Source organism: Mycobacterium colombiense (assembly GCF_001953985.1).
Taxonomy (GTDB): domain Bacteria; phylum Actinomycetota; class Actinomycetes; order Mycobacteriales; family Mycobacteriaceae; genus Mycobacterium; species Mycobacterium colombiense_B.
This window is the reverse complement of sequence record NZ_MBEI01000081.1, coordinates 1-56,382: the sequence shown is the minus strand read 5'-3', so window position 1 is coordinate 56,382 and position 56,382 is coordinate 1. Positions and strand designations below refer to the sequence as shown.

55 protein-coding genes (1 of these 55 only partly in view) are annotated in these 56,382 nt (G+C 68.4%); 23 read left to right on the top strand and 32 right to left on the bottom strand.

What is annotated here, in order from left to right; genetic code table 11:
• The 10 genes from A5732_RS25845 to A5732_RS25795 all read right to left on the bottom strand — a co-directional run.
• On the bottom strand, positions 1-920 hold the 5' portion of the coding sequence (locus A5732_RS25845; protein WP_253189118.1) for an acetylserotonin O-methyltransferase. The gene continues 121 nt to the left of window position 1, outside the view; only the first 920 of its 1,041 coding nucleotides appear in the window; its start codon is at positions 918-920; its stop codon lies off the left edge, out of view.
• Positions 921-1,529: 609 nt separating this feature from the next.
• Complete coding sequence (locus A5732_RS25835) at positions 1,530-2,780, bottom strand: cytochrome P450 (protein ID WP_076103724.1); 1,251 nt, start codon at positions 2,778-2,780, stop codon at positions 1,530-1,532.
• Between the two features lie 93 nt (positions 2,781-2,873).
• Positions 2,874-3,824, bottom strand: a complete 951-nt coding sequence (locus tag A5732_RS25830; RefSeq protein ID WP_065055226.1) for a VOC family protein — start codon at positions 3,822-3,824, stop codon at positions 2,874-2,876.
• Between the two features lie 10 nt (positions 3,825-3,834).
• Entirely contained in the window at positions 3,835-5,181 is a 1,347-nt protein-coding gene (locus A5732_RS25825) for an FAD-dependent oxidoreductase (protein WP_076103722.1), read from the bottom strand.
• A gap of 7 nt (positions 5,182-5,188) precedes the next feature.
• On the bottom strand, positions 5,189-6,937 hold the full coding sequence (locus A5732_RS25820; RefSeq protein ID WP_081389456.1) for a thiamine pyrophosphate-dependent enzyme: 1,749 nt from the start codon (positions 6,935-6,937) through the stop codon (positions 5,189-5,191).
• 177 nt (positions 6,938-7,114) lie between these two features.
• Entirely contained in the window at positions 7,115-7,564 is a 450-nt protein-coding gene (locus A5732_RS25815) for a nitroreductase family deazaflavin-dependent oxidoreductase (protein ID WP_076103719.1), read from the bottom strand.
• A 97-nt stretch (positions 7,565-7,661) separates the two neighbouring features.
• The gene (locus A5732_RS25810; RefSeq protein WP_171975107.1) at positions 7,662-8,315 is read right to left on the bottom strand and encodes a helix-turn-helix domain-containing protein; all 654 of its coding nucleotides are present in this window, start codon (positions 8,313-8,315) and stop codon (positions 7,662-7,664) included.
• Between the two features lie 456 nt (positions 8,316-8,771).
• Positions 8,772-9,440: a helix-turn-helix domain-containing protein gene (locus A5732_RS25805; RefSeq protein ID WP_076103715.1), complete on the bottom strand. Its 669-nt coding sequence runs from the start codon at positions 9,438-9,440 to the stop codon at positions 8,772-8,774.
• Positions 9,441-9,601: 161 nt separating this feature from the next.
• On the bottom strand, positions 9,602-12,583 hold the full coding sequence (locus A5732_RS25800; protein ID WP_076103713.1) for a UPF0182 family protein: 2,982 nt from the start codon (positions 12,581-12,583) through the stop codon (positions 9,602-9,604).
• Positions 12,584-12,657: 74 nt separating this feature from the next.
• Positions 12,658-13,680, bottom strand: a complete 1,023-nt coding sequence (locus A5732_RS25795; RefSeq protein WP_065125961.1) for a YlbL family protein — start codon at positions 13,678-13,680, stop codon at positions 12,658-12,660.
• 104 nt (positions 13,681-13,784) lie between these two features.
• On the opposite strand from A5732_RS25795, the gene A5732_RS25790 reads away from it, so the two are divergent.
• The 3 genes from A5732_RS25790 (at position 13,785) to A5732_RS25780 (ending at position 17,549) form a co-directional block, all read left to right on the top strand.
• Entirely contained in the window at positions 13,785-15,173 is a 1,389-nt protein-coding gene (locus A5732_RS25790) for a zinc-dependent metalloprotease (protein ID WP_170879922.1), read from the top strand.
• A gap of 36 nt (positions 15,174-15,209) precedes the next feature.
• On the top strand, positions 15,210-16,076 hold the full coding sequence (locus tag A5732_RS25785; protein ID WP_076103711.1) for a cyclodehydratase: 867 nt from the start codon (positions 15,210-15,212) through the stop codon (positions 16,074-16,076).
• Between the two features lie 123 nt (positions 16,077-16,199).
• Positions 16,200-17,549 (top strand): macrolide-binding ATPase MABP-1, encoded by a 1,350-nt coding sequence (locus A5732_RS25780; protein WP_076103737.1) that lies wholly within the window; start codon positions 16,200-16,202, stop codon positions 17,547-17,549.
• On the opposite strand, the gene A5732_RS25775 is transcribed toward A5732_RS25780, so the two are convergent.
• The 3 genes from A5732_RS25775 to A5732_RS25770 form a co-directional block, all read right to left on the bottom strand.
• Complete coding sequence (locus A5732_RS25775; RefSeq protein ID WP_076051103.1) at positions 17,546-17,818, bottom strand: WhiB family transcriptional regulator; 273 nt, start codon at positions 17,816-17,818, stop codon at positions 17,546-17,548. The two genes, A5732_RS25780 and A5732_RS25775, sit on opposite strands and share 4 nt — an antisense overlap.
• A gap of 142 nt (positions 17,819-17,960) precedes the next feature.
• Positions 17,961-18,128, bottom strand: a complete 168-nt coding sequence (locus tag A5732_RS27435; RefSeq protein ID WP_171975106.1) for a hypothetical protein — start codon at positions 18,126-18,128, stop codon at positions 17,961-17,963.
• Positions 18,129-18,219: 91 nt separating this feature from the next.
• Positions 18,220-20,319 carry an ATP-dependent DNA helicase UvrD2 gene (locus A5732_RS25770; protein ID WP_171975105.1) on the bottom strand — a complete coding sequence of 700 codons (2,100 nt, stop codon included), beginning with the start codon at positions 20,317-20,319 and terminating at the stop codon, positions 18,220-18,222.
• 209 nt (positions 20,320-20,528) lie between these two features.
• Here A5732_RS25770 and mrx1 point away from each other — a divergent pair, with 209 nt between their 5' ends.
• The gene (gene mrx1 / locus A5732_RS25765) at positions 20,529-20,783 is read left to right on the top strand and encodes a mycoredoxin Mrx1 (RefSeq protein WP_076051102.1); all 255 of its coding nucleotides are present in this window, start codon (positions 20,529-20,531) and stop codon (positions 20,781-20,783) included.
• A gap of 7 nt (positions 20,784-20,790) precedes the next feature.
• On the opposite strand, the gene nudC is transcribed toward mrx1, so the two are convergent.
• From nudC to A5732_RS25745, 4 genes are all read right to left on the bottom strand, one after another.
• Positions 20,791-21,723 (bottom strand): NAD(+) diphosphatase, encoded by a 933-nt coding sequence (gene nudC / locus A5732_RS25760; RefSeq protein ID WP_076051101.1) that lies wholly within the window; start codon positions 21,721-21,723, stop codon positions 20,791-20,793.
• Positions 21,723-22,793: a potassium channel family protein gene (locus A5732_RS25755; RefSeq protein ID WP_065056567.1), complete on the bottom strand. Its 1,071-nt coding sequence runs from the start codon at positions 22,791-22,793 to the stop codon at positions 21,723-21,725. The genes nudC and A5732_RS25755 overlap by 1 nt, the downstream gene beginning before the upstream one ends.
• A gap of 93 nt (positions 22,794-22,886) precedes the next feature.
• Entirely contained in the window at positions 22,887-26,189 is a 3,303-nt protein-coding gene (locus A5732_RS25750; RefSeq protein ID WP_076103732.1) for an ATP-dependent helicase, read from the bottom strand.
• A complete protein-coding gene (locus tag A5732_RS25745; protein WP_076103708.1) occupies positions 26,186-29,323 on the bottom strand; it encodes an ATP-dependent helicase in 3,138 nt (1,045 codons plus the stop codon). The genes A5732_RS25750 and A5732_RS25745 overlap by 4 nt, the downstream gene beginning before the upstream one ends.
• 109 nt (positions 29,324-29,432) lie before the next feature.
• On the opposite strand from A5732_RS25745, the gene A5732_RS25740 reads away from it, so the two are divergent.
• Genes A5732_RS25740 through A5732_RS25730 form a run of 3 tightly spaced genes read left to right on the top strand, consistent with a single transcriptional unit; the run spans position 29,433 to position 30,778 of the window.
• Complete coding sequence (locus A5732_RS25740; RefSeq protein ID WP_076051099.1) at positions 29,433-29,636, top strand: hypothetical protein; 204 nt, start codon at positions 29,433-29,435, stop codon at positions 29,634-29,636.
• A gap of 45 nt (positions 29,637-29,681) precedes the next feature.
• Positions 29,682-30,467, top strand: coding sequence for an alpha/beta fold hydrolase (locus tag A5732_RS25735; RefSeq protein WP_076103705.1), 786 nt, complete (start codon positions 29,682-29,684; stop codon positions 30,465-30,467).
• 2 nt (positions 30,468-30,469) lie between these two features.
• Positions 30,470-30,778, top strand: a complete 309-nt coding sequence (locus A5732_RS25730) for an MGMT family protein (RefSeq protein WP_076103702.1) — start codon at positions 30,470-30,472, stop codon at positions 30,776-30,778.
• Here the strand turns inward: A5732_RS25730 and A5732_RS25725 are convergent.
• From A5732_RS25725 to A5732_RS25715, 3 genes are all read right to left on the bottom strand, one after another.
• Positions 30,775-31,629, bottom strand: a complete 855-nt coding sequence (locus A5732_RS25725; protein ID WP_064877094.1) for a TIGR02569 family protein — start codon at positions 31,627-31,629, stop codon at positions 30,775-30,777. The genes A5732_RS25730 and A5732_RS25725 overlap by 4 nt on opposite strands.
• A gap of 36 nt (positions 31,630-31,665) precedes the next feature.
• Complete coding sequence (moeZ, locus tag A5732_RS25720; protein WP_076103700.1) at positions 31,666-32,850, bottom strand: adenylyltransferase/sulfurtransferase MoeZ; 1,185 nt, start codon at positions 32,848-32,850, stop codon at positions 31,666-31,668.
• Between the two features lie 109 nt (positions 32,851-32,959).
• A complete protein-coding gene (locus A5732_RS25715; RefSeq protein WP_249266672.1) occupies positions 32,960-33,985 on the bottom strand; it encodes a DUF3152 domain-containing protein in 1,026 nt (341 codons plus the stop codon).
• Between the two features lie 198 nt (positions 33,986-34,183).
• Between A5732_RS25715 and A5732_RS25710 the strand changes: the two genes are divergently transcribed.
• Entirely contained in the window at positions 34,184-34,870 is a 687-nt protein-coding gene (locus tag A5732_RS25710; RefSeq protein WP_076103697.1) for a TetR/AcrR family transcriptional regulator, read from the top strand.
• On the opposite strand, the gene A5732_RS25705 is transcribed toward A5732_RS25710, so the two are convergent.
• Positions 34,867-35,127, bottom strand: coding sequence for a DUF3107 domain-containing protein (locus tag A5732_RS25705; RefSeq protein ID WP_076103730.1), 261 nt, complete (start codon positions 35,125-35,127; stop codon positions 34,867-34,869). The two genes, A5732_RS25710 and A5732_RS25705, sit on opposite strands and share 4 nt — an antisense overlap.
• Positions 35,128-35,347: 220 nt before the next feature.
• On the opposite strand from A5732_RS25705, the gene A5732_RS25700 reads away from it, so the two are divergent.
• Complete coding sequence (locus A5732_RS25700) at positions 35,348-36,067, top strand: MmpS family transport accessory protein (protein ID WP_076056650.1); 720 nt, start codon at positions 35,348-35,350, stop codon at positions 36,065-36,067.
• Between the two features lie 49 nt (positions 36,068-36,116).
• Here A5732_RS25700 and A5732_RS25695 read toward each other — a convergent pair whose 3' ends face one another.
• Entirely contained in the window at positions 36,117-36,824 is a 708-nt protein-coding gene (locus tag A5732_RS25695; protein WP_076056652.1) for a ferritin-like fold-containing protein, read from the bottom strand.
• 281 nt (positions 36,825-37,105) lie between these two features.
• Between A5732_RS25695 and A5732_RS25690 the strand changes: the two genes are divergently transcribed.
• A complete protein-coding gene (locus tag A5732_RS25690; RefSeq protein WP_076103695.1) occupies positions 37,106-38,647 on the top strand; it encodes a DEAD/DEAH box helicase in 1,542 nt (513 codons plus the stop codon).
• A gap of 16 nt (positions 38,648-38,663) precedes the next feature.
• Positions 38,664-39,890 carry an Rv3212 family protein gene (locus tag A5732_RS25685; RefSeq protein WP_076103693.1) on the top strand — a complete coding sequence of 409 codons (1,227 nt, stop codon included), beginning with the start codon at positions 38,664-38,666 and terminating at the stop codon, positions 39,888-39,890.
• A gap of 112 nt (positions 39,891-40,002) precedes the next feature.
• Here the strand turns inward: A5732_RS25685 and A5732_RS25680 are convergent, their stop codons facing one another.
• Positions 40,003-40,803 carry a ParA family protein gene (locus tag A5732_RS25680; RefSeq protein WP_076056658.1) on the bottom strand — a complete coding sequence of 267 codons (801 nt, stop codon included), beginning with the start codon at positions 40,801-40,803 and terminating at the stop codon, positions 40,003-40,005.
• A 132-nt stretch (positions 40,804-40,935) separates the two neighbouring features.
• Here A5732_RS25680 and A5732_RS25675 point away from each other — a divergent pair, with 132 nt between their 5' ends.
• From A5732_RS25675 to A5732_RS25665, 3 genes are read left to right on the top strand one after another with little or no spacing between them, the layout of a single operon-like run.
• Positions 40,936-41,526 (top strand): acid phosphatase, encoded by a 591-nt coding sequence (locus A5732_RS25675; protein WP_076056660.1) that lies wholly within the window; start codon positions 40,936-40,938, stop codon positions 41,524-41,526.
• Positions 41,523-42,677, top strand: a complete 1,155-nt coding sequence (locus A5732_RS25670) for an isochorismate synthase (RefSeq protein ID WP_076103690.1) — start codon at positions 41,523-41,525, stop codon at positions 42,675-42,677. Before A5732_RS25675 ends, A5732_RS25670 begins: the two co-directional genes overlap by 4 nt.
• Positions 42,674-43,156 (top strand): GNAT family N-acetyltransferase, encoded by a 483-nt coding sequence (locus A5732_RS25665; RefSeq protein WP_076103688.1) that lies wholly within the window; start codon positions 42,674-42,676, stop codon positions 43,154-43,156. The genes A5732_RS25670 and A5732_RS25665 overlap by 4 nt, the downstream gene beginning before the upstream one ends.
• On the opposite strand, the gene A5732_RS25660 is transcribed toward A5732_RS25665, so the two are convergent.
• Positions 43,108-43,539 carry a hypothetical protein gene (locus A5732_RS25660; RefSeq protein WP_076103685.1) on the bottom strand — a complete coding sequence of 144 codons (432 nt, stop codon included), beginning with the start codon at positions 43,537-43,539 and terminating at the stop codon, positions 43,108-43,110. The genes A5732_RS25665 and A5732_RS25660 overlap by 49 nt on opposite strands.
• A gap of 86 nt (positions 43,540-43,625) precedes the next feature.
• Here A5732_RS25660 and A5732_RS25655 point away from each other — a divergent pair, with 86 nt between their 5' ends.
• Both A5732_RS25655 and whiB1 read left to right on the top strand, forming a co-directional pair.
• On the top strand, positions 43,626-44,591 hold the full coding sequence (locus tag A5732_RS25655; protein WP_076103683.1) for a diacylglycerol/lipid kinase family protein: 966 nt from the start codon (positions 43,626-43,628) through the stop codon (positions 44,589-44,591).
• 281 nt (positions 44,592-44,872) lie between these two features.
• Positions 44,873-45,127, top strand: coding sequence for a transcriptional regulator WhiB1 (whiB1, locus tag A5732_RS25650; RefSeq protein ID WP_003874607.1), 255 nt, complete (start codon positions 44,873-44,875; stop codon positions 45,125-45,127).
• Positions 45,128-45,204: 77 nt separating this feature from the next.
• Here whiB1 and A5732_RS25645 read toward each other — a convergent pair whose 3' ends face one another.
• Together A5732_RS25645 and A5732_RS25640 are read right to left on the bottom strand one after the other, a co-directional pair.
• Positions 45,205-46,704, bottom strand: coding sequence for a sensor histidine kinase (locus tag A5732_RS25645; protein WP_076053356.1), 1,500 nt, complete (start codon positions 46,702-46,704; stop codon positions 45,205-45,207).
• Between the two features lie 50 nt (positions 46,705-46,754).
• Positions 46,755-46,970: a biotin/lipoyl-binding carrier protein gene (locus tag A5732_RS25640; protein ID WP_064877108.1), complete on the bottom strand. Its 216-nt coding sequence runs from the start codon at positions 46,968-46,970 to the stop codon at positions 46,755-46,757.
• A gap of 236 nt (positions 46,971-47,206) precedes the next feature.
• On the opposite strand from A5732_RS25640, the gene A5732_RS27865 reads away from it, so the two are divergent.
• On the top strand, positions 47,207-47,281 hold the full coding sequence (locus A5732_RS27865; protein WP_011728008.1) for a 50S ribosomal protein bL37: 75 nt from the start codon (positions 47,207-47,209) through the stop codon (positions 47,279-47,281).
• A 6-nt stretch (positions 47,282-47,287) separates the two neighbouring features.
• Here A5732_RS27865 and rsrA read toward each other — a convergent pair whose 3' ends face one another.
• Positions 47,288-47,602, bottom strand: a complete 315-nt coding sequence (gene rsrA, locus A5732_RS25635) for a mycothiol system anti-sigma-R factor (protein WP_076053358.1) — start codon at positions 47,600-47,602, stop codon at positions 47,288-47,290.
• Entirely contained in the window at positions 47,599-48,261 is a 663-nt protein-coding gene (locus A5732_RS25630; protein ID WP_076053374.1) for a sigma-70 family RNA polymerase sigma factor, read from the bottom strand. The genes rsrA and A5732_RS25630 overlap by 4 nt, the downstream gene beginning before the upstream one ends.
• A 310-nt stretch (positions 48,262-48,571) precedes the next feature.
• Here A5732_RS25630 and A5732_RS25625 point away from each other — a divergent pair, with 310 nt between their 5' ends.
• Positions 48,572-49,420, top strand: coding sequence for an SDR family oxidoreductase (locus A5732_RS25625; RefSeq protein WP_076053360.1), 849 nt, complete (start codon positions 48,572-48,574; stop codon positions 49,418-49,420).
• Positions 49,421-49,422: 2 nt separating this feature from the next.
• A complete protein-coding gene (locus A5732_RS25620) occupies positions 49,423-49,914 on the top strand; it encodes an aminoacyl-tRNA deacylase (protein WP_076103680.1) in 492 nt (163 codons plus the stop codon).
• On the opposite strand, the gene A5732_RS25615 is transcribed toward A5732_RS25620, so the two are convergent.
• The 4 genes from A5732_RS25615 to A5732_RS25600 are packed head-to-tail and all read right to left on the bottom strand — an operon-like array spanning position 49,901 to position 54,087.
• The gene (locus tag A5732_RS25615; RefSeq protein ID WP_076103678.1) at positions 49,901-50,911 is read right to left on the bottom strand and encodes a zinc-dependent alcohol dehydrogenase; all 1,011 of its coding nucleotides are present in this window, start codon (positions 50,909-50,911) and stop codon (positions 49,901-49,903) included. The two genes, A5732_RS25620 and A5732_RS25615, sit on opposite strands and share 14 nt — an antisense overlap.
• Positions 50,908-52,092 carry a sulfotransferase family protein gene (locus A5732_RS25610; protein WP_076103675.1) on the bottom strand — a complete coding sequence of 395 codons (1,185 nt, stop codon included), beginning with the start codon at positions 52,090-52,092 and terminating at the stop codon, positions 50,908-50,910. Before A5732_RS25610 ends, A5732_RS25615 begins: the two co-directional genes overlap by 4 nt.
• 4 nt (positions 52,093-52,096) lie before the next feature.
• Complete coding sequence (locus A5732_RS25605) at positions 52,097-52,846, bottom strand: SDR family NAD(P)-dependent oxidoreductase (RefSeq protein WP_076103672.1); 750 nt, start codon at positions 52,844-52,846, stop codon at positions 52,097-52,099.
• Entirely contained in the window at positions 52,843-54,087 is a 1,245-nt protein-coding gene (locus A5732_RS25600) for an alkyl sulfatase dimerization domain-containing protein (RefSeq protein WP_076103669.1), read from the bottom strand. The genes A5732_RS25605 and A5732_RS25600 overlap by 4 nt, the downstream gene beginning before the upstream one ends.
• A 63-nt stretch (positions 54,088-54,150) precedes the next feature.
• Between A5732_RS25600 and A5732_RS25595 the strand changes: the two genes are divergently transcribed.
• The 4 genes from A5732_RS25595 to A5732_RS25580 form a co-directional block, all read left to right on the top strand.
• The gene (locus A5732_RS25595) at positions 54,151-54,921 is read left to right on the top strand and encodes an SDR family NAD(P)-dependent oxidoreductase (protein WP_076103666.1); all 771 of its coding nucleotides are present in this window, start codon (positions 54,151-54,153) and stop codon (positions 54,919-54,921) included.
• A gap of 8 nt (positions 54,922-54,929) precedes the next feature.
• Positions 54,930-55,550, top strand: coding sequence for a TetR/AcrR family transcriptional regulator (locus A5732_RS25590; RefSeq protein WP_076103664.1), 621 nt, complete (start codon positions 54,930-54,932; stop codon positions 55,548-55,550).
• A 53-nt stretch (positions 55,551-55,603) separates the two neighbouring features.
• On the top strand, positions 55,604-55,840 hold the full coding sequence (locus A5732_RS25585; RefSeq protein ID WP_076103661.1) for a hypothetical protein: 237 nt from the start codon (positions 55,604-55,606) through the stop codon (positions 55,838-55,840).
• 116 nt (positions 55,841-55,956) lie between these two features.
• Positions 55,957-56,382: DUF222 domain-containing protein (locus A5732_RS25580; RefSeq protein WP_142256678.1), on the top strand; the 426-nt coding region annotated here is incomplete at its 3' end.

The window sequence follows — 56,382 nt, the reverse complement described above, 5'->3', positions numbered from 1 at the left end:
TTGAATAGCAGCATCTCGATGTCAGCGATCTTGGCGATGGATTCACCACTGTCTGCGGGGATTACCGTCTCGACGAGCAGTAGGGCCGCGCCAGTGGGTGCAGCCCGTCTCACATTCCGCAGGATTTGCAGTGCCGCGTCATCGGACCAGTCATGCACAATGTGCTTGAGCACATAGGCATCGGCTCCCGGGGGAACATCGCTGAAGAAGGAGCCGGCAACCACGCGAACTCGTTGCGCCACATCCAACTTCTGTAGCAGCGGCGCCGCTTCGGCTACCACATCGGGAAGGTCGAACAGCACGCCCTGTGTGTTCGGTGCGGCGGCCAGGATGGCCGCGAGTAGACGGCCATGACCGCCCGCGACGTCGACGATGGTAGAGAATGGCGTGAAGTCGTATGCCGCGACGAGCGGTCCATCTACGTACGCCGACAAGCCCGTCATCGCGTCATTGAAAATCGCACTGTATTCGGGTTCGTCGCGCAGGTAGTCGAAGAAGCGCTTACCGCGCAACGCCTGGACTGGCGAAGTGCCCGTTCTCATAGCCTGGGTGAGCAGGCTCCAATGTTCGCGCTCTTGCGGTGCGCCCACCAGCCGCGCCAGGGCCGCCATCGATATCGGGGCGTCCGAGCGCAGCACGTCTGCTCGCGGAGTCAGCTCATAGCGACCATCGTCGCCTTGAGCGAAAATGCCCTTGCAGATCAGTGCTCGCAAAGCCCTGCGCAACGCGTCGGAATCGGCACCGACTTTGCTGGCGAGTTCATCGAGTTGCAACGGCCTATCGGCGAGCGCATCGGCCACTCCCAAGTCGGCCACCGCAGTAATGGTCTGCGCTACCCACGCGCCGAGTATGAGCCCCTGCATCACTTTCGCCGGGGAAGACGCCTGTTGGTCCAACGGCGCTGTCTCCGAGTTGCTCATCTAACCTCCTCATTCTGGTTGATAAAAGCTGGACGGGCCCGCCGTCAGGACGCGGGCAGTCATTCAGCCACGCTTCCCGCCAAAATGACTGCGGTTTCGTCGAATTCAGGCACGGCAAGTTCTCTCTAGGTTTGATTTCGTCGGCTAACGCCGGGTGAGGCTTAACAGATCACCGCGATGACAGCTGCCACCAGCAAGACAGTGAGGAGGCCGTGGAGGACAAGTTGTCGCAGTAAGGTGTCCTGAACAACGGGGCCCAATTGGGTCGACTGCGAATAGTCCGGCACCACATAGTGATTGCGCGTTGAGCCGAATCCCATTCTCGCACTTCGCTCTGCGGTCATGCCTTTGTTCACCGATCGAGCCGGTCGGCCGAAGCCGGTGGCTCGAAGTCGTATTGCACGCAATGTTGGGGAGTCTTGGCGGACGTCGGAAGTTCGCCGAAAGTAGCCGCCCACAGCATGGTGCCCATAAAGACCAGCACTATCGCGATAAAGCTGTGAACGCATGCTTGCCGTACTGTCGTCGCCAGGGACGGCTGCAGTGGGTGCTGCTCCGAAAATCGCGTCACGGTATGCCTTTCGTTGTCAAGAATCGGAAGAGCCGAAATCACTTCAGTGAGTAGCGGATCGGCAGGTGCTTGAGACCACCAACGAGTGTCGTCGCGGCCAATTCGGGCTTGCCGGCGAGCTCGATCGATTCCAGCCTGGGGAGCAGTTCGCGGTAGAGACTGCTGATCTCCATCCGCGCCAATGCGGCGCCGAGGCAGAAGTGCACGCCGTACCCGAAGGCCAGATGCTTGTTGGGATCGCGGCCGATGTCGAAGCGAAACGGATCGTCGAAGACCTCCTCGTCGCGGTTTCCGGACACGTAGGCCAGGTACACCGCCTCTCCTTCGGCGATGTCGACGCCTCGAACCGTGGTGTCGGCGGTTGCGGTGCGCATGAATTCCTTGACCGGCGTGGTCCACCGGATCATCTCCTCGACCGCCGTCGGCATCAGCGTGAGGTCTTGTTTCAATCGCCGTAGCTCACTGGGGTTTTGGATGAGCGCGTGCAAACCACCGGAGATGGCGTCCTTAGTGGTGTCATGGCCGGCGCTGGCGATGATCACGTAGTAGGACGCGGTGTCCACGTCGGAGAGCGGCTCGCCGTCGATGCGCCCGTTCGCGATGGCTGAGGCGAGGTCACCGGCGGGATTTTGGCGGCGCGACGCGGTCAACGTGGCGAAGTAGCCGAGGAAGTCCTGCATCACCGCGAGCACGGCCTGGGGTTCATGGCCCCGCTGGTATTCGGCGTCATCGCGGCCGAACAACTCCTGGGTCAGTGTCTGCATCCGAGGAAAGTCCGATTCGGGAAGTCCTAGCAAGGACAAGATGACGTAGAGGGGAAAGTCGGCTGCGATGTCGGTGACGAAGTCGCACGCAGGTCCAATCTCGCGCATCTTGTCGACATAGCACTTGGCCAGCTGGTCCACCTGCGCCTTCAGGTTGCGCATTGCTGTGGGGCGGAACCAGTTTGCGCCGATCGCGCGCACCTTGCGGTGGTATGGGCCATCCATCTGGACCAGAGTGCGCATGCCGGTCCCGGCGTCTTGCTGTGCCTTGCGCAGATCGTCGGCGTCGGCGGGTGTGAGTAGTGGGCGGGGCGCGCTGATGAACAGGTCGTTGTCACGCTCGATTGCCATGATGTCCGCGTGCTTGGTGATCGCCCAAAACGGCCGATATGGCGGATGGTCCACCCACGCAACCGGATTGGTTGCCCGCAGCTGCCCTAGCGCCGTGTGCAGCCGCTCGTCGTCGGTGTACGCCGACGGGTCAGCCAGAACTTTGGTGACGTCATGCATTGTGGGTGCGTTCATTTGAATTCCTCACTCTGGGTTGTCAGAACTCGATAGATGAAGGCCGAATGGGCCGCCGGCGACGCGCGGCCTTCCTCTCTCCTACGCCGAATCTCAGAGCCCGATCGGCTCGAGGCGGCCGAGGATCTCCTCGCGCCGTGCCTCGAACTGCTCCGGTAGCTGGAATCGCTTGCCCAGCTCCCGCGGTGACTCGTCGCAGTCCCAGCCGCCCTCGTTGTGTGTCACGGCCAATTCGAAGAGGGCACCGCCCGGCGACCTGACGTAGACCGACTTGAAGTACTTGCGGTCTCGGAGTTCGGACATATCGGTGTAACCCGCACCCTCGATCTCGAGTTTCAGGTCGTTCTGATTCTCGAGAGTGTCCGCGTTCCAGGCGAAGTGGTGAATGGTTCCGGCGCCGTAGGTCCATGTGCCCGGCTCATCTGTGCGATTGACAACAAGCTCGACTGCGCCGCCGAGGCCCGACTTGCCGGCATCCAACCCAAACCGGTCACCTTCGGTCACACCCTCGCGAGCACCGAGGTGATTCGCGGCGAACTCGACGGCGGTGTCCGGCCCCGTCACATGTACACCAACACCGTAAATGCCGTGGATGGCGTACTCCTCGGGCACACCGTTGCCGCCGTAGCCCCGACGCGGGTCGTTGTCCACCTCCACCAACTGGTACTCGATGCCGCACGGATGCCGGAACAGCACGCGGCGTCGATGAAACACGGTCGCGTCCTGGACATCCGCCGCGCGCTCGTGCAACCGGGAGGACCAGTAGTTCAGTGAACCCGCAGGAACGGCGAGTAATACCTCACGGGCCTGGTTGGTGCCACGTCGGCCGTAGATCCCGGCCTGGCCAAAGGGGAAGGTGGTGAGCACTGCGCTCGGGTCGCCGTCAGCGTTGCTGTAGTACAGGTGATAGATCGGGATCGTCCCGTCGAACAACACCGTCCGTTTGATCAGCCGCAGTCCGAGCACCTTGACGTGGAAGTCAACGTCCTCCTGGGCCCCATTCACCGACATGGTGATGTGGTGACTATCGATGATGTACGACATTCGATCGCTCCTAAGTGTCGCTGGGAAGGGGGATGGCGGTGAATACCGCCTCGGGGTCATAGTGTTTTTTGGCGGCGATGAGTCGTGTGCCGTTGTTGCCGTACGCGTTTGCGATCTGATCGTGGTCGTCGGGACCGAGCAGATTGGCGTATCCGCCGGGAAGCGCGTGCGGCGCAAGGGCTTCCGACAACGCATCTGCCCAGGCGCGGTGGATGGCGCCGTCCCCGTCCTCCCAGCAGGCGACGATCTCGACGACGAAATGTGCGCGGCGGTTCGCGAACGCGGTCTCGTCCGGCGCGACGCGAGTCGATGCGCCATGGCAGTGGTGGATGGAGATGAGGCTGCGCGGCGAGGTCAGTGTCCGCCCGGCCTCGACCAGGGCGTCGATGACGGCGGGCGTGTACCCCGCGACCGTACGGGTGCGAACCGCCCAGCACAGCCCACGGACACACCCCGCGTCGAACAGACTCAGCACTTCACCGTAGGCCACGGGGGCGACTTGCGTGGTCAGCGGAGTTCCGAGCGTTGTGAGCAGATCTGCGGCCGCCAGGCCGCAATATAGATCGCCGCTCCAGGCCGGCTGAAGATAAACCGCCGGATTGCCGTCCGGGCCCGACATCAGTCCGCTTTGCACGGTCACCTCGTCAGGCGCTGTCGACAACAGCTCACCTAGCCCACGCCATACCGTCGCCGCCTGTGACAACGGAAACATGATCATTCCGCCGATCAACCGGTCCAGCGGATGTAACCGCACCCGCATCGAGGTGACAACCCCGAAGTTGCCGCCACCACCACGCAGTGCCCAGAACAGCTCCGGCTCGTGAGTCGCGTCGGCTGCGACGGTTCGACCGTCCGCCAGGACAACCTCTGCACCGACCAGGTTGTCCGATGCAAGGCCGAACCGGCCGTTGAGCGGTCCGTAACCTCCGCCGAGTGTCAGGCCGGTCATACCGACGCCACCGCAGTTGCCGGTGGCCGCAACCAGACCGTACGGCGTGACCGCGTCGGTCAAGTCAGTCGCTGTGACACCCGCGCCCACCGTTGCGACCGGTACCGTGGTATCGACTGTGACACTTCGCATCCCGGACATGTCGATCACCAGACCGCCGTCGCACACAGCGCGACCAAGCCAGTCGTGGCCACCCCCGAGCACCGAGAGCCGAATCCCGCGGTCACGCGCCACCCGGATGGCTACCTGCACGTCGAGCGATGACTCGGGTCGCACGATCAATGCCGGACGATGTTGCGCCGCCGCATTCCAGATCAACGGCGCATCACCGGGGACCCGCACTTGCGTGGCATTGATCGCTCTCGCCAGGTCGGCGGCGGCCGCGGATATCAAAGCGGGGGTACTCATTTGTCTCCTACGGGTTGACGACGACGTCCAGCAAGAACGTCCGCCCTGATGCGACGGCTTCGAGCGCCCGCTGCACGGCCACGGCCAGCTCATCGAATTTCTGAACGCGTTCGCCCATGCCGCCATACGCTTCGGCCTGCTTCACGTAGTCGGGCATTGGTTCAATGGTGTTGCCGACGAAGTTCTGTTCGCGGACGGCCGCGCTATCCGGGTAATACTTAACGAGATTCCTGTTCTGGGATGCGTACTGCCGGTTATTGCACAGCACGATGAGCAGCGAGACTCCGTATTCCTGTGCGAATCCCAGGGCGGCCGACACGGGATTGTAGTGCCACGCTCCGTCACCGAGGATGCAGACGACCAGTTGTTGCGGGCACGCGAGTTTGACGCCGAGTGCAGTGCCCAGGCCGGTGCCCAGCGCTCCTGCCCACCCGCGATACTGCTCGAAAGTTTTGCGCGCGTAGAGGAATTGAATCATTTGCGGCACTTGGGACGTGATCTCATCGACACAGATCGCGTCCTCGGGAAGTGCGTCGTGCAAGGCGCCGAACAAGTCGGCGGCACACACGAAATCGGTTGCCTGCGACGCTAGTTGGCGGGCTTCTTCGATTCCCTTGGCGCGCACGCCGTCCGTATAGCGAGTCCACCGCTCGTTGGCGTCGTGCCGAACAGCCGATCGCGTTTGTAGATTGGCAGCGAGCGCAACCAGATTGATCGACACATTCCCCGGGATCGTGTGGGTGATGGGGTAGCCCCAATAGGCGCCGCGCGGGCGCAGCGGGTCTTGCTCGAGGTGAATGACTGCGCATCCTGGCCGTAACACCGCCTGCGGCGGATGCCACGGCCCATTGCAGCCGGCCAACAGAACGGCGTCGGCTTCACCCAGCACCGCTTCCACCGGCCCCGCCCCGTACAGCGGGTGCGACCGGGGAAAGTTGTGATAGGCGGGATTCCAGAATTCGAAGACCGGCGCCGACAGCGTCTCGGCGATGCCTATCAGGGCATTGCGGTCAGCGTCGGTGCGCCCGCCGTGTTCGGTGATGATGATCGGGTTTGTGGCGCGCGCGAGAATTCCGGCCACCCGGTCGATATGTTCTGGTGTCGCGACAATCGGTGCGGGGGGAACCCACGTCGGGACCTCAGAGTGACCCTCGCCCATCAACAGCTGAAAGGGTATCTCCAACAGCGCGGGGCCGAGCGGGACGGACTCGGCGATGAAGCGGGCGCGCCGGAGCTCGTGAACGAGATCGGATGGCGTGCGCGCTCGCTTCGCCCACTTGACGACGACCTCGCCGTTGCGCGCCGGGCCGGCATGGTCGGTCAGCAGTGAGGGCCATTCGGCACCAGGATCGCCGTCGGGGTCATCACCGTAGCTGAGCGTGTCGGGCGACAGTGCCGTGATCGGTGTGCGCTCCTGCAGCGCCGTGCTCAGCGCCATCGATGCGTTTTGAACTCCCAGCGATGTCGGCAAGAAGACGATCTGGCTTCGGCCGGTCGCCTTGTAGTAACCCGATGCCAGGCTCACCGCCAACAGCTCGTGGCGACAACGGAAGTACCGCACCCTCATCTCCTTGCCGCGCCGGGCAAGCGCTTCCCAGATCGGCGCCATCACCGCGATGGGAGAGGCGAAAATGCAGTCCACGCCCTGGGATTCGAACTGCTCCAGCAGTACTTCTGCGCCATTCTTGGCTGGATGAGCGCGCGTCACACTTGTGACGCTAAGAAGCGACGGGGTTAACGGCGAGCCCGCGCCCACTGAGTGAGCTTTTCGAGCTGATCAGCGACTCACGGTTAGGCGCTTCTGGTTTGAGGCTAGTGTGCTGTGCGAGGAGCGCGCCGAACATCCACACACCGAAGGCGGTGCCGGGTCATCGCCGCAGCTACCTGTCACCATCGGATGGGAGCCGATGACCAAGGAACTGTGCTAAGCCCTTCAGGCGGGGGTCAACGCGATGACCGGGATGGGCCGCGACGTTCGGCTCTGGTAGCCGGTGTATCGGTTCGCGTTGTTTTTGTTGACGATCTCCCAAAGCCGAACGTAGTCGGCGTCACCGGGCGTGACTTTGCGTGCGTTCACCGCGAATCGCCGTGGCCCCACATTGATTTCGCAATCCGGCCGGTTACGTAGGTTGTGGTACCAGCCCGGGTGATTATCGCTACCACCAAACGACGCGACGACCAGATATGAGTCGCCGTCCTTCGCGTAGGTCAGTGCATTGCTGCGCTGCTGACCGGTCCTCGCGCCAGTGGTGTGTAACAGCAAAGAGGGCGGCATTCCCGGCATCTGGTGGCCGATCCGACCATTGGTCTTCCGATAGACCATGTTATGAAGGCGCAGCAGCGGTAGGAGCACCAGTTGCTCCACCGGGGTCATATTGCTCATGAGCAGTTTGCACCTCTCATGCCCACGACGTTAGGAAGCCACGCGACAGGCGACGAACCTGTGCCCACTGGTTGGGTTTTTCTCGCCGGTCACCGTTTCACGGTGTGCGAAGGAGGCTTACGATGCGGGTGCCGGTAGCCCTGGTAGCAGCCAGCAATCCGATCGGAGGGCGCCGTTCCGCGATGAGCGCCGACACGGCTGCCGCCGCGTTGTCGCCGAGGGGAATCGCTATGGCAACGCAGCTGAGATCGGCCAGCACCCCGCCGGCGTCCACTATCGGTGCGGCCCGGCCCAATTCGGTATACGCCCGCGCAGTCGCCGTACCCGGCGGTACCTGCGCCCCGGGTTCGGCTGTGAATCCCACCGGAATCCGAGCGTCCACCACGTCCAGGTACACCAGCTCACCACCGATCACCGCAGACAAGTGAACCGCAGCCCCAGTGGCGGCTGCCAGCTCGGCGATCGGTCGACGGGCGGCCACGCGCAATCGACGTTCCGGGCTCACCCGCGAACCCAACCCCAGCAGGCTCGCTCCCAGCCGATAGCGGTTACCGTCGCGACTGACCGCCCCGACTGCGATTAATTGCTGCAGCATTCGACGGACCGTCTCCCGCGGGATCCCGCTCACATTCGCCAAGTCCAGCAGCCGCACCGGTTCCAACGCAGCCACGAGATCGAGCAGTTCGAACGCGGTCTCGATGACCCCGCGGCTGTCGTTATGAAACGCGCCGTTTGCAACCCGACGGATCATCGCCATCGCCCACACGAGGCAGCGTCAAGGTGATCGCCCGATTGCTTGCCGCCCGGAGCCGCCTGGCAACCAGTCGCCTTGACCAGGCCCCACGCCAGCCGCCCGGAATCAGCACATACGTCAACCCTTGGTTCAAGGTATGCCTTTCGGTGTCGAGGATCGGAAGGGATGCGAAAGCGATCTAATAAATCGCACCGCGAGCTTTCGCTGAGGGATCGACTCCCCTTTACGTACCTGTGTTGCGGACCGAAATCACTTCAGCGAGTGGCGGTTCGGCAGGCGTTCGAGTCCACCGACGAACAATTCGGGCTTGCTCGCGTTGGGGTTCGCACTGCGCCAGCAATACTTCCGCGCCGTTCTTTGCCGAATTTGTGGCTGCCACGGCTATGACGTTAAGAAGCCGCGGGACAAGTGGCCAATCCGTGCCCACTCAGTGGGTTTCTCGCTGATAGCAATTCACGGTGTACGAAGGAGCCCGGCGATACGGACACCGGTGGCCCTGGTGGCAGCGAGCAGTCCGAGCGGCGGTCGCGGTCGCGGGACGAGCGTCGACACGGCTGCCACAGCGCCGTTGCCCAGCGGAATGGTTACCGCGACACAGCTCATACCCCTTATTACCTCGCCGACGTCCACTATCGGTGCGGTGAAGCCCAATTCGGTGTGGGCTCGCGCAGCTGCGCATCTGGCTGGTACCCGGGCCCCGGGTTGGGCGACCACTCCGAACGGAACCCGAGCGTCCACCGCGTCCAGGTACACCACCTCACCACCGACCACCGCAGACAACTGAACCGCAGCCCCAGTGGCGGCTGCCAACTCGGCGATCGGTCGACGGGCGGCCACCCGCAATCGGCGCTCCGGGCTCACCCGCGAACCCAACCCCAACAGGCCCGCGCCGAGTCGGTAGCGGGTACCTTCGCGGCTCACCGCCCCGACTGCGATCAACTGCTGCAGCAGCCGTCGCACCGTCTCCCGCGGTATCCCGCTCGTATTCGCCAGGTCGAGCAGCCGCACCGGTTCCAGCGCAGCCACGAGATCCAGCAGCTCAAACGCGCTCGCGATGACCCCGCGACCGTCGTTGTGAAACGAGCCGCCCGTGGCGCCCACCGGCCTATCGCTGGCGGCCACGCGATCCACCGTTCGTCCCACCATCGACCCCTTTGAGGTTGCTGTTGCCCGACTTCAACGCGCGAACACGTGCGATCTATGCCCGGTGCCGAAAAGCAACAACACCCGCTCGCCGACGATGGCGACGATGGTAGCCACGAAAGCCGGCGGCCAAGGCCGACCTACTTGGTGTTGTTGTACTTGGTGATCGCGTCGTCCAGGCGCTGCAACGCGGCACCATAGCCGGCGAAGTCGCCCTTCTTCTGCGCGTCTTTCGCCGCACCGAGCGCCGCCTGAATCTCTTGCAGGGCGGCGGATTTGGCGGGCGACAGCGCCACGGAGCCGTCGGGCACCGGCGGTGCGGCCACCGGCGGCGGCGATCCCGGCGCGGCGGCGGGCGCCGGCGCGCTGGCCGGCGGACCGGCGGCGGGTGTCCCGGATTCGGTGGGCTGAATGCTCGTCGCGGCCGCGCCTGCGCCCGGCCCGAACAGGCCGGTCAGCGCGTCGCGCACGGTGGGGCCGTACCCGATCTTGTCGTTGTACATCATCGCCACCCGGATCAGCCGCGGGTAGGACGACGCGGCGTCGCTCGCCCCCGGGGAGGCGTACACGGGTTCGACGTAGAGCAGCCCGCCCTGCCCCACCGGCAAGGTGAGCAGGTTGCCCCACCGGATCCGGTTCTGGTTGTCGCGCCCGATCACGCCGAGGTCCTGCGACACCGCCGGATCGGTGGTGATCGCGTTGTTAGCCAGCTTCGGTCCGTTGACCTGGCCCGGGATGGTCAGCACGGTGATCCTGCCGTACGTAGCCGGGTCGGAGCTGGCGCTGATGTAGGCGGCCAGATAGTCACGCTTGAACCGGTTCATTGCGCTGGTCAGCTGATACGACGCCGTATTGTCGTTCTTCGCAATGTTTTTCGCGACGATGTAATACGGCGGCTGGTAGCTGCTGGCCGTCGGGTTCGGATCCAGCGGCACGTCCCAGAAATCCGAGGTGGAGAAGAACGTCACCGGATCGTTGACGTGGTATTTCGCCAGCAGCATCCGCTGCACCTTGAACAGATCCTCGGGATAGCGCAGGTGCTCGGCCAGCTCCGGGCTGATATCGCTCTTGGGCTTCACGGTGCCCGGGAAGACCTGCATCCAGGCCCTGAGCACCGGGTCCTGTTCGTCCTGCTGGTACAGGCTGACGGTGCCGTCGTAGGCGTCGACGGTCGCCTTCACCGAGTTCCGGATGTAGGAGACCCGCTTGTCGGGCGCCAGCTTGTTGAACGCCACCTCGTTGGAGTCCGCGGTCGCCGATTCCAGCGACGTCAGTTCGGAATACGGGTAGTTGTCCAGCGTGGTGTAGCCGTCGATGATCCACACCAGTCGCTTGTTGACGATCGCGGGGTACACCGAGCTGTCGGTGGTCAGCCACGGCGCCACCGCCTCCACCCGCCGGGCCGGGTCACGGTTGAACAGGATCTTGCTGTTCGAGCCGATCACGTTGGAGAACAAGAAGTTTCGCTCGGCGAACTTCGCGGCGAACACGCTGCGCGACAACCAGTCGCCGAGCGGGACGCCGCCCAGGCCGGTGTAGGTGTAGTTCTTGGTCTCGTTGCTGGTCTCGTAGTCGTATTCGCGATCGGTGCCATTGCGCCCGACGATCGCGTAGTCGGCCGACGTGTTGGAGATGACCGGCCCGAAGTAGACGCGCGGCTGGTCGAGTGGCGCCGGTCCGTCGGACACCACGCCGCCATTGGCGCCGACGACGTTGACCAGAAACTCGGGGTAGCCGCCGTTTTGGTTGGGGTCGTTGGCGATTCCACGAACCGTGTTGGCCGGCGACGCGATGAAGCCGTTGCCGTGGGTGTAGACGGTGTGCCGGTTGATCCAGTCGCGCTGGTTGTCGATCAGCCGGTCGGGGTTGAGCTCACGCGCCGCCACGACGTAGTCACGCAGCGCCCCGTTGCGGTCCTGGTAGCGGTCGATGGACAGCTGGTCGGGGAAGTAGTAGAAGTTCTTGCCCTGCTGGAACTGGGTGAACGCCGGGCTGACGATCGTCGGGTCGAGCAACCGGATGTTCGACGTGGTCGCGCGGTCATCGGCGACCTGCTGGGCGGTGGCCTGCGCGTCGCCGGTGTAGTTGCGATAGGTGACCTGGTCCGAGGTCAGGCCGTAGGCCTGCCGGGTCGCGGCGATGCTGCGGCTGATGTATTCGCTTTCCTTTTGCGCGGCATTGGGTTTGACGCTGATCTGCTCGACGATCAACGGCCACCCGGCGCCCACGATCAGCGACGACAGCAGCAACAGGACCAGCCCGATCGCCGGAATCCTCAAGTCCCTGAGCACGATCGCGGAGAACACCGCGGCGGCGCAGATGAGCGCGATCGCCATCAGGATCAGTTTCGCCGGCAGCACCGCGTTGATGTCGGTGTAGCCCGCCCCGGTGAAGGGCTTGCCGCCGCGGGTGTGCGACAACAACTCATAGCGGTCGAGCCAGTACGCAATCGCTTTGAGCACGACCAGCAGCCCGACCAGGGTGACCAGCTGGATCCTGGCCGAACGGCTCAGCGCACCCGTGCGACCGGAAAGCCGGATGCCGCCAAAGATGTAGTGGGCCAACAGGTTGGCCAGGAATGCCAGGAAGACCGCGATGAACAGGTAGCTGAGCAGCAGCCGGTAGAACGGCAGCTCGAACGCATAGAAGCCGAGGTCCTTGCCGAACTGCGGGTCCTTGATGCCGAAGTCGCCGCCATGCAGGAACAGTTGGATGCGCACCCAATAGCTTTGGGCGATGATGCCCGCCAGCAGGCCGACCGCCACCGGGATCCCGGCGCTCACCAATCGCAAGCGGGACAGCACCAGGGCGCGGTAGCGCGCCACCGGATCGTTGTCGTTGCTCGGCACGAACACCGGGCGGGTGCGGTAGGCCACCGCGAGCCCGGCGAACACGATGCCGCCCACCAGCAGCCCGGCGATCAGGAAGACGACGAACCGGGTGACCAGCACGGTGGAAAACACCGAGCGATAGCCGACCTCGCCGAACCACAGCCAGTCGACGTAGGCGTCGATCAGCCGCGGACCCGCGAGCAGCAGAACGATCACACCGAGTGCGATCAGGATCAGAATCCGGCTACGCCGAGTCAGCTTCGGCATCCGTGCGGTGGGCCGCATCCCCACTGGCTACGCTCCCTGATCGATTGCTAGACGGTGACAACTCTACGCATGGCGCTGCCCGTGATCGCCGAGGTCCGCTAGCAGCTTGGCGGCTGCCCGCCCGACCCGATCACGTGCAGCGCATCCACTGCCTGACCGAGCGTCTCGACCTTGACCAACCGCAGGCCGGACGGATTGTCCGAGCTGGCCTCGTAGCAATTCTTCGCCGGCACCAGAAAGACCGTGGCGCCGGCCGCGTGCGCGGCGACCATCTTGTGGGTGATGCCGCCGATCTGGCCGACCTTGCCGTCGGACGAAATGGTCCCGGTGCCCGCGATGAAGTTCGACTTGGCCAGGTCGCCGGTGGTCAATTTGTCGACCACCGCCAGGCTGAACATCAATCCGGCGGACGGCCCGCCGACGTTGGCCAGGTTGAAGTCCACGGTGAACGGTGCCCAAGGCGCGTCGAGCACCGCCACGCCAAGGAAGCCATAGTCGCGGTCTTTGTTGGTGCCCAGCGTGACCTGCGCCACACCGGCCGGCTCGTTCTTGCGGCGATAGTCGATCGTCACCACCTGGCCCGGCTTGGTGTTCTTCAGCAGTCCGGTGAACTCGTCGACGGTGGCCACCGGGACGCCGTTGACCGCATCGATCGCGTCGCCGACCTTGAGCTTGCCCACCGACGGACCCGGCTCGGGAACCTTGGCGACCGTCACCGCCGCCGGGTACTTGAGGTAACCCAGGGCCGCATAGGCCGCGCTGTCCTCAGATTGCTTGAAGTCGGCGTTGTTGGCCTTGTCGACGTCCTCCCGCGACTTACCGGGCGGATAGATGAGGTCGCGCGGCACCAGCTGTTCCTGGTCCGAAAGCCACAGCGTCAGCGCCTCGCCCAGCGTCAAGTCGTCGCGCTGGGACACCGTCGTCATGTTGAGGTGGCCGGTCGTCGGGTGCGTCTGGGTGCCCTCGATCGCCACCACCTGCTTGCCGTCGACCTCGCCGAGCGTGTCGAAGGTCGGGCCGGGCCCCAACGACACGAACGGCACCGTCACCACCGCCAGCAACACGCCGAACACGACGATCGGCACCAGCGCGACCATCAAGGTCAGGATGCGCCTGTTCACGCCGATCACACTAGACGGCGGCCGCGGAGCGGTGTTCAGCCACAACGTTCGGCTAGGAGGGTTCAGCTACAAGCTGACCCGAGGTCGCGCCGTCTGACCTTGTGGTGAGTACCGTTGTGGGTATGGCTGACCTGCCTTTCGGCTTCTCCTCTGGAGACGACCCCGACAAGCACGGGAAAAAAGATCCCGATTCGGGCTCGAACCCGTCCGACCCGTTCGCCGCCTTCGGCATGAGCGGTGAATTCGGGATGGGCGATTTGGGGCAGATCTTCACTCAACTGGGTCAGATGTTCAGCAGCGCGGGCACTGTCGGGCCCGGCGGAACCGCCTCAGGACCGGTCAATTACGAGTTGGCACGGCGGGTCGCGACGAATTCGATCGGCTTTGTGGCACCGGTTCCGGACACCACCAACTCGGCGATCGCCGACGCGGTGCACCTGGCGGAAACCTGGCTGGACGGCGCCACTGCGCTGCCCGCGGGCACCACCAAGGCGGTGGGCTGGACTCCCGGCGATTGGGTCGACAACACGCTGGAAACCTGGAAGCGGCTGTGCGACCCGATGGCACAACAGATTTCGACGGTGTGGGCGGCGTCGTTGCCCGAAGAGGCCAAGAGCATGGCCGGTCCGCTGCTGCAGATGATGTCGCAGATGGGCGGTATGGCGTTCGGCTCGCAGCTCGGGCAGGCGCTGGGCCGACTGTCCCGCGAGGTGCTGACGTCGACGGACATCGGTTTGCCGTTGGGGCCCAAGGGAATTGCGGCGGTCATGCCCGAGGCCGTCGAACCTTTCGCCTCCGGGCTGGAGCGGCCGCGCAGCGAGGTCCTGACGTTCCTGGCCGCACGCGAGGCCGCCCACCACCGGCTGTTCAGTCACGTGCCGTGGCTGTCGAGCCAGCTGCTGGGCGCCGTCGAGGCGTACGCGATGGGCATGCAGATCGACATGTCCGGGATCGAGGAGCTGGCGCGCGACTTCAATCCGGCGTCGCTGTCGGATCCGGCGGCGATCGAAAACCTGCTCGGGCAGGGCGTTTTCGAGCCCAAGGCGACGCCCGCGCAGATGCAGGCGCTGGAGCGCCTCGAGACGCTGCTCGCCCTGATCGAGGGCTGGGTACAGGTGGTGGTGGCCAGCGCGCTGGGCGACCGGATTCCCGGCGCGGCCGCGCTGGGCGAGACGATGCGCCGGCGCCGGGCCAGCAGCGGCCCCGCCGAGCAGACCTTCGCGACGCTGGTCGGGCTGGAGCTGCGGCCCCGCAAGATGCGTGAGGCCGCCGCGTTCTGGGAGCGCCTGACCGAGGCCGCCGGGGTGGACGCCCGCGACGGCATCTGGCAACACCCCGACCTGCTGCCCGACGCCGAGGACCTCGACGAGCCGGCCGGCTTCATCGACCGGGTCATCGGCGGCGACACCAGCGGAATCGACGAGGCCATCGCCAAACTCGAGCGCGAGGGTCAGGACCCCGAGGACCCGGGCCCCGGTTCTGTGGATAACTGACCGGAGCCATCGCCTCCCGCGTGCCACAGTGGCGCGGTGACTCAGCGGTACCAGGCCGTCCTTTCCACCTATGCGCTGGATCCTGCGCTGCCGGTGCTGCTGCGCCCCGACGGCGCGGTCCAGGTGGGCTGGGATCCCCGCCGCGCGGTGCTGGTCCGCCCACCTGGCGGCCTGGCCGCGGCCGAGCTGGCCGCGCTGTTGCGGACCATGTGGTCGCCGACCCCGCTCCCCGAGTTGCAGCGCCGCGCCCTCGATTTCGGCCTGACCGACGCCGACGGGCTGCAAAACCTGGTCGCGCGATTGGTCGATGCCGGGGTGGCCACCCAATGCGGTCGGCCGCGCGCCCGGGCGGCCTCGGTGCGGATCCACGGCCGCGGGCCGCTGTCCGAGCTGATGCTGGAGACGTTGCGCTGCTCGGGCGCGCGGATCGCGCACAGCAGCCAACCGCACGCCGCGGTGTCGGCCGACGACGTTGATCTGGTGGTGTTGTCGGACTTCCTGGTCGCCGACCCGCGCATGGTGCGCGACCTGCACCACCAGGGCGTCGCGCATCTGCTGGTGCGGGTGCGCGACGGCATCGGGCTGGTGGGCCCGCTGGTGATCCCCGGCGTGACCAGCTGTCTGGGCTGCGCGGACCTGCATCGCCGGGACCGCGACGCGGCGTGGCCGGCCATCTGCGCGCAGCTGCGCGAGACCGTCGGCGTCGCCGATCGGGCCACCGTGCTGGCGACGGCGGCGCTGGCGCTCAGCCAGGTGAACCGGGTGATCGCGGCCGTGCACGGGCAGGAGGCGGCGGCCGAACCGGCGCCGCCCCCGACGCTGAACGCGACCCTGGAACTCGACCTGCACTCGGGCGCGCTCGTCACGCGGCCCTGGGCCAGACACCCGCTGTGCTCGTGCTGATCCCGTGGGCGATTTCGGCGGGCTGTAGTGAAGGCCACATTGACGATCGAGTCCCGTTGACCAGCCCGTTAATTAGCGTGACAACGTGCGTTGTCGACATCGCTCCACATCGCGCTGGCCATCATGGATGATGGGTACGTGTCTGACATCAAACGGGGCCGTGCTGCGCGGAACGCGAAGCTGGCCAGCATTCCGGTCGGATTCGCCGGCCGGGCAGCGATCGGATTCGGTAAACGGCTAACCGGAAAATCCAGGGACGAGGTCCAGGCCGAGCTTCTGGAAAAGGCCGCCCACCAACTGTTCACCGTCTTGGGCGAGCTCAAGGGCGGCGCAATGAAGGTGGGCCAGGCCCTGTCGGTGCTCGAAGCCGCGATTCCCGAGGAATTCGGCGAGCCGTACCGCGAAGCGCTGACCAAGCTGCAAAAGGACGCCCCGCCGCTGCCAGCCGCCAAGGTGCACCGGGTGCTCGACGGCCAGCTGGGCACCAAATGGCGCGAGCGGTTCAGCTCCTTCGACGACACCCCGGTGGCCTCGGCCAGCATCGGCCAGGTCCACAAAGGCGTCTGGTCCGACGGCCGCGAGGTGGCCGTCAAGATCCAGTACCCCGGCGCCGACGAAGCGCTGCGGGCCGACCTCAAGACCATGCAGCGGCTGGTCGGCGTGTTCAAGCAACTCGCGCCGGGCGCCGACGTCGAGGGCGTCGTCGACGAGCTGATCGAGCGCACCGAGATGGAGCTGGACTACCGGCTGGAGGCCGAGAACCAGCGCGCCTTCGCCAAGGCGTATCAGGACCACCCGCACTTCGCGGTGCCGCGCATCGTGGCCAGCGCGCCGAAGGTGGTGATCCAGGAGTGGATGCAGGGTACCCCGATGGCCGAGATCATCCGCCACGGCACCGTCGAGCAGCGCGACCTGATGGGCACCCGGCTGCTCGAGCTCACCTTCGACGCGCCACAGCGGTTGGGCATGCTGCACGGCGACGCCCACCCGGGCAACTTCATGCTGCTTCCCGACGGCCGGATGGGTGTGATCGACTTCGGCGCCGTGGCCGCGCTGCCCCTCGGCCTGCCGATCGAGCTCGGTATGAGCATCCGGTTGGCCCGCGACAAGAACTACGACTTGTTGCTGCCGACGATGGAGAAGGCCGGCTTCATCCAGAAGGGCCAGCAGGTCTCGGTGCGCGACATCGACGACATGCTGCGTCAGTACGTCGAACCGGTCGAAGTCGAGGTCTTCCACTACACCCGTAAGTGGCTGCAGAAGATGTCGGCCATCGAGATCGATCGGTCGGTGTCGCAGATCCGGACGGCCCGGCAGATGGACCTGCCGCCCAAACTGGTCATCCCGATGCGGGTGATCATGTCGGTGGCCGCGATCCTGTGCCAGCTCGATGCCCATGTGCCGATCAAGGCGCTCTCCGAAGAGCTGGTGCCCGGCTTCGCCGAACCCGACGAGGTCATCGTCTCCTCCTAGGCGGCCGCCCCGTCTTGCCGCTGGTCCTTGCGGGGACGGCCCCTGGGTCGTTTGAAGCTCAGCACCGAACCGCGGTCGATGATTTCGCCGCCCCACACACCCCAGGGTTCGGCCCGTTCCAACGCGGCCGCCAGGCACTGGCGCCGGATCGGGCAGCCGGTGCAGAGCGTCTTGGCGCGCTCGAGGTCGGCTGGGGTGTCGGCGAACCACAGGTCGGGATCGCCGACGTGACACGGCAGGGCCTGTCTGGGGACTGTCGGTGCCGACATGTCCTACCACCTACTTCCTGGTCTGGTTGCTGTCCTTGGCAGTGATCCGGACCAGGTCGAAGAGGTGCCGACCCTACAACTATGGCCACGGATCCTTGCGACTTCGGGTCCGTGGCCATCTGGGAGAAAACCGGGCTGGTGCTTACCTTGCCTTCGGTGGGCCCCCGACATCTACGGACGCGTCGGTCGCGGCGGCGGCGCGATGCTTACGCGCGGCCGCCGAGGCGGCGTGTGCGGCATGGGAGGTACCCGCGGCAAGCGCCGCGCGGACCACGCCTACACCGAACGCGTCGCTGAGCATCGTGGCCACCCTCCTTCTCCGTAGTGCCGAGTTGCGGTTTCGAGGGTAAACGGTCACCGCCTTTGACCACAACCGATTTTCTGACCAGCCGGTTTACCGGTCAGCGCCCGTGGACCAGCCCCAAGACGTCGGGGCCGTACTGCTCCAGCTTGCGGGCGCCGATGCCCGGAATCGCGATCAGCGCGTCCTCGTCGCTTGGCCGCAGCTCGGCGATGGCGATCAGGGTGTTGTCGGTGAAGACCACGTAGGCGGGCACCTTCTGCTCCTTGGCGATGTCCAGCCGCCAGGCCTTGAGCCGCAGCAGCAGGTCCTCGTCGACGTCGCCGGCGCAGGTCTCGCAGCGGCGCAGCATGACGGCCGCCGGGGTGGTGAGGTTGTTGTTGCAGATCCGGCAGCGGGTCGCGGTGCCCCGGTTGCGCCGGGACTTGTTCGGCGCCGCATCGGCCCGCGCCTGGGGTGCGATGCCGTTGAGGAAGCGTGACGGCTTGCGGCTCTGGCGCCCGCCCGGGCTGCGGGACAGCGCCCAACTGAGCCCCAAATGTATTCGGGCCCTGGTGATCCCGACGTAGAGCAGCCGCCGCTCCTCCTCGACCGCTTCGCTCTCGGCGCCGTGCGCCAACGCGTGCGAGATGGGCAGCGTGCCGTCGGCCAGGCCGACCAGAAACACCGCGTCCCACTCGAGTCCCTTGGCCGCGTGCAACGACGCCAGTGCGACGCCCTGCACCACCGGTGGGTGCCGCGAGTCGGCCCGCGTCCGCAGCTCGGCCACCAACCCTGGGAGTTCCAGCTGCGGACGCTGCGCCACCTCGTCGTCGACCAGCTCGGCCAGCGCGGACAGCGCCTCCCAGCGCTCCCGGGCGCGGGTACCGACGGGTTCCTCGGCCGTCAGCCCCAGCGGTTGCAGGATCGCCCGGACCACGTCGGGTAACGGCCCTTCGGCGCCGCGCTCGGCGGCCCGATGCAGCGCCAGCAGGGCCTGCTTGATCTCCTGGCGGTTGAAGAAGCCCTCGCCGCCGCGAACCTGATAGGCGATGCCGGCCTCGGTCAACGCCTCCTCGTAGATCTCCGATTGCGCGTTGACCCGGTACAGCACCGCGATCTCCGACGGCGGAGTGCCGGATTCGATGAGCCGCTTGATCGACGCCGCGACCGCGGCGGCCTCGGCCGGTTCGTCGGGGTGCTCGTGGAACGACGGCGCCGGGCCGGGCGCACGCTGACCCACCAGGTGCAGCTTGCTGCCGGCGACCCGGCCGCGGGCCGCGGCGATCACCTGGTTGGCCAACGACACCACCTGCGGGGTGGAGCGGTAGTCGCGCTCCAGGCGTACCACGGTGGCGTCGGGGAACCGGCGGGAGAAGTCGAGCAGGAACCGCGGCGAGGCCCCGGTGAACGAATAGATGGTCTGGTTGGCGTCGCCCACCACGGTCAGGTCGTCGCGATCGCCGAGCCACGCCGCGAGCACCCGCTGCTGCAACGGGGTGACGTCCTGGTATTCGTCGACGACGAAGCAGCGGTAGCGGTCCCGGAACTCCTCGGCCACCGCGGGATCGTTCTCGATCGCGGCGGCGGTGTGCAGCAGCAGGTCGTCGAAGTCGAGCAGGGTGACGTTGTCGCCGCGGGCCTTGAGCGCCTCGTAGGCGGCGTAGACGGTGGCGACCCGGGCGGCGTCCAATGGGATGTCGCGCGCGGCGGCGGCCACCGCGGCCGGGTATTCCTCGGGCCCGATCAGCGACGCTTTGGCCCACTCGATCTCGCCGGCCAGGTCGCGCACGTCGTCGGTGCTGGCATTGATCCGGGCGCGGCCGGCCGCCCGGGCGACGACGGCGAACTTGCTGTCCAACAGCTGCCACCCGGTGTCGCCGACCACCCGCGGCCAGAAATACCGCAGCTGCCGGTGGGCGGCCGCGTGAAACGTCAGGGCCGAGACCGCGCCGACGGTGGTGTCCGCGCCCGCGGCGGCGTCGATCATCCGCAACCTCGAGCGCATCTCCCCCGCCGCCCGCTGGGTGAACGTGACGGCCAGCACCTGACCGGCCGCGACGTGACCGCTGGCGACCAGCTGGGCGATCCGGTGCGTGATGGTGCGGGTCTTTCCCGTTCCGGCGCCCGCGAGCACACAGACCGGGCCGCGGGGAGCCAGCACGGCCTCGCGCTGCTCGTCGTCCAGCCCGGCTGTCAAAGGATCGGCGACCGTCGGCATGGCGTCCATCTTGGCAGCGGTCGCCGACAAACCCGACGCATCGCCACGCCTTAATCGACGGGCTTGGCGTGTCGCCCCGGCGAGTCGGCGGATCCCGCTCCTCCGCATCCCGCTTCGCGGAATGCATCGTCGCCGGGCTACGGCTGATCGCCCGCTCCTCCGCATCCCGCTTCGCGGAATGCATCGTCGCCGGGCTACGTTAACCAACCATGACCTCTGCCCCGCTCACCGTCTACACGACCTCCTGGTGTGGCTACTGCCATCGGCTCATGACCGTGCTCAAGTCCAACGGCATTGCCTACGAGGCGGTCGACATCGAGCACGACGCGGCGGCCGCTGACTTCGTCAGCTCGGTCAACGGCGGCAACAGGACGGTTCCGACGGTGAAATTCGCCGACGGATCGACCCTGACCAATCCGAGCGCCGCCGAGGTGAAGGCGAAGCTGGCCGAGGCCGGCAGCTAGGCGCCGGTCAGTCGATCGCGGCCCAGGATTCGATGATCACGCGGGCGATCGAGATCGACCCGGGCAGAAGAAGATTCGATTCCGACGAGCTGGACCAGTCCCCGGCCGCCAGTGCGGTGCGCACCTCGTCGCGCGTGAACCATGCCGCCTCGGCGATCTCGCCGTCGTTGAACGCGAATTCCTCGGCCGGGTCGGCGACGGCGTGGAAGCCGACCATCAGCGAGCGCGGGAACGGCCACGGCTGACTGCCCAGGTATCGCACGTCGCGGACGGTCAGCCCGATCTCCTCGCGGATCTCCCGGGCGACGCACACCTCGAAAGACTCACCGGCCTCGACGAATCCGGCCAGCAGCGAGAACATCCGCTCCGGCCACACCGCCTGGCGGGCCAGCACCGCGCGGTCACCGCCGTCGTGGACCAGGCAGATCACCGCCGGGTCGATACGCGGGAACTCCTCGCGACCGGTCACCGGGTTGACGCGTGCCCAGCCCGCCCGGGCCGGCCTCGTCGGCGAGCCGTCCTCGGGGCTGAAACGGGCCTTCTCATGCCAGTTCAGCAGGGCGACGGCCGCGGACACCAGCTGACTGCTGGTGTCGTCGAAGATCGGGCCGAGGCTGCGCAGGTTCACCACCTCCGCGTGTGCGGCGGGGTCATCCGGAGCCTGCAGCGCGCCGCGGATGCCCCAGACGTGGCGGCCGTCCTCGATGCGCCCCAAAAACACCGCCTCCGGCGGGGGCTTGTCGCCCAGTTCGGCGGCGGCGCCGAGCACTACCCGGCCGTTGGCGGCCAGCACCTGGTTGCGCGAATCCACCCGCAGCAGCGCCGCATCCGCCCAGCCGGCGGCCGCCGCCTCGACGTCGGTGCGCAGCTGATCGGCGCGGTCGGCGCCCACCCGCGACAGCAGCGGCACGCTGCGCAGCTGAAAGTCCGCGATCGCCATCAGTGGTCGGCGTTTCGGATGTAGAGCAGTCGGTCGTGGGCCTCGATGGCATCCACTTCCGGCGCGCCGATGCGCAGCAGCCGGCCGTCGCGCACCACGCCGAGCACGGTGTCGCGCAGATGTCGCGGCGACCCGCCGACTTCGGTCTGCTCCACCTCACGCTCGGCGATGGCCAGCCCGGCGTCGGGGGTCAGCAGATCCTCGATCATCTCCACGACGCTGGGGGTGGTCGTGGCCAGCCCGAGTAGCCGCCCGGCGGTGGCCGAGGACACCACCACCGAGTCCGCGCCCGACTGCTGCAGCAGGTGCTGGTTCTCGGTCTCGCGGATGGAGGCGACGATCTTGGCGTGGGGTGCGAGTTCGCGCGCCGTCAGCGTCACCAGCACCGCGGTGTCGTCGCGGCTGGTGGCGACGATGATGGACGCCGCATGCTGGGCGCCGGCCAGCCGCAGCACGTCGGCCTTGGTGGCATCTCCGTGCAGCGTGACCAGCCCCGCGCTTTCGGCGTGCTCAAGCGTGCTGCGATCGGTGTCGACGACGACGACCTCCGTCTGCACGGTCTCGTCACCGAGGATGGCCGCGACCGCGGTCTTCCCCTTAGTGCCGTAGCCGATCACGATGGTGTGGTTGCGCACTCTGCTCCTCCAACGCTGAATCTTCCACCCTTGGCGAGACCGCTCGGAGAGCACTTCGAGCGTGGTGCCGACCAACACGGCCAGGAACGCGATCCGCAGCGCGGTGAAGATCAGCGTGTGCACCAGGCGCGCGGTTTCGGTGTACGGCGTGATGTCGCCGTAGCCGGTGGTCGACAGGGACACCGCGGAGAAGTACACGCAGTCCAAGAAGGTCAGCGGCTCGTTACGGACGTCGCGGTAGCCGTTGCGATCCAGATAGACGATGACGGCCGCGGCGAACAGCACTACCAGCGCGATGGCCAGGCGCCGGGTGATGACGCGGATGGGACTCGCGTGCTCCTCGGGGATACGCACCACGCCGATCAGCTGGTGACCGCGCTGAGCCGTCAGGGTTTCGTCCAGACCGCTCAGCTTTCGGGACCTACCGTTGCCCACGGCGGTCCATCATCGGGTTACCTGCTGCGCACGCGACACGCACCGTCTTATGTAACCACGGCCACAGCTTCCCCAATACTCCGGCGGCGCAGGTCACACCGGGGCGCGAGGATCGCCGGCCGGATCCGTCAGCAGCCCCGCGACCTCGGCGGCGCTCGGCAGTTCCTCGGGAATCACCGTGGTGCGGGCGCGCACATAATGGAAGGCGGTGCGCACCGAGGATTCCGGGATGCCGGCCAACGCCGCCCAGGCCACGCGGTACACGGCGAGCTGGACGGCGGCCTGCCGCATCGCTTCCGGCCCGTGCGGCGGTTCGCCGGTTTTCCAGTCCACCACGGTGGCACCGCCGTCGGGATCGGCGAAGACGGCGTCGATGCGTCCGCGCACCAGCGTGTCGCCGATCGGCATCTCGAACGGCACCTCGATTGCCACGGGAGTTCTTGCTGCCCAAGGTGATTCGGTGAAAGCGTCTTGCAACGCGGCCAGTTCCGCGGTGTCGCCGACGTCGGAGTCTGCCGCGCCGGGCAGATCGCCGAGATCGAACAGACACTCGGCGCCGTAGAATTTCTGGACCCACGCGTGAAAGGCATTGCCCAGCAGTGCATGCGGCTCCGGCCGCGATGGCAGCCGGTGCCTCAACCGCTGCGCGGTGCCCGCCGGGTCGCGGGCCAGGCCTACCAGCGAGCTGACCGACAACTGGCCCGGCAGGACTGGCGCCGGCGGCTGCACCAGCCGGGCGCGCTCGGCCAGCAGCGCGTCGACGTCGGCGGCCCAACCGTCCACATCGACGTACGCCTCGGTCGCATCGGCCTGCAACGCCTGCGCTACCAGCGCGGCGCCGTGCTCGACGTCGTCCCGCCGCGTCGCAAGCGGATCGGGCGGCCATACCGCTTCGATGACGGTGTCGCGCAGCGGGTTTCGCTCGCCATCGGCGGGCGCCGGGGCCCAGTGTTCCACCGTTCCGCAGGGGTCGCCGGCCGCGGCCGAATCGTCGATGACGGCCTTGATCTCGCACAGGAAGTCCGACGGGCCGCGCGGCTTGATGCCGGTGGCCGCCCAGTGATGCCCGGACACCAGCAGCGTGTCCTCGGCGCGGGTGATGGCGACATACAGCAACCGGCGCTCCTCGTCGACGCGCCGCTGCTCGAGCTGGCGACGATGCTCGGAGATCTTGTCCGACAGCTGCTTTCGGTTGGTGACGTCCGAAGTGTCCATCACCGGGATGCCCAGCGCGCCCGCGGCGGCGCGGTCGCCGCGCAACAGCGGCGGCAGCTCGGCGGCGTCGGTGAGCCAGGTGCTCTTCGACGCCGTCGACGGAAAGGTGCCGCCGGACAGGTGGGCCACCGCGACGACCTGCCATTCCAGCCCCTTCGCGGAGTGCACGGTGAGCACCTGGACGCGGTCGCGGGCGACCGCCAATGGTGCTGGTGCCAAACCGTTCTCGACCGACTCGGCGACGTCCAGGAAAGCCAGCAGGCCGGTCACCGAGGTGGCAGCCGATCCGTCCGCCGGCCCGGTCGCGGCGTCGGTGCGTTCGGCGTATCCGGCGACGACGTCGGCGAACGCATCCAGGTGCTCGGTGCCGGCCCAGCCGGCCCCGACCCCCGCCGCGGCCCGGACTTCGCAATCGATGCCAAGCACCCGGCGCACCTCGGCGACCAAGTCCGGGAGCGGATGTCCGAGGTGGCCGCGCAGGGCGCTCAGTTCGGCGGACAGCGCGGTGATGCGCTGGTATCCGGCAGCCGAATACGCCCCGGCCGCACCGGGATCGGCGATCGCGTCGGCCAGGCACACGGTGTCCGCGTCGGGTCCGGCCGCGGCCAGCATCGACTCGGGCGAGGATGCTTCGGCGGGCTGGGCCACCCCGGCCAGCGCACACGCCCGCCGCCACAGCGCCGCGAGGTCGCGGGCGCCCAACCGCCAGCGTGAACCGGTGAGCACCCGCATCGCCGCCGCGCCGGCCGTCGGATCGGCGACCAGTCGCAGCATGGCCACCACCTCGGCGACCTCGGGGATGGCCAGCAGCCCGGCCAGCCCGACGACCTCGACGGGGACGCCGCGGGCGCGCAGCGCGTCGGCGATGGGCGCGGCATCGGCGTTGCGGCGCACCAGCACCGCGGCCGTCGGCGGGCCGACGCCCTCGTCGCGGGCCTGCCGGTACCGCGCGTCGAGGTGATCGGCGATCCACTCGCGCTCGGCGGTCACATCGGGCAGCAATGCGCAGCGGACGGTGCCGGGCGGGGCGTCCGGGCGCGGGCGCAGCGCGTGCACGGCCACCGATCGCCGCCGCGCCTCCGCCGACACCGCGTTGGCCACCCGCAGCGTCCGGGGCGGATTGCGCCAGCTGGTCCGCAACTCCAAGACCGGGGCGGGGGTGCCGTCGGATCGGGGGAAGTCGGTGGTGAACCGCGGCAGGTTGGTCGCCGAGGCGCCGCGCCAGCCGTAGATCGACTGAATCGGGTCGCCGACGGCGGTGAGCGCCAGCCCGTCGTCGACCCCACCGCCGAATAGTGCTGAGAGCGCGATGCGTTGGGCGTGGCCGGTGTCCTGGTACTCGTCGAGCAACACCACCCGGTAGCGGGCCCGCAGATCCTCGCCGACTTGCGGGAACGTCGCCGCCAGCCGGGCCGCCGAGGCCATCTGCATCCCGAAGTCCATCACCTTCGCCGCGCGCATGCGGTCGTTGAGCGCGTCGAGCAGTGGCACCAGCTCGGTGCGTTCGGTCTGGGTGGCCAGCAGCCGGAGCAGCCATTGGCTGGGGCCGCGGTCCCGCTGATAGGGGCCCGCGGGCAGGCAGTGGATCAGCCGCTCCAGCTCGACGTGGGTGTCGCGCAGCTGGCCGGTGTCCACCAGATGTTCGGCCAGCTGCCCCCACAGCCGCAGCACCATCGAGGTGACGGCCGCCGGGTTCTTGTCGGTCCGCAGATCGCCGGGATAGCCGTTCACCACGTCGAAAGCCAGCTGCCACAACTCGGTTTCGCTCAGCAGCCGGGTGTCGGGCTCGACGGGCAGCAGCAGCCCGTAGTCGCGCAGCAGCGAGCCCGCGAAGGCGTGGTACGTGCTGACCGTGGGAGCACCCTCGGCGTCGACGGCCGCACCCGGCGCGCTCAGGCCGACGCCGGCCAGCCGGGCCAGTCGGGACCGCACCCGGCGCAGCAGCTGACCGGCGGCCTTGCGGGTGAACGTCAAGCCCAGCACCTGACCGGGTTCCGCGTAGCCGTTGGCGATCAGCCACACCACCCGCGCCGCCATGGTTTCGGTCTTGCCTGCGCCGGCGCCGGCGATCACCACCAGCGGACCGGGCGGCGCGGCGATGACGGCGGCCTGCTCGTCGGTCGGTGGGAAAAGCCCTAGCGCGCTGGCCAATTCGGCGGGGCTGTAGTGCGGCGGGGTCATCGCTGCGCCCCGTCGGCGTGGGCCGGGCAGTTCGGCCGGATGGGGCAATGGGTGCAGCCGTCGTTGCGCCGGGCGATGAACTGCGGGCCGGATGTTGCGCCGGCCGCGCGCCCGATGACCTCGCGCCATTCGTCGCCGGCGGCGGCCGTCAGCGGATCCTGTTCGCGTTCGGCCACTCCGGACGCCCCGGTCTTGCCGACGTAGACCAGCCGCGCGCCGCCGGGTTCGACGTTGTCGATCCCGTTGCCCACCAATCCTTCTGCCACCGCAAGCTGATACATGGCGAGCTGGGCGTGTTGTTGCGCATCGTCCTTGCTGACCGGCGTCTTTCCGGTTTTGATGTCGACGATCACCAGCCGGCCGGCGGCGTCGCGCTCCAGCCGGTCGACACGGCCACGCAGCCGCACCTCGCCGCCGTCGCCGGTGGCCATCGTTCCCTCGATCTCGACCTCGACGCCGACCTCGGTCAGTGCGCCCCGGGTCTGCGCGCGCCACTGGATGAACGCCTCCAGCATGGCGCGGTGCCGGGCCAGTTCGTTGTTCGAATGCCATTGCGCGGCAAAGGGAAGACGCTTCCAGGCGCGGTCCAGCCCGGCCAGCAATTCCTCTTCGCTGCGGTGCGGTTCGGCGATCAGGGCGTGCACCACCGACCCGATCGCCGAGCGCACGTCGCGCGGGCCGGATCCGCCGTGCCGCTCGGCGAGCCAGCGCAGCGGGCAATCGTTGAGGGTCTGCAGCGTCGACGGCGTCAGGGTGACCACGTCGCCGCTGCCGCGCAGCGGTTCGCTGGTGCTGACCGGGATCAGGCCGTGCCACCCGGCCGGGTCGGCGCCGGGCACGCCGGCCTTGGCCAACCGCGCCAATTGCGTTGCCGCGCAATCGCGGGCGAGCGCGTCCACCGCGCCCTCGGGCGCGCACACCACGCCACGCAGCCGGCCCACCAGCGCGGCCGCGGACAACACCCGCGGCGCCGAGACCGGTTGCACGCAGGCGCTATCGGCGTCGTCGTCGGCCCACTGCGCGATTTCGGCGAAGAACACCGACGGCAGCGCGGCCTCCACGCCGGCCCCACCGGTGTCGCTGTCGACGGCCGTCACCAACAACCGGCGCCGGGCCCGGCCCATCGCCGCCACCAGCAGCCTGCGCTCCTCGGCCAGCAGCGGCGCGCGCACCGAGGCGTCAGCGCCGACCCCGTCCAGCACGTCCAGCAGGCGCTGGGTGGCCAGCACGCCGCCGCGCGGAACGGTGTTGGGCCACAAGCCATCCTGTAATCCGGCGATGACCACGAAATCCCATTCGTGCCCCAGCGCGGCGTGCGCGCTGAGCACCCTGACCCGCTCGGCCGCGGCAACGGGCTCGGGGGTCGCGCTCGGCAGCGCCAGCGCGGCGATGTGCTCGACCAGACCGCGCAGCGACGCACCCGAGGTGCGCGACACGTAGTCGTCGGTGACGTCGAACAACGCCGTCACCGACTCGAGGTCCCGGGTGGCCTGGGCCGCTGCGGGACCGCCGCGCTCGCTCACCGACAACCAGCGGCGCTGCAACCCGGACCGGTGCCAGGCGGCCCACAGGGTGTAGCGCGGGTCGTCACCGGCGCGGTGCGAGCGCGCGGCCGCGTCCAGCACAGCGCGGACCTTTCGCAGCGGCGCGAACTGCGGACCCGGCGGCGTCGCGGCACCGGACAGCGCCTCGGCCAACAGGTCGGCGAAATCCGCCGGTGCGCGATCGGGGTTGGCGCGCTGCAGTGTTCGGCGCAGCTGGCGCAGCGAAACCGGATCGACACGACCGATGGGACCGGTCAGCAGCGCCAGCGCCTGCTGCCCGTCGAGCCCGTCGGCGGTGGCCAACAGCACGGTGAGCAGGGCGCGCGCGGCCGGCTCCTCGGACAACGGCCCGGGGACCGCCGGTGCCGCCACCGGCACCCCGGCGGCGGCCAACGCGCGCGGCAATCGCGCACCGGCCCGCGGCACCGACCGGACGATGACCGCCATCTGCGACCAGGGCACGCCGTCGACCAGGTGTGCGCGCCGCAGCGCGTCGGCGATGGTCGCCGCCTCGGCGTGCGCGGACGCGGCCAACCGCACCGTGACCGACCCCTCCCCTGCCCCGGCGCCATCGATCTGCCGGCCGCTGCTGCCCCCCGGTAACCGGCCGGCGATACCGCTGACCGCGCGCGCCACGGCGGGGGCACAGCGATGCGACGTCGTCAGCGTCACCGAGGGGGCGTCGCCGCCGAGCAACCCGGCGGGTTCGCCACCCCGGAAGCCGAAGACCGCCTGGTTGGGATCCCCGGCGATCAGCGCCAGCTCGGCGCCCGCCGCGAGAACCCGAACCAGGCGGGCGGCCTGCGGGTCGAGCTGCTGTGCGTCGTCGACCAGCAGGACGCGGATCCGGCCGCGTTCGGCGGACAGCAATTCGGGGTCGACGGCGAACGCTTCCAGTGCGGCGCCGACCAATTCGGCGGCGCCCAGCGCGGGTGTGGTGGCCTCCGGCGCGGCCGTGCCCACCGCGGCGCGGTCAGGCATCACCTGCTCGTACTGGCGCGCGAATTGGCCGGCGGCGGTCCACTCCGGCCGCCGGCAACGACGGCCCAGCCGCTCCAGTTCCTGGGGATCCACACCGCGTTCGGCGCAGCGGGCCAACAGGTTTCGCAGTTCGGTGGCAAAGCCGGCGGTGCTCAGCGCGGGACGCAGCTGGGCCGGCCAGGCCGTGGCGGCGCGCGGTCCGTCTTCGAGGTCGCCGGCCAGCAGCTCCCGGATGATGGCGTCCTGTTCGGCGCTGGTGACCAGCCGCGGGGGCGCCTCGCCGGCGCGCTCGGCCGCGCGCCGTAAGACCGCGTACGCATACCCGTGCACGGTCCGCACCAGCGGCTCGCTCACGGCGGCCCGGCCCCCGCCGGTGGATCGCGAGCGCAGCAACGCCGTCGTCAGCGCGCTGCGCTCGGCCATCTCAATCCGACCGGAACCGGTAAGCAGCAGAACCGATTCCGGGTTGACACCGGCGTCAATCTGGACGACGGCGGCGTCGATCAGCAGGCTGCTCTTGCCGGTGCCGGGCCCACCGAGAACCCGAATGACCCCGCGCGTACCGGGCGCCAGCAGAGCATCCGCGTCGGTGTCCCAGGTATGTGACATGGCTGCATGCAATCACCAGGGTGTGACAAGTTTCGTCCGCCCGGCAGCGCCACCGGCACCTACCCTGGAGGCCGGAGCGAGGAGCAGACCGGAAGGAGGGTGCAAGACCATGCAGGACGAACGCGGCTTTCCCGTCGACGAGGCGCCCGAAGGCGACGCGGTGGAACAATCGCGGCCCATCGATTTCGACGACGAGACCGGCCTGGACACCGACTACGTGGCCGCCGCCGGGGACCGGGAAGCCAACGAGGCCGACGTGATCGAGCAGGCCTACATCGTCCCCACCGAGGACGATCGGGATGACGACCGATGAGGACCGCCCCTACATCGTGATCGTGGTGGCTGGCACCATCGACGGGTGACCGCGAAGTTGCATGTGCACCGCTACGGCCCATCCGGTCCGGTGCAGATCCTGGCGCTGCACGGGCTGACCGGCCACGGCCAGCGTTGGCAGCATCTGTCCGGCTTTCTGCCCGGAATCGGCATCGCCGCACCGGATCTGCTCGGCCACGGCCGATCCTCGTGGGCCGCGCCGTGGACCATCGACGCCAATGTCGCGGCGCTGGCCGCGCTTCTCGACGAACAGCCCGACACTCCGGTGGTGATCGTGGGCCACTCCTTCGGCGGCGGGCTGGCGATGCACCTGGCCGCGGCCCGTCCCGACCTGGTGGCGGGGCTGCTGCTGCTCGACCCGGCGGTCGGGCTGAACGGTGACTGGATGCGCGAGATCGCCGAGGCGATGCTGTCCTCGCCCGACTATCCGGACGTCGAGGAGGCGCGCCTGGAGAAGGTGCACGGCTCGTGGTCCGATGTCGAGCCCGCCCTGCTGGACGCCGAGGTCGACGAGCATCTGATCGCGCTGCCGGGCGGGCGCTACGGCTGGCGGGTCAGCCTGCCGGCGATGATGGCGTACTGGAGCGAGTTGGCCCGCGACACCGTGCTGCCGCCGACGAAGACCCCGACCGTCCTGGTGCGGGCCAAGCGCACCACCCCGCCCTATGTCACCGACAAACTCGTCGAAGACTTGGCGCGGCGGTTGGGATCGGATTTCCGGCTGCTGGACTTCGACTGCAACCACATGGTGCCCTACGCCAAACCCGACGAGGTCGCCGCGTTGACCCGCGAACTGCTGGAAGCGCGCTGAAGATGGCGCCGGTGACCGACGAGCAGGTCGAGCGGGTGCGTGCGCTGGTCGCCGCGATCCCGTCCGGCCGGGTGGCCACCTACGGCGACATCGCCACTGTCGCAGGGCTTTCCAGCCCGCGCATCGTCGGCTGGATCATGCGGACCGACTCCTCCGACCTGCCCTGGCACCGGGTGATCACCGCCTCCGGGCGCCCGGCACGGCACCTGACGACCCGGCAGCTGGAGTTGTTGCGCGCCGAAGGGGTGCTGGCGACCGACGGCAGGATCGCGCTGCGCGAGGTTCGCTACGAGTTCCCCGACGGACGCTAGAGCACCAGCCGGACCAGCGCCGCGGTGCGCGCCAGGCCGGGGAACGCCTCGGCCGTCGACCGCGGGTGCAGCGCGTGCACTGCGAGGCGAAACATCAACGCCCGCAACAACATCTGCGGCCACTCCGGCAGGGCGTTCCAGCGCTCGATCAGGCCGTCGTCGGCCTCGCCCCAGGACAGCGCGTCGATGACGACCACGCCCGCCGCCCACGAGGCCGGCCGCCAGTACGGGGTGATGTCGGTGATTCCCGGCGCCGCGGTGCCGACGAAAAGCACTGTGCCGTAAAGGTCCCCGTGCACCAGCTGGTTGGGGCTCTTGGTCGGCTTACGCAGGGTGGCGAGCTGGTGGAGCAGCTCCACCGACCGCTCGGCGTCCGCCGTCGGCGGGGCCACCCGCGCGCCCGGCGGCACCGAGGCCAGCGGCCGTTCCTCCCACGCCGCCCGGTCGGCGGCGATGAAGATGTCGACGTCGCCCCACGGCGCCGTGGGCCCCTGGGTCAGGAAGCGGGGCCGGTCCAGTTTGCCCGTAGCCTCGTGCAGCCGCACCGCCGCGGAGACGACTTCGTCGTGACGGGGCTCCGGTGTCCCGGCCACGAAGGTGTCCGCCCGCCAACCGGAAACGACGTAGCGCCCGTCGGTGGAACGGACCGGCCGGGCCAGCCGGACGCCGTCGACGAACAGGGTCTCGCGCACCCGCGCGGACCAGGCCGCGCGCGCGTTGTCGGCCACCAGCGACAAGACGACTTCGCCGCACCGCCAGCCACCCTCCCAGCTGGCCCCCAGATAGACGGGTTTAACGCCGGCCAAACCAAACGCCGACAGCACATGATCCGGCGGTGGCTCGACTGTCACACCGGTACTCTAAACGAGTCCAACAGGCGTTCCGGGTCAGTACATGATCATGTCGGGTTGCATCTGCTGCGCCCATGCCACGATCCCGCCCTGCAAATGCACCGCGTCGGCGAACCCGGCCTTGCGCAGCACCGCCAGCGCCTGCGCCGAGCGCACCCCGGTTTTGCAGTACAACACCGGCAGGCGGTCCGGCGGCAGCTTTGCCAGACCCTCCCCGGAATTGATCAACGACTGCGGGATCAGCTGGGCCCCGTCGATGTGCACGATGTCGAACTCCACCGGCTCACGCACGTCGATCAGGGCCAGCTTCTTGCCGGAATCCAGCCAGTCGCGCAGTTCCCGTGGCGTGATGGCCGACGCGTCGTCGTGGGCGGCGGGCCCGTGCACCACGCCGCACAACTGCTCGTAGTCGACGAGCTCGGTGATCTTGGGCCTTGACGTGTCCGACGGATCGCGGCGGATCGCGATGGTGCGGTAGCTCATCTCCAGCGCGTCGTAGATCATCAGGCGGCCCAGCAGCGAGTCGCCGATCCCGGTAATGAGTTTGATCACTTCGGTGCTCATCACCGAGGCGATGGACGCGCAAACGATTCCCAGCACGCCGCCCTCGGCGCAGGACGGGACGGAGCCGGCCGGCGGCGGCTCGGGGTAGAGGTCGCGATAGTTGAGTCCGCGCCCGTCCGGGGCGTCCTCCCAGCACACCGAGACCTGGCCCTCGAAGCGGTAGATCGACCCCCACACGTAGGGCTTATTCGCCAGCACCGCCGCGTCGTTGACCAGATACCGGGTCGCGAAGTTGTCGGTGCCGTCGACGATCAGGTCGTAGTGGCCGAACAACTCGACGGCGTTGGTGGAGTCCAGGCGGAACTCGTGCAGCCGCACGTCGACCAGCGGGTTGATCGCGGCGATGGAGTCACGCGCCGATTGGGCCTTGGACCGTCCGACGTCGGCCACCCCGTGGATGATCTGGCGGTGCAGGTTCGACTCGTCGACCACGTCGAAATCGACGACGCCGATGGTGCCCACCCCGGCCGCCGCCAGGTAGAGCAGCGTCGGCGCGCCCAGCCCGCCCGCGCCGATCACCAGCACCCGGGCGTTCTTGAGCCGCTTCTGCCCGTCGGGCCCCAGGCCGGGAATGATCAGGTGCCGGCTGTAGCGGGCCACCTCGTCACCACTGAGGTGGTCTGCGGGTGCCACCAGCGGCGGCAGCGGCGTCGACACTGCGAAACATCTCCTCGGTCGGCCTTGCGTTAAGCGTCGTCTACCAACCATCACAGCAGCCCATTGCGGGCGCGGCAACGAGGCGGCGGTCGGCTAGGTCGATTGCTCGCTAGGCGATCGGGTACGGCCAGGGATTGAACCGGCAGGTCTTCCCGTCGGCCTTGACGACGTCCGGGTCGAACTGGGCGGCGTCGTTGTTCGAGGTGGAGAACGTCTGCTGCATCATCACCGGCGCCAGGGCGCCCTGCTGCTCGCACGGCTCGTGGTGCAGGTATCCGATTGCGTGGCCGACCTCGTGGTTGACCACGTACTGCCGATAGGAGCCGATGTCGCCTTCGAACGGCACGGCTCCCCGTACCCAGCGCGCCTCGTTGATGAAGACCCGTGCCTCGCGGTTGGCGCCGAACACCGGGTTGTAGCAAGAGGTCTCGAGCCGGAACTCGTAGCCGCACCCCTCGCGCACCGTCACCGGCGACACCAGCGAGATTCGAAAGTCGGGTTTGCCGTTGTCGATCCGGATGAACGCGAACTGCGGGTTGTGCGTCCAGCCCTTCGGATTGCCCAGTGTCTGCTCGACCATCTGGGCGAAGGCGTCGTCGCCGCCGAACATGGTCGGGTCGATGCCGTTCTCAACTTCGACGGTGTACCTGAACACCTTTGCGGTGCCCTGCCCGGTCTGCGGTGTATTTCCCGGCACGACGTGCCAGGTCTTGTCGCCCGCTTCGGTGAACGGTCCGCCGTCGGGCAGGGTCCCGGCCGGCAGGTTCGCGTCGAACGCGGCGAGCCCGCGCGGCGGCGCGTCGATGATCGTGGTGCCCACCGCGCCGATCGCCGGCGGACTCTGGATGGGCTGGCTGGCCGTCGGCTTCGGCGCGCCGGTGCCGGTCACCGTCTGGTACATCACCACCGCGGTCAGCACCACCAGGACGGGCAGGGCGTACGCGCGCCACCCGTAGGTGGAGACGAAGCGCCCCAGCCAGGTCTGTTTGCGCCATTGGCGCGGCCGCTCACGGTCCACCCGGACCCGTCCGGCTTCCCGCGCCAGGGGGTCGCGCAGCGCCCGCAGGGGCTCGCGCCACTCGTCGCGCAGCACCGGCACGCGACCTGTGCTGCGCGGGGGCCGCGGGGACGTCATTTCCCCAGGATTACACAGCCCGGCTCCCGCTCCGTCCGTGGCGCGCCCGAATCGACCGTCCGACACCGCTTCTGCCTGCGGCGACGACCGCGATCACGGTCGCATCGAGCGGGCGGGTAGTAAGGTCTTCTCCACGGGCTGCGAGCGGCTGACCCCGGTTTACCGATGGCCGGCCGCCGATAATCAGATGAGGGATCGATGAGCGAACTCGCCAAGGTGCCGGCGCGCCGCGCCGTCAGATCGGCTGACCGCGGTCGGCCGGCGGACGGATCCGCGGTTTCCAACCGGCGGGGCGACCCGCCGCCCCGCGACGAGCGGCGTGGTCAATTGCTCATCGTGGCCAGCGACGTATTCGTCGACCGCGGCTACCACGCGGCCGGCATGGACGAGATCGCCGACCGTGCCGGGGTCAGCAAACCCGTGCTGTATCAACACTTTTCGAGCAAGCTCGAGCTGTACCTGGCGGTGCTGGCGCGGCACGTGCAGAACCTGGTCTCGGGTGTTCAGAATGCGTTGAGCACCACGACCGACAACCGGCGCCGGTTGCACTCCGCGGTGCAGGCGTTCTTCGATTTCATCGAACACGACAGCCAGGGTTACCGGCTGATCTTCGAGAATGACTACGTCACCGAACCCGAGGTGGCCGCCCAGGTGCGTGTCGCCACCGAATCCTGCATCGACGCGGTCTTCGCGTTGATCAGTGAGGATTCCGGGCTGGACCCGCACCGGGCCCGGATGATCGCGGTCGGACTGGTCGGCATCAGCGTCGACTGCGCCAGGTACTGGCTGGACTCGGACCGCCCGATCTCCAAGGCGGACGCCGTCGACGGCACCGTCCAGTTCGCCTGGGGCGGACTGTCACACGTGCCGCTGACCCGCTCTTAACGCGCCTTGCCGGCGTGCTTGCCGGATTCGGCGCTGATCCCGAAGCCCACCCGGCGCGCGTCGGCGACGCCGATCTCGACGTAGGCGATCTTGCTGGTGTGAATCAGGAAGCGGCGGCCCCGCTCGTCGCTCAGGCGCAGCAGGCCCGACCCATCGCTCAGCGCGGCGCTGACCAGTTCTTCGATCTCGGCGGGCGTCTGGGTGCTGGCGAGGACCAACTCGCGCGGACTATCCGTGATACCGATCTTGACCTCCACGGTCACCCCTTCCATGGGTCTTGCAGTCTTGCGCAGGTATTTGAAGTCCCGGCCCTGTCAGCAGCAGGCTAGTTGACGCGCCCGACCCCCACCTCCCCGCGTCCCCCCACTTCGCGGTCAGCGAAACCCCGGTCGCAGCGCGGTAACGATTCGCTTGCAGGTTGTCTCGCATACCCCCGCGATACCCGATCCGTGCTTTCACATGGCTAACTTCGGCACCATGGGTACCACGTGGGCGCACCTTGACGACAGGATCCGGGACTACCCCGAGGACGACGGGGTTGACGACGCCTGCGATACCGATCCCTACCTGAACGCCGACTACAACTGGACGGGATGGCCGGCCGACTCGCGCTGGCGTCCGGCCACGGCGGTGGTCGGCGCGGTGGTGGCCCTGGGCGCCATCGCCACCGCCGTCATCATCAACAGCGGCGACAGCGCGTCGACCAAGGCCACGCTGGGTGCGCCGGCTCCCCACCCGGTGACCTCGGCGCCCGCGACGACCAAGGCCTCCGCGCCGCCCAAGGCCGCCCCCGGCCCCTCCCAGCTGCCGGCCGAGACCTTCACGACGGTCACCACGCCCAGCGCCGCGCCCGTCGCACCCCCGGCGGTGGCCGCGCCCACCGTCGCGCCGCCGCTTGCCGCGGCGCCGCCGACGGCCGCACTCAACCCGCGCACCGTGCTCTACAGCGTGAACGGGACCAAGCAGCTGCTGGACCTGGTGAACATCGTCTACACCGACGCGCGGGGCGTGCCGCAGACCGAGTTCAACGTGTCGCTGCCGTGGTCGAAGGTCGTGGTGCTGAACCCGGGCGTGCAGACCGAATCGGTCGTCGCAACCAGCTTCTACGGTCAGCTCAGCTGCTCGATCTTCAACGCCGCCGGTCAGCGGGTGGTCGCGTCGACGAACGCCTCGAACATGGCGACCTGCGCGCGCTGAGTCATTTGGCCGACACCCGCTGCGCCGCGCTTGCGATCACGGCTGGTGCTTAGCTCAGGCCCAGTTCGTGCATGCGCCGGTCGTGCGTCTGCTGCATCCGGTCGAAGAACGCGTTGAGCTGGCCCAGCCCGCCGGCGCCCGACATCACCAGGTCGACCAGCTCGTCGTGGTCGGCCAGCAGGTACTGGGCCTGCGTGATCGCTTCGCCGAACAAGCGGCGTGACCACAACGCCAGCCGGCTGCGCTGCTTGCCGCTGGACGTCACCGCGGCGCGCACCTCGGCGACGACGAACTGCGAGTGCCCGGTTTCCGCCAGCGCCGCGCGCACCACGTCGGCAACCTCATCGGGCAGTCCGTCGGCGATCTCGAGGTACAGGTCGGCCGCCAGGGCGTCGCCCACATAGGTCTTCACCAAGGCCTCCAGCCACGTGCTGGGCATCGTCAGCCGGTGGTAGTTCTCCAGCGCCGAGACGTACTTGGACATCGCCGACACCACGTCGACGCCGCGGCTTTCCAGCGCGTCGCGCAGCTGCTCGTAGTGCTGCATCTCGGCGGCGGCCATGCTGGCCATCGAGATCCGTCCGCGCAGGTCGGGTGCCATCCGCGCCTCATCGGTGAGCCGGTAGAACGCGGCGATCTCGCCGTAGGCCAGCACCGCGAACAACTCGTTGACGCCCGGGTGATCGGCCGACAGCCGCGGGGCGGGTGAATTCTCGATTTGGTCGGCGGCAGCGGGCTGACAGGAGGGCCGGGTCATGGCAACACTGTAGTCGGCTGAACTGGCGCAAAATGGGAGCCAGCTGTCGACCAGCTATCATGTAGGTAGATGGCGGCTGTATTTATGCCGTAACTGTTTTTTCAAGCCGCTATCGGCGAAATGTGCGTGCACAGCTGGCCCGCCCTAACTGGGGCCCTCCCAGTCTGAGCCAGGGCCGGCGACTCGGCGACGTATTCGGAGTCGGAACTCGTGCGCGCGTGACCGCGACAGAGAAATACCGACACAACCCGACACGTCACCGAGAGGCTACTTACCCACGCATGACCACACTCACCAGCACAACTGAACTGACCTTTGCGCAACTCGGCGTCCGCGACGAAATCGTGCGCGCGCTCGCCGAAAAAGGGATCGAAAGCCCTTTTGCCATCCAAGAACTGACCCTGCCGATGGCGCTCGCCGGCGACGATCTGATCGGCCAGGCCCGCACCGGTATGGGCAAGACCTTCGCCTTCGGCGTGCCGCTGCTGCAGCGCATCACCGATGGCACCGCCGCGCGCCCACTCAACGGCACGCCGCGGGCCCTGATCGTAGTCCCCACCCGCGAGCTGTGCCTGCAGGTCACCGATGACCTGACGCTGGCGGCCAAGCACCTGACCGCCGAGGGCGGCCGGCCGCTGTCGGTGGTCCCGATCTACGGCGGGCGCCCCTACGAGCCGCAGATCGAGGCGCTGCGCGCCGGCGCCGACGTCGTGGTGGGCACCCCGGGCCGGCTGCTCGACCTGAGCCAGCAGAACCACCTGCAACTTGGCGGGCTGTCGGTGCTGGTGCTCGACGAGGCCGACGAGATGCTCGACCTGGGCTTCCTGCCCGACATCGAGCGCATCCTGCGACAGATCCCGACCGACCGGCAATCAATGCTGTTCTCGGCGACCATGCCGGACCCGATCATCACGCTGGCCCGCACCTTCATGAACCAGCCGACCCACATCCGGGCGGAAGCGCCGCATTCGGCGGCCACCCACGACACCACCGTGCAGTACGTCTACCGGGCGCACGCCCTGGACAAGGTGGAGATGGTGAGCCGCATTCTGCAGGCCGAGGGCCGCGGCGCGACCATGATCTTCACCCGCACCAAGCGCACCGCGCAGAAGGTGGCCGACGAGCTGGCCGAGCGCGGCTTCAAGGTCGGCGCGGTGCACGGCGACCTGGGCCAGGCGGCCCGCGAGAAGGCGCTCAAGGCCTTCCGGACCGGCGACATCGACGTGTTGGTCGCCACCGACGTGGCCGCCCGCGGCATCGACATCGACGACGTCACCCACGTCATCAACTACCAGATCCCCGAGGACGAGCAGGCGTACGTGCACCGCATCGGCCGCACCGGCCGGGCCGGCAAGACCGGTGTCGCGGTCACCCTGGTGGACTGGGATGAACTCCCCCGGTGGGCGCTGATCGACAAGGCGCTGGGGCTGGACTGCCCCGACCCCGCCGAGACGTACTCCAACTCGCCGCACCTCCGCACCGAGCTGGGCATCCCCGCCGAGGCCGGCGGCACGGTGGGTACGGCCCGCAAGCCGCAAGGCCAGCGCCGCAGCAGCGACCGGGACGGCAAGAAGCCCGAGCAGAAGTCGGAGAAGCCCGCGCGGCGGTCCGGCGCCCGGCGCCGCCGCACCCGTGGCGGCCAGCCCGTCAGCGCACACCCGTCCAGCAACGGGGCCGCGAGCACCAACGGCGAGGCCACCGGGGAAACCCCGGCCGCCTCGCCCCCGGGCAACGCCGGCTCCACCCGGCGCCGCCGCCGGCGTCGCAAGCCCGCCGAGGGGCAGGCAGCCGCGGCTACCGCCGCCACCACGCATAGCAACTAACGGCCCGCGCCGCCGCATGGTCAGACCCGAGCGCCGCACCAAGGGCGACATGCTCGCCGCCGCGGCCATCGCGGTCATCGTCGCCGCGGTCGCGGCACTGATCTGGTGGAGCAGCGACGCCCGGGCGACCAGCAGCCGGCCCGCGGCCTCGCCCGCACCCAACCCGGCGCCGGCCAAGCAGGTGCCGGCCGGGTTGAAGCAGCTGTGGAGCGCCGCCAGTCCGGCCACCACCGCCCCGGTGGTCGCCGGCGGGGAGGTCGTCACCGCGGCGGGCCGCCGGATCGACGGGCGCGATCCCGACACCGGCCAGTCCCGCTGGAGCTACGCCCGTGACATCGACCTGTGCGGGGTCACCTGGCTGTACCGCTACGCCGTCGGGGTCTACCGCGACGACCGCGGCTGCGGACAGGTGAGCACCCTGGACGGCTCGACCGGTCGCCGGGGGCCCGCCCGCAGCGGCTACGCCGATCCGCGGGTGCGGCTTACTTCCGACGGCATGACGGTGTTGTCTGTCGGCGAGACCCGGCTGGAGCTGTGGCGTTCGGACATGGTCCGGATGCTGGCCTACGGCGAGACCGACGCCCGGGTGAAGCCCTCGACGCGCGGACTGCACTCCGGATGCAAACTGGTCTCGGCCGCGGCCAGCTCGCAGGCGGTCTCGGTGCTGGAGAGCTGCGCGAACCAGGCCGACCTGCGGCTGGTGTTGCTGCGTCCGGGCAAGGACGACGACGAACCCCAGCAACACATCGTGGCCGAACCGGGGATCGCGCCCGATTCGGGCGCCCGGGTGCTGACCGTCGCGGAGAACACCACCGCGGTGTACCTTCCCGCGCCGCAGCCACGAGTCGACGTCATCGACCAAACCGGGGCGACCGTGTCGAGCACCCCGCTACCCAAGCCGCCGTCGCGCTCGGCGGTGGTCTCCCATCCCGGCAGCCAGATCACCTGGTGGACGGGCGATTCGCTGATGGTCTTCGACGCGAACACATTGGCGCTGCGCTACACCATCGCGGCGGGCGACAAGACGGCGCCGCTAGGGCCCGGGGTGATGATGGCGGGCCGGCTCCTGGTGCCGGTCACCGGCGCCATCGGGGTCTACGACCCGCTCAGCGGCGCCAACGAACGCTACATTCCGGTGGACCGCTCGACGAGTACCCCGCCGGCCGGGAAACCGGTGTTCCCCGCGGTGATCGGGTCGCACGTGCTCGAGCAGCGCGGCGACACTCTGGTCGCGCTGGGCTAGCTAAACCTGATGGTGGCGACCCGCCGCGCCCGGCGCCGCCGCGCTTGCGATCGCCACTAAACCTGATGGTGGCGACCCGCCGCGCCCGGCGCCGCCGCGCTTGCGATCGCCACTAAACCTCGACGGCGAACGTCGGCAGCGGCTTGCCGCTCTTCCAGTGCTTGAGCAGCGCCGCCGCCAGATCGCCGTAGGCCACCGCGCCCTTGTTCTTGCGACCGGCCATCACCGACGAGCCCGAGGCGCTGGCCTCGGCGAATCGCACGGTCCGCGGGATCGGCGGGGCCAGCACCGGCAGGTTGTACCGGTCGGCGACGTCGAGCAGGACGTCGCGGGTGTGGGTGGTCCGCGAGTCGTACAGCGTCGGCAGGGCGCCGAGCATGCGCAACTCCGGGTTGGTGATCTGCTGGACATCGGCGACCGTGCGCAGGAATTGGCCGACCCCGCGATGCGCGAGCGTCTCGCACTGCAACGGCACGATGACCTCGTCGGCGGCCGTCAGCCCGTTGAGGGTGAGCACACCCAGCGACGGCGGGCAGTCGATGATCACCACGTCGAACTGATCGCCGAGCTTGGCCAGGGCGCGCTTGAGCGCGTATTCGCGCCCGGCCCGCATCAGCAGCATCGCCTCGGCGCCGGCCAGGTCAATGTTGGCCGGCAGCAGCGTCATTCCCTCGGCCGTCTCGACCAGCGCGGCGTTGGGCTCGACCTCGCCGAGCAGCACCTCGTGCACGGACACCGGTAGCTTGTCGGGGTCTTGGCCCAGCGAGAAGGTCAGGCAGCCCTGCGGATCGAGGTCGACCAGCAGCACCTGTTTGTTCTCGTCCACCAACGCCGCCCCCAGCGACGCGACCGTGGTCGTCTTGGCGACACCGCCCTTTTGGTTGGCCACCGCCAATACCCGTGTCTTACTCACTGGCGCCGCCACCTCATCGCTGCCTCCCCACTGCATCGTCGCGTGCGGTTTACAGTGCCATCCTGGCATGTTCGCCCGCCGTGCGCTTCGGCCTGAGCAACCACCGCGAGTCGTCCGGCAGAATCAGTCGATATGGGCTTGCACAATCACCGTCTGGTGCTGCTGCGCCACGGCGAGACCGAGTGGTCGAAATCGGGCCGGCACACCGGCCGCACCGAGGTCGAGCTGACCGAGGCCGGCCGAACGCAGGCCAAGCTGGCCGGCGGGGTGCTCGGTGAACTCAAACTCGTTGACCCGCTGGTGATCAGCAGCCCGCGGCAGCGTTCCCTGACCACCGCGGAGCTGGCCGGGCTGTCCGTGGACGAGGTGTCCGAGCTGCTGGCGGAGTGGGACTACGGCTCCTACGAGGGCCTGACCACCGAGCAGATCCAGGAGACGGTGCCCGATTGGCTGGTGTGGACGCACGGCTGCCCGGGCGGCGAGACCGTCGCCGAGGTCAGCGAACGCGCCGACGCGGCGGTCGCGACGGCGCTGCAGCACATGGAGTCGCGCGACGTGGTCTTCGTCAGCCACGGCCACTTCTCCCGCGCGGTCATCACGCGCTGGGTCGAGCTGCCGCTGGTCGAGGGCAGCCGGTTCGCCATGATCACCGCGTCGATCGCGGTCTGCGGATTCGAGCACGGGGTGCGGCAGCTGCGGGCGCTCGGATTGACCGGTCAGTGAGCCGCGAAGACGACGATGCGCGCCGCGCAGCGGCGCGAGAAGGACTCGAGCATCTACATCGCGAACCGCCGTTCGCGCTGTGCGGGCCGACCGGAACCCTGATTGCCGACGGGGTGCGGCGCCGCTACGACGACGTGGGCGCCGCACAGGCCGCATTGCGGTCCGGGGAGGCGCCGATTGTATTGGGCGCGTTGCCTTTTGACGTCACCAGGCCGGCCGCGTTGCTGACACCGGAGGCGGTGAACGCCACGGATGGGCCGCCGGACTGGCCGGCCGACAGGCTGCCGCCGGTGCGGGTGGCCGAAGCTGTACCGGCGCCGGCGAACTACCGGGACCGGATCCGCCGGGCGTGCGAGCAGCTCGCCGCGACCGACAACCCGCTGGACAAGGTGGTGCTGGCCCGCGCGCTGCGGCTGGTCGCCGAGGCCCCGCTGGATGCGCGCGTGATCCTGCACCGGCTCATCGCGGCGGACCCGACGGCCTACGGCTACCTCGTCGACCTGACCGCCGCCGGCGACGAGTACGCGGGTACCGCACTGGTCGGCGCCAGTCCCGAGCTTCTGGTGGCGCGCAGCGACGACCGCGTGGAGTGCCGGCCGTTCGCCGGCTCGGCGCCGCGCGCCGCCGACCCGCGGACCGACGCCGCGAACGGCGCCGGGCTGGCGGCCTCGGCCAAGAACCGGCACGAGCACCGGCTGGTCATCGAGACCATCAGGGCCGCCCTGGAGCCGCTGTGCGACGACTTGTCCATCGCCGCCGAACCGCAGCTGAGCAGCACCGCCACCGTCTGGCATCTGGTCACGCCGATCACCGGCCGCCTGCGTGATACATCAAGCACCGCAATAGATTTGGCGCTGGCGCTGCATCCCACCCCGGCGGTCGGCGGGGTTCCGACCAAGGCCGCGATGGGGCTGATCACCGAACTGGAAGGCGACCGGGGGTTCTACGCCGGCGCGGTGGGCTGGTGCGACGCCCGCGGCGACGGGCGCTGGGTGGTGTCGCTGCGCTGCGCGCAGCTGTCGGCCGACCGGCGCGGCGCGCTGGCGCGGGCCGGCGGTGGCATCGTCGCCGAGTCCGACCCCGACGAGGAAGTCGCCGAAACGACAACGAAATTCGGCACGATCCTCAACGCCCTGGGAGTAGAGCAATGAGCCGGCACATTCGTCGCGCCGCGCCGCAGGACGCCACCGCGATCACCGAAATGATCTACGCGCTGGCCGAATTCGAGCACGCCGCCGATCAGTGCACGGTGAGCGAAAAGCAAATCGCGGCAGCCCTTTTCGGCGATGTGCCGACGGTGTACGGGCACGTCGCCGAGGTGGACGGCGAGATCGCGGCGATGGCACTGTGGTTCGTCAACTTCTCCACCTGGGACGGTGTGGCGGGCATCTACCTGGAAGACCTATTCGTGCGTCCACAGTTCCGCCGGCGCGGGCTGGCCCGGGCGCTGATGGCCGCGCTGGCGTCCGAATGCCTGCAGCGCGGCTACACCCGGCTGTCGTGGGCGGTGCTGAACTGGAACGCGGACGCCATCACGCTCTACGACGGCATCGGCGGTGAGCCGCAGAACGAATGGACGACCTACCGGCTGTCCGGCGCGCCGTTGGCGGGCCTGGCGGAATCGCCCTGATCGCCGGCGGCCCAGCGCACCGCGGCGGGACTGAACAGCAATCCGAGCACAATCAGCGCCACCGCGCCCGCCGGAATCCCGAAGCCCGGCCGATGCGATCCGACCGCGAGGTACCAGGCCACCGGCAGCAACAGCAGCTGGGTGATGACGGCGAGCCCGCGGCCCCAGCGCTTGCCGAGGATCAGCGCGCGCCCGGCGGCGATCACCCCGGCGCCGACGACGACGAACCAACCTGCGGTCGCCAGGCCGTTGGCCACCTGCTGATCGGCTCCGGCGATGCCTCGGACCACCAACACCGCCGCCACGATCAGCGCCGCAATCCCCTGCAGCACAACGATCAGACCGGCGCGGCGGACGGCGGTCGGGGCGGCTGGCGGTGTCACAGCGTCAGCGTAGCCAGGGCGGCCGCCCCGCCCCCGGCGGTTCCCCCACAGCATGGCCTTAGGCGGCCCGCATAAGCTCGTGCCTCATGCGGGCCGTGCTGATCGTCAACCCCACAGCCACTTCCACCACGCCTGCCGGTCGCGACCTACTCGCCCACGCGCTCAAAAGCCGCCTGCAGCTCACCGTCGAACACACCAACCACCGCGGTCATGGCACCGAGCTGGCGGAGAAGGCCGTCGCTGACGGTATCGATCTGGTGGTGGTGCACGGCGGCGACGGCACGGTGAGCGGGGTGGTCAACGGCCTGCTCGGCCGGCCGGGACCGCTGCCGAGCGGCCCGGTACCGGCGGTGGCCGTGGTGCCCGGCGGCTCGGCGAACGTGCTGGCGCGGTCGTTGGGCATCTCCGCGGATCCGGTCGCGGCCACCAACCAGCTCATCCAGTTGCTCGACGACTACCAGCGGCGCCGCACCTGGCGGCGGATCGGGCTGATCGACTGCGGCGAGCGCTGGGCCGTCTTCAACACCGGCATGGGCGTCGACGCCGAGGTGGTGGCCGCGGTCGAGGCCGAACGCGACAAGGGCGGCAAAGTTTCGGCGTGGCGCTACATCCGCGCGTCGGTGCCCGCCGTCTGGGCCTACACCCGCCGTGAGCCGATGCTGACGCTCGAACTTCCTGGTCGCGAACCCATCAGCGGGGTCAGCTTCGCGTTCGTGTCGAACTCCAGCCCGTGGACTTTCGCCAACGAACGGCCGGTGTGGACCAACCCCGGCTGCAGCTTCGAGTCGGGCCTAGGCGTGTTCGCGCCCACCACCATGAAGCCGATCCCCACCCTGCGGATCGTGCGGCAGATGTTCGCCAAACGGCCCACGTTCAACTTCAAGCACCTCATCACCGAGGACGACCTGCCGTGCGTCCGAGTTACCTCCACCGGAGGCGCCGTCGCCTGCCAGTTCGACGGCGATTACCTCGGCGTGCGCGAAACCATGACGTTCCGGGCGGTCCCGGACGCGCTCGAGGTGGTCGCTCCCCCTCAGCAGAAATGGCGCTGACCTGCGGTAATGATGCGTTGCGAGCCCGCGGCGGGAAAACATTTCGGGAGGCAGCCCGTGGAGTGTAGTACAACGGAGTAAGGGCTTGGCTACGAGATGATCAAAGTGAGATAGCCCACGAGCGAACTCACGCTATTGACATCTGTTGTGCCTGTGAAACGATCAAAAGGTTGCATGCAGAAACTACGTAGGGGTGCGGACTCCTTTTCATCTGCACGCGTTTAACAGCCGGAGAAAATGGCCGTGCGCTTTGCTGCGCACTTAGTGAGGAGTAAAGACTTATGGATTGGCGCCACAAGGCGGTCTGTCGTGACGAAGACCCGGAGCTGTTCTTCCCGGTAGGGAACAGCGGACCGGCTCTCGCGCAGATCGCTGACGCGAAACTGGTCTGTAATCGGTGCCCGGTGACCACAGAGTGCCTTGGTTGGGCCCTGAACACGGGCCAGGACTCGGGCGTCTGGGGCGGCATGAGCGAAGACGAGCGGCGTGCCCTGAAGCGTCGCAACGCCCGGACGAAGGCCCGCAGCGGGGTATAACCCGCATAACGCAGACAGTGCGGCCTCGACGAAAGTCGGGGTCGCACTTTTGCGTGTGGGTTCAGCACGGCACGCGCCTACAGCAGCAAACGGGTTCGCCGGCCGATCGGCACCCGTAGCACCACATCGGTGCCGGTGACCGGCGCCTGACGCATCCCCAGGGTGCCGTCCAGCTCGGCCGACACCAGGGTCCGCACGATCTGCAGACCGAGGCTGTCCGAGGTCTCCAGGCTGAATCCTTCCGGCAGGCCGCGACCGTCGTCGTGCACCACCACGTCGAGCCAGCGCGCGGAGCGTTCGGCGCGAATCGTCACCGAGCCTTCGGCTACCGCCGGGTCAAAGGCGTGTTCGATCGCGTTCTGCACCAGTTCGGTGATCACCATGATCAGCGCGGTGGCCCGGTCGGAGTCCAGCACACCCAGGTCGCCGACCCGGTTGATGCGGATCGGCCGGTCCACCGACGCCACGTCGTTCATGATCGGCAGGATCCGGTCGATCACCTCGTCGAGGTTGACCTGCTCGTCCACCGACATCGACAGCGCGTCGTGCACCAGCGCGATCGACGACACCCGGCGCACCGACTCGATGAGGGCCTCCCGCCCCTCCGCGTTGACGGTCCGGCGGGCCTGCAGGCGCAACAGCGCCGCCACGGTTTGCAGGTTGTTCTTCACCCGGTGGTGGATCTCCCGGATGGTGGCGTCCTTGGAGATCAGGGCCCGGTCGCGGCGCTTGACCTCGGTGACGTCGCGGATCAGCACCGCCGCGCCGGCGCTGACGCCGTCGACCATCAGCGGCAGTGTCCGCAGCAACACGGTGGCTCCCCCGGCGTCGACCTCCATGCGCATGCTGCGCCCGCCGGCCACCAGGTCGCGCACGTGCTCGGCCACTTCCTGCGCCTCGAACGGGTCGGAGATCAGCGGTCGGGTGACCTCGATCAGGTTGTGCCCCTCCAGCTCGGTGGTCAGGCCCATCCGGTGGTAGGCGGACAGCGCATTGGGACTGGCGTAGTCGACGACGCCGTGCACGTCGAGGCGGATGAAGCCATCGCCGGCCCGCGGGGTCGAGCGCGACATGACCACGTCGCCCACGTCGGGAAAGGTCCCCTCGGCCAGCATGTGGACCAGATCGGTGGCGCAGTCCCGGTAGGCGATCTCCAGCTGACCGGACGCACGGTCGGCGGCCAGCGCGGTCTGATGATGGGTGAGCACGGCCACCACCTTGCCGCCGTAGCGCACCGGCGACGCCTCGACGTGGGTGCCGGGCAACCACGAATCTTCAGGCCCCGCAACATCATTCCGCTTGGCGGTGCCCGACGCGAACGTCTCGGCGACGAGCTCCAACCGGTCGGATCCGACGGCGGTGCCCACCGCGTCGGTCTGCAGCGCCGTGGGCGCCGTGTTGGGCCGGCACTGCGCCACACAGACCAGCACGCCGTCGTCGCGGCGCACCCACATCAGGTAGTCGGCGAACGACAGGTCCGCCAACAGCTGCCACTCCCCGACCACCGCGTGCAGGTGGTCCACCGCGTTGCCCGGCAGCATCGTGTGTTCGGCGAGCAGATCACCGAGAGTTGACATCGCTTACTCCCCGGGTCGTTCCCCGGCTGCTGGTCGAGACGGCCCGACGGCTAGCTGATCACCGCGATGAGGTCGCCCGCCTGAATGACGTCGCCCACCGACACGCTGACCTTGCTGACGGTGCCACCGATTTCGGCCAGGACGGGGATCTCCATCTTCATCGACTCCAGCAGCACCACGATGTCGCCTTTGCCAATCTGGTCACCCTCGTTCACTACGACTTCGAGCACGCTGGCCACGATCTCGGCACGCACATCCTCCGCCATCTTCACCCCACTCGTCTCGGCCTTCGCGCAGGCTGGCTGCTGGTCATCACGGTTCTATCAGGCCCATCAGGCTCGGATACATCGAACCACAGGACCACTCGGCGCCGCGGCCCACGTGCCCCGAGTGGTCCGGACGAGGGCGAAGACACTGCACAGGACATCTCGTGAGAGAATGGCCATCAAGCCGACGGGCGCCGGGCGCCTCGTTCGACAAGCAATCACGGAGGTTTTACATCATGGCCAAACGAGGCCGGAAGAAGCGCGACCGCAAGCACAGCAAGGCCAACCACGGCAAGCGTCCCAACGCCTGACGGACGCTACTGCGTACCCCGGATGATGGTGGTGCGCCGGATCTCGAGCCGTAGCCGCTCGCGCAATCCCTCGGGGGCCTTCTCGCCCCTGCATTTGGTGGCGATCAACGCCTTGATGCGCTCTTCGAGCCCGTAGTGCTTGAAGCAGCCGGGGCATGCCTCGAGGTGCCGTCGCAGCTGTTCGCGGGTGTCCGGGCCGCATTCACCGTCGAGCAGCAGCCAGACCTGGCGGATGACCTCCGCGCAGCCGACGCTGCCGTGGGACTCGTCGTTGGGGCAGGCGTCGGGCGAGGCACCGCCCTGGCCCGAGAGCTCGCTCATGACGACACCTCCTCGTGCGTCTGCTGACCGCGGTTGAAGCCGCGCTCCTTGGCAACGTCGGCCAACAGGCCGCGCAGCTGCCGTCGACCGCGGTGCAGCCGTGACATTACCGTTCCGATCGGCGTATCCATGATCTCGGCGATTTCCTTGTACGGGAAGCCTTCGACGTCGGCGTAATAGACCGCCATCCGGAATTCCTCCGGCAACGCCGCCAGCGCCTCTTTGATCTCCGAGTCCGGCAGTGCCTCCAGGGCCTCCACCTCGGCCGATCGCAGCCCGGTGGACGAATGCTCGGCGTTGGCGGCCAGCTGCCAGTCGGTGATCTCCTCGGTCGGATACTCCGCGGGTTGGCGCTGCTTCTTGCGGTAGCTGTTGATGTAGGTGTTGGTCAGGATCCGGTACAGCCACGCCTTGAGATTGGTGCCGGCCCGAAACGAGCGGAATCCCGCGTAGGCCTTCACCATGGTTTCTTGCAGCAGGTCCTCGGCGTCGGCGGGGTTGCGCGTCATGCGCAGCGCGCCGCCGTAAAGCTGGTCCAGCAGGGGAATCGCGTCGCGTTCGAATCGCGCCGTTAATTCCGCGTCCGTCTCTTCGTGCGCTGCGGGCTCGGGAATCTCGGGCCCTGTCGTGCCATCGCGGCCATTTTCGGAGTCGGCCATGTCGATCAACCCGGTCCCTTCTGCGGCGGTGTTACCGGAGAGCATCGAAAGCGCCACCGGACTCGCAAGGAAGCCAGCCAACCGCTCCTCGCCTAACAGGCTCGTCGCCGTTGACACCACGCTGCTCCTCCCAATCTAAAGGCTGACCCCGACACCGTCCGTCCGGGTCCGCTCCACCGCATGTGAGACCGATTGGATCAACACCGCGGGTGACCGCGCTATTTCCGCAGCGCGATCCGGCCGGATGCGGTCCCGGCCGCCCGATCGGACCCCGATCCGGCCGATTCGGGCGTGGCGTTAGTGTGACGCCATGTCCCTCAACGGCAAGACCATGTTCATCTCCGGCGCCAGCCGCGGTATCGGCCTGGCGATCGCCAAGCGCGCCGCGCAGGACGGCGCCAACATCGCGCTGATCGCCAAGACCGCCGAACCGCACCCGAAGCTGCCGGGAACGGTGTTCACCGCGGCCAAAGAGCTGGAGGAGGCGGGTGGGCAGGCCCTGCCGATCGTCGGGGACGTCCGCGACCCGGATTCGGTGGAGGCGGCCGTGGCCAAGACCGTCGAGCAGTTCGGCGGCATCGACATCTGCGTCAACAACGCGTCGGCGATCAACCTGGGGTCCATCTCCGAGGTGCCGATGAAGCGGTTCGACCTGATGAACGGCATTCAGGTGCGCGGCACGTACGCGGTGTCCCAGGCGTGTCTGCCGCACATGAAGGGCCGGGAGAATCCGCACGTCCTGACGCTGTCCCCGCCGGTGCTCCTGGGCCAGGAGTGGCTGAAGCCGACGGCGTACATGATGGCCAAGTTCGGTATGACGTTGTGCGCGTTGGGTATTGCCCAGGAGATGCGCGAGGAGGGCATCGCGTCCAACACATTGTGGCCGCGCACGCTGGTGGCCACCGCCGCGGTGCAGAACCTGCTCGGCGGTGACGAGGCGATGGGCCGTGCCCGCAAGCCCGAGATTTACTCCGACGCCGCCTACGTCATCCTCAACAAGCCGGCCAAGGAGTTCACCGGCAACATGCTGCTGTGCGAGGACGTGCTGGTGGACTCCGGCGTCACCGACCTGTCGACCTACGACTGCATCCCCGGCTCGAAGCTGGGCGTCGACTTCTGGGTGGACGGCGTCAACCCGCCGGGGTACACGGGCCCCTGATCTTGGCTGGCGCCGCCACACCGGGCATTGCCGCGTTGGTGAAAGCCGGTGTGCCGCACGAGGTCCTGACCTTCGAGCACGATCCGCGGGAGCACTCGTTCGGCACCGAGGCGGTCGAGGCGCTCACCGCCGCCGCCGGAATCGAACCCGGGCAGATCTACAAGACGCTCATCATCGCCGTCCCCGACGGATTGGCGGTCGCGATCGTCCCGGCCACCGCGCGGCTATCGCTGAAGGCAGCCGCCGCCGCGCTGGGAATTGCCAAGGCGTCCATGGCCGAAGCCTCGGTCGCCGAGCGGACCACCGGGTACGTCGTCGGCGCGGTGTCGCCGTTCGGTCAGCGCAGGAAGCTGCCGACGGTCGTCGATTCCGGTGCGCTGGCGTGGGAGCGGGTGTTCTGCAGCGCCGGCCGTCGGGGCTGGGAGGTCGCGGTGGCGCCGCAGGATCTGATCCGCCTTACCGGCGCGATCACCGGCGACATCAGCAGAACGTGACGACGACCTTGTCCGCGGCGCCCGGGGTGTGCGCCAGTTCGAGCGCCGCGCCGACGTTGTCGAACGGAATGGTGTGGCTGACGATCAGCGCGTACTTCTCCCAGTTCGCCACGAGATCCCCGGTCACCTCGAAGATTTCGTCGGGATAGCCCATCGAGCCCAGGATGGTGATCTCGTTGCTCATCACGTTGACGAACTCGACGGGCACCGGTTCCTTATGCACGCCAACGATTCCCAGGGTGGCGCCCTTCTTGGCCGCGGCCAGCGCGGTGTTGATGACGGCGGGCACACCGGCGGCGTCGAGGTAGATGTCGGTGCCCGCCTTGCCGGGAAACATCGATTCGCCCTCGCCGTGCAGTTCGATCAGGCGGGCCAAAACGTCTTCGTCGCCGGAGTCGATGACGGCGTCGGCGCCGATCTGCAGCGCCTTGTCCAGGCGGCCGGGAATCAGGTCCGCGACGACAACGTGGCTCACGCCAAGGGATTTGAAGGCCAGTACGGCGCCCAGCCCGATCGGCCCCGCCCCGAACACGAGGACCTTGTCCGTCGGTTTCGGCCGGCAGCGGTTGGCGCCGTGGCGCGCGACGGCCATCGGTTCGTTGAGCGCGGCCACCTCCCAGGGGATGTGATCCGGGATCACCTCGAGACTCGTTCCGCGGACCGCGTTTTCGATGAGCAGGTAGTCGGCGAGCGCCCCGGTGGCGCCGCCGTTGCCGATGATGCCGCTGGGCGCGGCCATCGGGTTGATCACGACGTGGTCGCCGACGGCCAGCCCGGTCACCCGCGCGCCGACCTCGACGACCTCACCGGCCGGCTCGTGCCCGAGCGGGGTGTTCCCCTGGCGCGGCGGGATGCCGCCGATGGTGATGTAGAACGCGTCCGACCCGCAGATACCGCAGGCGCGCATCCGCACCAGCACATCGCGCGGGCCGACGTCGGGGCGCTCGGTGTCGAGCACCTCCGCCTTGCCCGGCCCGGTGACCACGGATGCTTTCACGGCGTGCCCTCCAGTTCGATGTCGAAGGTATCGAGGTACTCGGCGAAGGTCGGCGCGAGCTGTTCGACGCTCAGGCCGTATTCGTCGAGGCGATAGGCGTTGAGCGCGAACCGGTCCTGTGGATGGTCGGCGAGCCAATTGCGCATGCGCGCTTCGGTTTCGGCGGTCAGCGGTTCGTCCGCCCACTCGTAGATGCGGCGCATCACATCCATCGGGTCGCGCATCATCTCGTGGTAGTACATGTGGAAGAAGCGTTCGTCGCCGATGCGGTCGCGGGCGCGCAGCGGCCGGTCGACGTGGTAGCCCATCTGCCACATCGCCAGCCGGCCCATCTCCGTCTGATCCAGCAGCTCGGTGTTCATCACCAGGCTCTGCGGCAGCCGCCACAGGTTGCACAGCGACCCGGTCGCCTTGTATGGGTCACGGTGTGCCCAGATCAGCCGCGCGTCGGGGAACACCTTCAGCAGCGCCTCGATGTGCACCGAATGCGACGGCATCTTCAGGCTCCAGTTACCCGGCGCGGTGGACTGCAGCACCTGCAGGTAGCGCTTCTGGTATTCGTAGGTGCTGCTCATGTCGGCCTCGTCGAACAGCCAGCGCGCGTAGCGATCCGTCGGCAGGAACGAGTCCCAGGACAGTCCCTTGAAATCCTGGTTGTGGATGAACATGTCCTCGGTCGGACCGTCGGCGTCTTCCCAGTGCGGCAGCGGCATTTTCGCCTGCGTCACCAGTTCGAGGATCTTGCGCTGCTCCTCCAGCAGGGCCAGGCAGCGCGGGTCGGTGCGCAGGGTATCGGTGCCGGCGGGCGGGATCGGGTCGACGCACTGCCAGTGCAGCAGCGATCGCCGGGCCGGATCCTGGTCGAGCAGGTAGCTGATGACCGTGGTGCCGGTGCGGGGCATGCCGAGCACGATCAGCGGTCGCTCGACGGGCGCGTCCAGCACGTCGGGGTGCGCCTGGATGTAGCCGTGCACCTGCATGCGGCGCGCCAGCGCGTCGGTGGCGTCGTTCAGGACGCGTTCCCGGCCGAACGGGGTGAAGGCCGGCGAGGTGTTGAGCTCGTCGACGATGAGCTGCAGCCCGTCTCGCCATGAGTCGGAGTCGATTTCGCTGAGGCCGGTGCGTCGGGCCGCCAGCTCGAAGATGTCGTCGGCGGTCGCGATGTTGTCGAAGTCGCTCATGGCCCTAGACCGTCAGGTATCCGCCGTCGACGGCGATGGTGCTGCCGGTGATGTACGAGGCGGCGTCGGTACACAAGAACAGCGCCGCGCCGGCGCAGTCCTGGGGTGTCCCGGGCCTGCCCAGCGGCGTGTGGAAGCCGATCTCGACGTCCATCACCTCCGGAATTCCCATGGCCGGGTGCGTCATTCGGGTGTCGATGAGCCCGGGCGCGATGGCGTTGACCCGGATCCCGTCGTTGGCCCACCGGCGGGACAGGTTCATCGTCAGGGCGATCAGGCCCATCTTCGACGAGGCGTAGCCCGGGACGAAGACCGCCGACCGGAACGCGGACATCGAGACGACGCTGACGACGCTCGCGCCGCCCGGGGCCTGGCTGGACTTGAGGCGATCGTGGCAGCGCATGGTGAGCCGCATCGGGCCCAGCATGTTCTGCGTCACCGACGCGACGTAGCCATCCGGATCGTATTCGTCACCGGCGGGATAGGGGCCGCCCGCGTTGTTGACCAGAATGTCCAGATCGCCCAACGAATCGGCCAGGGCATCAACGGATTCGGGGTCCTGGATCTGGCACTGGCGGTAGGTGAACGCGTCCAGCTCCGTCTCGGGGTAGTCCGCGGCCGAGCCGCGGGTGCCGGTCACCGTGACGGCCGCCCCGGCGCCGGCGAAGGCGGCGGCGATCGCATTGCCGATACCGCTGGTGCCGCCGGTCACCAGCACATGAGCGTCGGTGAAATCGAAGTTGACGGAGTTCATTCGGTCGTCCTCAATTCGTTGATTGACTTGGTGAGCCAGGCCTTTTCCCAAAAGTTTTCGGTGCCGGCCAGCAGCGCCTCGTGCGCGTCGGCGGCGACCGCCCGCGCCCCGGCGTGCATCGGCTGGGCGGCCAGGATCAGGTCTGTGAGGTGGATGGCCTGCACCGCACGGCCGACGGCCAGGTGAGCGCGTGCCGCGTCCACCAGCGCGTCCGCGCCGGCGGCGCTCACCACGTCGGCGGCGACCGAATCCGGCGCCACGCCATAGAGTTCGGTGGTGGAGCGATGCCGGAACCATCCGGTGTACATCTCCCAGATGGCCCGCACGTTCCAGGAGGTCTTGCCGTAGCCTTCGCCGATGTCGAGGTGCTCAGGAATCTTGACCTCGCGCATCGCGGTGTGGATGTCGGCGCCGGAATTCATGAGCTCGGCCGTGCGGTCGTGCACTGCCTGCATTCCGTCGCGCATCGCGGTGACCTCCTCGGCGATGCGATCGGCGCCCTCGATGGGGTCGAAGTGGCCGGTGATCAGCCGCCGCGGCCCGAATTCCAGAACCGTGTTCAATGACTCGATATAGAGGATCGGGTCGCGGTACCGATCGCCGCGGATGGTCATCAGGTTCGGTACGTGGCCGAACAGCGGCCCGAACAGGTTGCCGCTGAACAGGATTCGATCGTCGGGCAGCCATACCACCAGCGCGTCGGTGGTCTCGCCGCCGGGCGTCCACGCCAGCTCGAAAGCGCGCCCGCCGACCGCAATGCTCATGCGCTGGTCGAACGTCGCGGTCGGCTCGGGGAACGAGAAGTCGATGGTCGCGGGGTCGATGGTCTTGAAGTGCTCGAGCACGGCATCGGAGAACTTCTGGAAGGCGAACGATGTCTTGGGCACCCGGTAGCCCATGAGCAGGGTGTTGTCGTCGCGCCAGTACCGGTAGTTGCGGTGCATCACCACTTGGGTTTCCTCGTCGCGCAGCGAGTTCACCCCGCCCCAGTGGTCGGCATGCCCCTGGGTGACGATGATGGCCCGCGTCGGGCCGGCCACGTCGGCAAAAGCTTTGCGATGCAACGGGCCTTCGAAGACCAGTCCGCTGTTGACGATGACCCGTCCCTCGTCGGTGGCCACCGCATAGGAGTTGGAGACGCCCGGTGACATCCAGACGCCGTCGCCCAGGGGCCGCGCGGGGCTGTCCGTCGCCGCCGCGAGGTCGCCGGCCCCGGGGCGCTCCCGATGAATCCCTGCCATGACTGGCGATCCTCTACAGTTCTAGAGGTAAAGTCAATATCTTCGACTAGGGAAGGGGCGCTGATGGGACTACGCGGACTGGCCGACAAGGTGGCGATCGTCGCCGGCGGCGCCACCGGCCTCGGTGCGGCGACCGCCGCCCGGCTGGGCGAGGAGGGCTGCCGGGTGGTCATCGGCGACGTCGCCGACGCCGCCGCACGGCGGACGGCCGCGCGCATAGCCGCGGCCGGCGGCACCGCGACCCAGGTTGCCTTCGACCTGTCCGACCCGACGTCGGTCGCCGGCCTGATCGACTGCGCCGCAACCACTTACGGCGGGGTGGACCTGCTGTTCAACGTGGGCGCCGACATGAGCACAATCCGCGCCGACACCGACGTGGTCGACATCGACTTCGACGTCTGGGACCGGGTGATGGCGGTGAACCTGCGCGGGTATGTGGCGGCGATGAAATACGCCATCCCGGAGATGCTCAAGCGCGGCGGCGGGGCGATCGTCAACATGTCCTCGGCGGCGGCGTTCCAGGGTGAGCCCGCGCGTCCGGCCTATGCCACCGCGAAGGCCGGCATCGGCGCGCTCACCCGGCACGTCGCGTCGCGGTGGGGCAAGGACAACATCCGGTGCAATGCGGTCGCGCCCGGCTTCACCGCTACCGAGACCATCCGTTCGGTGCCGCAATGGCCGGACCTTCAGGCCGCCGCGCTCAAGCGCATCCGGGGGCCCCGCGTCGGCGATCCCGGCGACGTCGCCGCGCTGGTCGCCTTCCTGCTCTCGGCCGAGGGCGAATGGATCAACGGTCAGGTCGTCAACGTCGACGGCGGCACGGTGCTGCGCTGAGAACGGTCATGGCCAGCGACAGATCCCGCAAACGCAACGGCGACGAACGCCGCCGCGACCTGTGCGATGCGGCGATCCGGGTGCTGGCCGAGCACGGCTCGCGCGGGCTGACGCACGGACAGGTCGACCGCGTCGCCGGCGTCCCCGAGGGCACCACGTCGTACTACTACCGCACCCGCGCGGCCCTGCTGCGCGGCGTCGGCAAGCGCGTCGCGGAGATCGATGTGGCCAACCTGCAGTCGGTGATCGACGAGCCGGTCGATCCGCGCTCCCCCTTCGCACATCTGGCGCGGCTCACCATGATTCAGGCCGACGGGTCCGGCCTCATGCTCAACAGGGCGCGCCACGAGCTGCTGCTGGGCGCCGCCCGCGATCCCGGCCTGGCCGAGACGTCGCAGGTGTTCGTCGCCCGGATCAACGGCATGGCCCGCGACGCCATCGCGCACCTGCAGCCCGACACCCGCGACCCGGCGCTGCTGGCCGCGCAGACCACCGCCGTCACCACCTTCATCGCCGGTGTCTTCACCCGGCTGGCCGCCGGCGACCGCGACGTCCGGGACGCCGAGCAACTCGGCCGTCTGCTGGAAGCGGTGGCCACCGCGGTGGCGCTCGCGGCCCAGCGAAGTTAAGAGTCCGGCTGAAAACCACTCCTCAGCCCGTCGATTCCGCATACCGTTTACCGATGGACATCAAGCGTTTTGCCGCCGCGAGCCTGCTGGCCACGGCCGGGCTGTTGACGATCGGCGTCGGCGTCAGCGGCGCCGACACGATTCAGACGGAGGGCAATTACCCGACGCGCGAGGCGTGTCAAAATGCCGGCCCGGGCGTAAAGGCCACGACGCCGGGAAGCTGGAACAACTTCTGGTGCGTTCCGGACCGTAACGTCAACGGCAACTGGAAGTTGGTCCTCAGCAACTGATTCGGCCTTGGCCGCTCCGGTCCACGGTCCACGGTGCCTGAAATCACTTGTGTCACTTGTGTTTCAGTAGTCTCTGGCCGGCGATTTTTGTCGGTGGGTGCGGCTAGTTTCGTGGTGTGAGTGATCAGCAGGATGTCGAGGCGGTGTTCGACGCGGTCGATGCCGCCTGGGATCGCGCCTGTGCGCTGAATTTCGACGCGTTGAACCCGCAGCAACAGCTGGCGGCACTGCAGCGCTGCGAAAAGCAGCGCCGGCGCATCCCGGCCGTCGAGCATCCGCTGATCAATTCCCTGGCCCGCCAAGTCCCCTCGCTAGAACTGGGCGGCACAGTGGTCCATGCCATCGCCGAGGCCACGCTGATCAGCCGCGGCGAAGCCGCCCGGCGCATCAAGGAGGCGCGCGATCTGGGCCCGCGCCACGGCCTGACCGGCGAACCGATCCCACCCGCTTTGGCCGCCACCGCGACCGCCCAACGCCAGGGCACACTGGGCGCCGGTCAGGTCGCGGTGATCCGCACGTTCTACCACCGCCTGCCCGGCTGG

Bases quoted from the DNA above. Each gene is read 5' to 3' on its own strand.
- A5732_RS25835 (WP_076103724.1), bottom strand. From the start codon at position 2,780: ATGAACGCACCCACAATGCATGACGTCACCAAAGTTCTGGCTGACCCG.
- A5732_RS25830 (WP_065055226.1), bottom strand. From the start codon at position 3,824: ATGTCGTACATCATCGATAGTCACCACATCACCATGTCGGTGAATGGG.
- A5732_RS25825 (WP_076103722.1), bottom strand. From the start codon at position 5,181: ATGAGTACCCCCGCTTTGATATCCGCGGCCGCCGCCGACCTGGCGAGA.
- A5732_RS25815 (WP_076103719.1), bottom strand. From the start codon at position 7,564: ATGAGCAATATGACCCCGGTGGAGCAACTGGTGCTCCTACCGCTGCTG.
- A5732_RS25810 (WP_171975107.1), bottom strand. From the start codon at position 8,315: ATGATCCGTCGGGTTGCAAACGGCGCGTTTCATAACGACAGCCGCGGG.
- A5732_RS25780 (WP_076103737.1), top strand. From the start codon at position 16,200: ATGGATGATGGGTACGTGTCTGACATCAAACGGGGCCGTGCTGCGCGG.
- A5732_RS25775 (WP_076051103.1), bottom strand. From the start codon at position 17,818: ATGTCGGCACCGACAGTCCCCAGACAGGCCCTGCCGTGTCACGTCGGC.
- A5732_RS25770 (WP_171975105.1), bottom strand. From the start codon at position 20,319: ATGCCGACGGTCGCCGATCCTTTGACAGCCGGGCTGGACGACGAGCAG.
- mrx1 (WP_076051102.1), top strand. From the start codon at position 20,529: ATGACCTCTGCCCCGCTCACCGTCTACACGACCTCCTGGTGTGGCTAC.
- nudC (WP_076051101.1), bottom strand. From the start codon at position 21,723: ATGGCGATCGCGGACTTTCAGCTGCGCAGCGTGCCGCTGCTGTCGCGG.
- A5732_RS25750 (WP_076103732.1), bottom strand. From the start codon at position 26,189: ATGACCCCGCCGCACTACAGCCCCGCCGAATTGGCCAGCGCGCTAGGG.
- A5732_RS25745 (WP_076103708.1), bottom strand. From the start codon at position 29,323: ATGTCACATACCTGGGACACCGACGCGGATGCTCTGCTGGCGCCCGGT.
- A5732_RS25740 (WP_076051099.1), top strand. From the start codon at position 29,433: ATGCAGGACGAACGCGGCTTTCCCGTCGACGAGGCGCCCGAAGGCGAC.
- A5732_RS25730 (WP_076103702.1), top strand. From the start codon at position 30,470: ATGGCGCCGGTGACCGACGAGCAGGTCGAGCGGGTGCGTGCGCTGGTC.
- A5732_RS25715 (WP_249266672.1), bottom strand. From the start codon at position 33,985: ATGACGTCCCCGCGGCCCCCGCGCAGCACAGGTCGCGTGCCGGTGCTG.
- A5732_RS25710 (WP_076103697.1), top strand. From the start codon at position 34,184: ATGAGCGAACTCGCCAAGGTGCCGGCGCGCCGCGCCGTCAGATCGGCT.
- A5732_RS25700 (WP_076056650.1), top strand. From the start codon at position 35,348: ATGGGTACCACGTGGGCGCACCTTGACGACAGGATCCGGGACTACCCC.
- A5732_RS25695 (WP_076056652.1), bottom strand. From the start codon at position 36,824: ATGACCCGGCCCTCCTGTCAGCCCGCTGCCGCCGACCAAATCGAGAAT.
- A5732_RS25690 (WP_076103695.1), top strand. From the start codon at position 37,106: ATGACCACACTCACCAGCACAACTGAACTGACCTTTGCGCAACTCGGC.
- A5732_RS25685 (WP_076103693.1), top strand. From the start codon at position 38,664: ATGGTCAGACCCGAGCGCCGCACCAAGGGCGACATGCTCGCCGCCGCG.
- A5732_RS25675 (WP_076056660.1), top strand. From the start codon at position 40,936: ATGGGCTTGCACAATCACCGTCTGGTGCTGCTGCGCCACGGCGAGACC.
- A5732_RS25665 (WP_076103688.1), top strand. From the start codon at position 42,674: ATGAGCCGGCACATTCGTCGCGCCGCGCCGCAGGACGCCACCGCGATC.
- A5732_RS25655 (WP_076103683.1), top strand. From the start codon at position 43,626: ATGCGGGCCGTGCTGATCGTCAACCCCACAGCCACTTCCACCACGCCT.
- whiB1 (WP_003874607.1), top strand. From the start codon at position 44,873: ATGGATTGGCGCCACAAGGCGGTCTGTCGTGACGAAGACCCGGAGCTG.
- A5732_RS25645 (WP_076053356.1), bottom strand. From the start codon at position 46,704: ATGTCAACTCTCGGTGATCTGCTCGCCGAACACACGATGCTGCCGGGC.
- A5732_RS25640 (WP_064877108.1), bottom strand. From the start codon at position 46,970: ATGGCGGAGGATGTGCGTGCCGAGATCGTGGCCAGCGTGCTCGAAGTC.
- rsrA (WP_076053358.1), bottom strand. From the start codon at position 47,602: ATGAGCGAGCTCTCGGGCCAGGGCGGTGCCTCGCCCGACGCCTGCCCC.
- A5732_RS25630 (WP_076053374.1), bottom strand. From the start codon at position 48,261: ATGGCCGACTCCGAAAATGGCCGCGATGGCACGACAGGGCCCGAGATT.
- A5732_RS25625 (WP_076053360.1), top strand. From the start codon at position 48,572: ATGTCCCTCAACGGCAAGACCATGTTCATCTCCGGCGCCAGCCGCGGT.
- A5732_RS25610 (WP_076103675.1), bottom strand. From the start codon at position 52,092: ATGAGCGACTTCGACAACATCGCGACCGCCGACGACATCTTCGAGCTG.
- A5732_RS25605 (WP_076103672.1), bottom strand. From the start codon at position 52,846: ATGAACTCCGTCAACTTCGATTTCACCGACGCTCATGTGCTGGTGACC.
- A5732_RS25600 (WP_076103669.1), bottom strand. From the start codon at position 54,087: ATGGCAGGGATTCATCGGGAGCGCCCCGGGGCCGGCGACCTCGCGGCG.
- A5732_RS25595 (WP_076103666.1), top strand. From the start codon at position 54,151: ATGGGACTACGCGGACTGGCCGACAAGGTGGCGATCGTCGCCGGCGGC.
- A5732_RS25590 (WP_076103664.1), top strand. From the start codon at position 54,930: ATGGCCAGCGACAGATCCCGCAAACGCAACGGCGACGAACGCCGCCGC.
- A5732_RS25585 (WP_076103661.1), top strand. From the start codon at position 55,604: ATGGACATCAAGCGTTTTGCCGCCGCGAGCCTGCTGGCCACGGCCGGG.